This window comes from Methylobacterium sp. 001424705 (assembly GCF_059816145.1).
Genome location: NZ_JCBANU010000017.1, coordinates 1 through 55,977 on the forward strand (window position 1 = coordinate 1; position 55,977 = coordinate 55,977).

General features: G+C 68.0%; 50 protein-coding genes, 2 tRNA genes and 1 pseudogene (1 of these 53 only partly in view). 24 read left to right on the plus strand and 29 right to left on the minus strand.

From position 1 onward, the window contains the following. Positions 1-472: 472 nt before the first annotated feature. Positions 473-940 carry a Ros/MucR family transcriptional regulator gene (locus tag AC6EUL_RS13765; RefSeq protein WP_499870715.1) on the minus strand — a complete coding sequence of 156 codons (468 nt, stop codon included), beginning with the start codon at positions 938-940 and terminating at the stop codon, positions 473-475. 272 nt (positions 941-1,212) lie between these two features. Continuing rightward, positions 1,213-1,482, minus strand: a complete 270-nt coding sequence (locus AC6EUL_RS13770; RefSeq protein WP_056216254.1) for a hypothetical protein — start codon at positions 1,480-1,482, stop codon at positions 1,213-1,215. Positions 1,483-1,722: 240 nt separating this feature from the next. Between AC6EUL_RS13770 and AC6EUL_RS13775 the strand changes: the two genes are divergently transcribed. Continuing rightward, positions 1,723-1,977, plus strand: a complete 255-nt coding sequence (locus tag AC6EUL_RS13775) for a hypothetical protein (protein ID WP_056277584.1) — start codon at positions 1,723-1,725, stop codon at positions 1,975-1,977. A gap of 200 nt (positions 1,978-2,177) precedes the next feature. Here AC6EUL_RS13775 and AC6EUL_RS13780 read toward each other — a convergent pair whose 3' ends face one another. The 4 genes from AC6EUL_RS13780 to AC6EUL_RS13795 form a co-directional block, all read right to left on the minus strand. After that, a complete protein-coding gene (locus tag AC6EUL_RS13780) occupies positions 2,178-2,420 on the minus strand; it encodes a hypothetical protein (RefSeq protein ID WP_056216251.1) in 243 nt (80 codons plus the stop codon). A 75-nt stretch (positions 2,421-2,495) separates the two neighbouring features. Further along, positions 2,496-3,398: an extracellular catalytic domain type 1 short-chain-length polyhydroxyalkanoate depolymerase gene (locus tag AC6EUL_RS13785; RefSeq protein WP_056216249.1), complete on the minus strand. Its 903-nt coding sequence runs from the start codon at positions 3,396-3,398 to the stop codon at positions 2,496-2,498. A 46-nt stretch (positions 3,399-3,444) separates the two neighbouring features. Next, positions 3,445-3,795 carry a hypothetical protein gene (locus tag AC6EUL_RS13790; protein ID WP_499870718.1) on the minus strand — a complete coding sequence of 117 codons (351 nt, stop codon included), beginning with the start codon at positions 3,793-3,795 and terminating at the stop codon, positions 3,445-3,447. Between the two features lie 363 nt (positions 3,796-4,158). Beyond that, on the minus strand, positions 4,159-4,344 hold the full coding sequence (locus AC6EUL_RS13795; protein ID WP_056216245.1) for a hypothetical protein: 186 nt from the start codon (positions 4,342-4,344) through the stop codon (positions 4,159-4,161). Between the two features lie 563 nt (positions 4,345-4,907). Between AC6EUL_RS13795 and AC6EUL_RS13800 the strand changes: the two genes are divergently transcribed. Together AC6EUL_RS13800 and AC6EUL_RS13805 are read left to right on the plus strand one after the other, a co-directional pair. After that, on the plus strand, positions 4,908-6,086 hold the full coding sequence (locus AC6EUL_RS13800; RefSeq protein ID WP_056216243.1) for a zinc-dependent alcohol dehydrogenase: 1,179 nt from the start codon (positions 4,908-4,910) through the stop codon (positions 6,084-6,086). 78 nt (positions 6,087-6,164) lie between these two features. After that, entirely contained in the window at positions 6,165-6,635 is a 471-nt protein-coding gene (locus AC6EUL_RS13805) for a cupin domain-containing protein (protein WP_056277575.1), read from the plus strand. Between the two features lie 487 nt (positions 6,636-7,122). On the opposite strand, the gene AC6EUL_RS13810 is transcribed toward AC6EUL_RS13805, so the two are convergent. Then, positions 7,123-7,398: a hypothetical protein gene (locus AC6EUL_RS13810; RefSeq protein WP_499870721.1), complete on the minus strand. Its 276-nt coding sequence runs from the start codon at positions 7,396-7,398 to the stop codon at positions 7,123-7,125. 522 nt (positions 7,399-7,920) lie between these two features. Next, complete coding sequence (locus AC6EUL_RS13815) at positions 7,921-8,187, minus strand: hypothetical protein (RefSeq protein ID WP_499870723.1); 267 nt, start codon at positions 8,185-8,187, stop codon at positions 7,921-7,923. A 711-nt stretch (positions 8,188-8,898) separates the two neighbouring features. Here AC6EUL_RS13815 and AC6EUL_RS13820 point away from each other — a divergent pair. Both AC6EUL_RS13820 and AC6EUL_RS13825 read left to right on the plus strand, forming a co-directional pair. After that, a complete protein-coding gene (locus tag AC6EUL_RS13820) occupies positions 8,899-9,870 on the plus strand; it encodes a Crp/Fnr family transcriptional regulator (protein WP_499870725.1) in 972 nt (323 codons plus the stop codon). Then, complete coding sequence (locus AC6EUL_RS13825; protein WP_499870727.1) at positions 9,851-10,033, plus strand: DUF6894 family protein; 183 nt, start codon at positions 9,851-9,853, stop codon at positions 10,031-10,033. The genes AC6EUL_RS13820 and AC6EUL_RS13825 overlap by 20 nt, the downstream gene beginning before the upstream one ends. Positions 10,034-10,529: 496 nt before the next feature. Here AC6EUL_RS13825 and AC6EUL_RS13830 read toward each other — a convergent pair whose 3' ends face one another. Next, positions 10,530-15,968, minus strand: coding sequence for a beta strand repeat-containing protein (locus AC6EUL_RS13830; protein WP_499870729.1), 5,439 nt, complete (start codon positions 15,966-15,968; stop codon positions 10,530-10,532). Between the two features lie 749 nt (positions 15,969-16,717). Here AC6EUL_RS13830 and AC6EUL_RS13835 point away from each other — a divergent pair. Further along, complete coding sequence (locus tag AC6EUL_RS13835) at positions 16,718-17,443, plus strand: Crp/Fnr family transcriptional regulator (RefSeq protein WP_499870731.1); 726 nt, start codon at positions 16,718-16,720, stop codon at positions 17,441-17,443. Between the two features lie 158 nt (positions 17,444-17,601). Further along, positions 17,602-17,841, plus strand: a complete 240-nt coding sequence (locus AC6EUL_RS13840; protein ID WP_082487324.1) for a DUF6894 family protein — start codon at positions 17,602-17,604, stop codon at positions 17,839-17,841. Positions 17,842-18,015: 174 nt separating this feature from the next. Here the strand turns inward: AC6EUL_RS13840 and AC6EUL_RS13845 are convergent. After that, positions 18,016-18,296 (minus strand): annotated as a pseudogene (locus AC6EUL_RS13845) (transposase); the annotation flags it as partial. 687 nt (positions 18,297-18,983) lie between these two features. Here AC6EUL_RS13845 and AC6EUL_RS13850 point away from each other — a divergent pair. The 3 genes from AC6EUL_RS13850 (at position 18,984) to AC6EUL_RS13860 (ending at position 23,465) form a co-directional block, all read left to right on the plus strand. Next, positions 18,984-19,967 (plus strand): DctP family TRAP transporter solute-binding subunit, encoded by a 984-nt coding sequence (locus AC6EUL_RS13850; protein ID WP_499870733.1) that lies wholly within the window; start codon positions 18,984-18,986, stop codon positions 19,965-19,967. Positions 19,968-19,987: 20 nt separating this feature from the next. Then, complete coding sequence (locus AC6EUL_RS13855) at positions 19,988-21,973, plus strand: methyl-accepting chemotaxis protein (RefSeq protein ID WP_499870735.1); 1,986 nt, start codon at positions 19,988-19,990, stop codon at positions 21,971-21,973. Between the two features lie 163 nt (positions 21,974-22,136). After that, positions 22,137-23,465 carry an alpha-amylase family protein gene (locus AC6EUL_RS13860; protein WP_499870737.1) on the plus strand — a complete coding sequence of 443 codons (1,329 nt, stop codon included), beginning with the start codon at positions 22,137-22,139 and terminating at the stop codon, positions 23,463-23,465. Positions 23,466-23,599: 134 nt separating this feature from the next. On the opposite strand, the gene AC6EUL_RS13865 is transcribed toward AC6EUL_RS13860, so the two are convergent. Next, entirely contained in the window at positions 23,600-24,286 is a 687-nt protein-coding gene (locus tag AC6EUL_RS13865) for a tyrosine-type recombinase/integrase (protein ID WP_499870739.1), read from the minus strand. A gap of 29 nt (positions 24,287-24,315) precedes the next feature. Here AC6EUL_RS13865 and AC6EUL_RS13870 point away from each other — a divergent pair, with 29 nt between their 5' ends. After that, positions 24,316-24,696, plus strand: a complete 381-nt coding sequence (locus AC6EUL_RS13870) for a DUF1476 domain-containing protein (RefSeq protein ID WP_499870741.1) — start codon at positions 24,316-24,318, stop codon at positions 24,694-24,696. 62 nt (positions 24,697-24,758) lie between these two features. On the opposite strand, the gene AC6EUL_RS13875 is transcribed toward AC6EUL_RS13870, so the two are convergent. Continuing rightward, a complete protein-coding gene (locus AC6EUL_RS13875; RefSeq protein WP_499870743.1) occupies positions 24,759-25,412 on the minus strand; it encodes a DUF7986 domain-containing protein in 654 nt (217 codons plus the stop codon). A gap of 133 nt (positions 25,413-25,545) precedes the next feature. Then, positions 25,546-25,635: transfer RNA gene (locus AC6EUL_RS13880), tRNA-Ser, on the minus strand. A gap of 244 nt (positions 25,636-25,879) precedes the next feature. On the opposite strand from AC6EUL_RS13880, the gene AC6EUL_RS13885 reads away from it, so the two are divergent. The 6 genes from AC6EUL_RS13885 to AC6EUL_RS13910 all read left to right on the plus strand — a co-directional run bounded on the left by AC6EUL_RS13885 (position 25,880) and on the right by AC6EUL_RS13910 (position 29,613). Continuing rightward, positions 25,880-26,947, plus strand: a complete 1,068-nt coding sequence (locus AC6EUL_RS13885) for an HD-GYP domain-containing protein (protein ID WP_056212088.1) — start codon at positions 25,880-25,882, stop codon at positions 26,945-26,947. A gap of 214 nt (positions 26,948-27,161) precedes the next feature. Beyond that, a complete protein-coding gene (locus tag AC6EUL_RS13890) occupies positions 27,162-27,629 on the plus strand; it encodes a MarR family winged helix-turn-helix transcriptional regulator (RefSeq protein WP_056212085.1) in 468 nt (155 codons plus the stop codon). A 349-nt stretch (positions 27,630-27,978) separates the two neighbouring features. Further along, on the plus strand, positions 27,979-28,437 hold the full coding sequence (locus AC6EUL_RS13895; protein WP_056212083.1) for an NUDIX hydrolase: 459 nt from the start codon (positions 27,979-27,981) through the stop codon (positions 28,435-28,437). A gap of 159 nt (positions 28,438-28,596) precedes the next feature. Continuing rightward, positions 28,597-28,671, plus strand: a tRNA-Thr gene (locus AC6EUL_RS13900). A gap of 264 nt (positions 28,672-28,935) precedes the next feature. Continuing rightward, a complete protein-coding gene (locus tag AC6EUL_RS13905; protein ID WP_056382239.1) occupies positions 28,936-29,217 on the plus strand; it encodes a hypothetical protein in 282 nt (93 codons plus the stop codon). A 15-nt stretch (positions 29,218-29,232) separates the two neighbouring features. After that, on the plus strand, positions 29,233-29,613 hold the full coding sequence (locus tag AC6EUL_RS13910) for a UCP034077 family protein (protein WP_056496726.1): 381 nt from the start codon (positions 29,233-29,235) through the stop codon (positions 29,611-29,613). Between the two features lie 69 nt (positions 29,614-29,682). On the opposite strand, the gene AC6EUL_RS13915 is transcribed toward AC6EUL_RS13910, so the two are convergent. Then, positions 29,683-29,835, minus strand: coding sequence for a hypothetical protein (locus tag AC6EUL_RS13915; protein WP_156389780.1), 153 nt, complete (start codon positions 29,833-29,835; stop codon positions 29,683-29,685). Positions 29,836-30,357: 522 nt separating this feature from the next. On the opposite strand from AC6EUL_RS13915, the gene AC6EUL_RS13920 reads away from it, so the two are divergent. Continuing rightward, positions 30,358-32,013 (plus strand): acyl-CoA synthetase, encoded by a 1,656-nt coding sequence (locus AC6EUL_RS13920; protein ID WP_056382244.1) that lies wholly within the window; start codon positions 30,358-30,360, stop codon positions 32,011-32,013. Positions 32,014-32,041: 28 nt separating this feature from the next. Here AC6EUL_RS13920 and AC6EUL_RS13925 read toward each other — a convergent pair whose 3' ends face one another. The 8 genes from AC6EUL_RS13925 to AC6EUL_RS13960 form a co-directional block, all read right to left on the minus strand. After that, positions 32,042-35,017: an Eco57I restriction-modification methylase domain-containing protein gene (locus tag AC6EUL_RS13925; RefSeq protein WP_499870748.1), complete on the minus strand. Its 2,976-nt coding sequence runs from the start codon at positions 35,015-35,017 to the stop codon at positions 32,042-32,044. A 436-nt stretch (positions 35,018-35,453) separates the two neighbouring features. Next, positions 35,454-37,274: a translational GTPase TypA gene (gene typA / locus AC6EUL_RS13930; protein ID WP_056212074.1), complete on the minus strand. Its 1,821-nt coding sequence runs from the start codon at positions 37,272-37,274 to the stop codon at positions 35,454-35,456. Between the two features lie 157 nt (positions 37,275-37,431). Then, positions 37,432-38,760, minus strand: coding sequence for an MFS transporter (locus AC6EUL_RS13935; RefSeq protein WP_499870750.1), 1,329 nt, complete (start codon positions 38,758-38,760; stop codon positions 37,432-37,434). A gap of 129 nt (positions 38,761-38,889) precedes the next feature. Continuing rightward, entirely contained in the window at positions 38,890-40,416 is a 1,527-nt protein-coding gene (locus AC6EUL_RS13940; protein ID WP_499870752.1) for a hypothetical protein, read from the minus strand. 96 nt (positions 40,417-40,512) lie between these two features. Continuing rightward, positions 40,513-41,805: an ArgE/DapE family deacylase gene (locus AC6EUL_RS13945; protein WP_056382250.1), complete on the minus strand. Its 1,293-nt coding sequence runs from the start codon at positions 41,803-41,805 to the stop codon at positions 40,513-40,515. Between the two features lie 52 nt (positions 41,806-41,857). Further along, positions 41,858-42,196 (minus strand): DUF3325 domain-containing protein, encoded by a 339-nt coding sequence (locus AC6EUL_RS13950; protein WP_056212070.1) that lies wholly within the window; start codon positions 42,194-42,196, stop codon positions 41,858-41,860. After that, a complete protein-coding gene (locus AC6EUL_RS13955) occupies positions 42,193-43,722 on the minus strand; it encodes a PepSY-associated TM helix domain-containing protein (protein WP_056277527.1) in 1,530 nt (509 codons plus the stop codon). Before AC6EUL_RS13955 ends, AC6EUL_RS13950 begins: the two co-directional genes overlap by 4 nt. Further along, complete coding sequence (locus tag AC6EUL_RS13960) at positions 43,719-44,057, minus strand: iron transporter (RefSeq protein ID WP_499870755.1); 339 nt, start codon at positions 44,055-44,057, stop codon at positions 43,719-43,721. The genes AC6EUL_RS13955 and AC6EUL_RS13960 overlap by 4 nt, the downstream gene beginning before the upstream one ends. Positions 44,058-44,494: 437 nt before the next feature. On the opposite strand from AC6EUL_RS13960, the gene minC reads away from it, so the two are divergent. Next, the gene (minC, locus tag AC6EUL_RS13965; RefSeq protein WP_499870824.1) at positions 44,495-45,151 is read left to right on the plus strand and encodes a septum site-determining protein MinC; all 657 of its coding nucleotides are present in this window, start codon (positions 44,495-44,497) and stop codon (positions 45,149-45,151) included. Between the two features lie 3 nt (positions 45,152-45,154). On the opposite strand, the gene AC6EUL_RS13970 is transcribed toward minC, so the two are convergent. Both AC6EUL_RS13970 and ppk2 read right to left on the minus strand, forming a co-directional pair. Continuing rightward, positions 45,155-45,949 (minus strand): enoyl-CoA hydratase/isomerase family protein, encoded by a 795-nt coding sequence (locus AC6EUL_RS13970; RefSeq protein WP_056350873.1) that lies wholly within the window; start codon positions 45,947-45,949, stop codon positions 45,155-45,157. 90 nt (positions 45,950-46,039) lie between these two features. Further along, the gene (gene ppk2 / locus AC6EUL_RS13975; protein WP_056212061.1) at positions 46,040-46,957 is read right to left on the minus strand and encodes a polyphosphate kinase 2; all 918 of its coding nucleotides are present in this window, start codon (positions 46,955-46,957) and stop codon (positions 46,040-46,042) included. A 195-nt stretch (positions 46,958-47,152) separates the two neighbouring features. On the opposite strand from ppk2, the gene AC6EUL_RS13980 reads away from it, so the two are divergent. Beyond that, positions 47,153-47,281, plus strand: a complete 129-nt coding sequence (locus tag AC6EUL_RS13980; RefSeq protein WP_055945825.1) for a hypothetical protein — start codon at positions 47,153-47,155, stop codon at positions 47,279-47,281. 84 nt (positions 47,282-47,365) lie between these two features. Here the strand turns inward: AC6EUL_RS13980 and AC6EUL_RS13985 are convergent, their stop codons facing one another. Further along, a complete protein-coding gene (locus AC6EUL_RS13985) occupies positions 47,366-48,991 on the minus strand; it encodes an ABC-F family ATP-binding cassette domain-containing protein (RefSeq protein ID WP_056277513.1) in 1,626 nt (541 codons plus the stop codon). A 159-nt stretch (positions 48,992-49,150) separates the two neighbouring features. Further along, entirely contained in the window at positions 49,151-50,344 is a 1,194-nt protein-coding gene (locus AC6EUL_RS13990; protein ID WP_056382260.1) for a patatin-like phospholipase family protein, read from the minus strand. A gap of 424 nt (positions 50,345-50,768) precedes the next feature. Between AC6EUL_RS13990 and AC6EUL_RS13995 the strand changes: the two genes are divergently transcribed. Both AC6EUL_RS13995 and AC6EUL_RS14000 read left to right on the plus strand, forming a co-directional pair. Next, positions 50,769-51,890 (plus strand): histidine kinase dimerization/phosphoacceptor domain -containing protein, encoded by a 1,122-nt coding sequence (locus AC6EUL_RS13995; RefSeq protein WP_056382263.1) that lies wholly within the window; start codon positions 50,769-50,771, stop codon positions 51,888-51,890. After that, a complete protein-coding gene (locus AC6EUL_RS14000) occupies positions 51,887-52,327 on the plus strand; it encodes a response regulator (protein WP_056212054.1) in 441 nt (146 codons plus the stop codon). The genes AC6EUL_RS13995 and AC6EUL_RS14000 overlap by 4 nt, the downstream gene beginning before the upstream one ends. 6 nt (positions 52,328-52,333) lie before the next feature. On the opposite strand, the gene AC6EUL_RS14005 is transcribed toward AC6EUL_RS14000, so the two are convergent. Then, positions 52,334-54,190 (minus strand): ABC transporter ATP-binding protein, encoded by a 1,857-nt coding sequence (locus AC6EUL_RS14005; RefSeq protein ID WP_499870760.1) that lies wholly within the window; start codon positions 54,188-54,190, stop codon positions 52,334-52,336. A gap of 189 nt (positions 54,191-54,379) precedes the next feature. Here AC6EUL_RS14005 and AC6EUL_RS14010 point away from each other — a divergent pair, with 189 nt between their 5' ends. Further along, positions 54,380-55,006, plus strand: coding sequence for a helix-hairpin-helix domain-containing protein (locus AC6EUL_RS14010; protein ID WP_499870762.1), 627 nt, complete (start codon positions 54,380-54,382; stop codon positions 55,004-55,006). Between the two features lie 89 nt (positions 55,007-55,095). Beyond that, entirely contained in the window at positions 55,096-55,311 is a 216-nt protein-coding gene (locus AC6EUL_RS14015) for a hypothetical protein (RefSeq protein WP_056212048.1), read from the plus strand. 40 nt (positions 55,312-55,351) lie between these two features. Here AC6EUL_RS14015 and AC6EUL_RS14020 read toward each other — a convergent pair whose 3' ends face one another. Continuing rightward, on the minus strand, positions 55,352-55,960 hold the full coding sequence (locus AC6EUL_RS14020; protein WP_056212046.1) for a GNAT family N-acetyltransferase: 609 nt from the start codon (positions 55,958-55,960) through the stop codon (positions 55,352-55,354). After that, positions 55,960-55,977, minus strand: the end of a protein-coding gene (locus AC6EUL_RS14025) for an Orn/Lys/Arg family decarboxylase (protein WP_499870765.1). Its footprint extends 2,343 nt past the window's final position; the window shows 18 of its 2,361 coding nt (coding positions 2,344-2,361); the start codon falls outside the window, past its right edge — the gene reads right to left on this strand; the stop codon is at positions 55,960-55,962. The genes AC6EUL_RS14020 and AC6EUL_RS14025 overlap by 1 nt, the downstream gene beginning before the upstream one ends.

A 55,977-nucleotide genomic window follows, 5' to 3' on the forward strand; every position in this document is an offset into this window, starting at 1 on the left:
CACGCATGGGCCAGGATCCTCCAAAGGTTGAGGCATCCTGAACGCGCATCGGCAACAAACCGTTAAGGTTGCACCGCCGCTCCACAAAACACCGGCCTTGAAGCCCCGATCATCCGGATGGTGGTCCATGACGCAGCCTTGCCGCCCGATCTGTTCACGGGCTGGCGGGGAGGATCGTCCATCTCACGGGCGAGCCGGTACGCAACGTGGCTCGCCGTCAGGATGCCGGCCTTCGGTTACCCGAAGGCTCACGGCCAATCCTCGTCCCGCGTGTCGATGTGGGACCGCCAATCGGGGATGCGCGTCCGTCCCGCGCGGCGGTTGCCGTGGCGGCCGAACCCTGCGCCGTTCCCTGAGCGTAGAACGTCGCAGAGCGTCTGATTCCGCCATCGCCGGCCCGTCTCGGCTGTCGCCGACCGTCGTGAAGCGACCGGCGACCGCGCTGGCGGGCCGCCCTGCAGGCGATTCAGGGCTACGCGGCCTTGCCACGCCCCTTGGCCGTTGGCTGTGGCGCCTCGCTGCGATCGCCGACCCGGCCGAGGCCGATCGACTTTGCCAGGGCCGAACGCTGGGCGGCATAGTCCGGCGCGACCATCGGGTAGTCCGCCGGCAGGCCGTAGCGCTGACGGTAGCTGTGCGGATCGAGGCCATGGCCGGTCAGGTGACGCTTGAGCGTCTTGTACGTCTTGCCGTCGAGGAAGCTGACGATACCGGCCGGCGTCACCGATTTGCGGATCTGTGCGGGCGTCGCCTTCTCGGGGGTCTCCTCCGGAACGGGCTCGGCCACCCCGGTGGTGAGCCGCGCGAGCGCCGCATGGACACTCCGAATCAGCCCCGCCAGCTCGGATGTCGGAAGCGAATTGTTCGCGACATAGGCGGAGACGATGTCACCGGCGAGGTCGACAAGATCGGAGTTCTGGTTGTCTGCGCTGTCCGTCATGCTACCATCTGGTTGTAATAAACTCAGATAAAGGCATGATAGATCTAGGACTGATATTCAAGAGGGATGTGGTCTGCTTGCCCCGTTCGTACACACGCTATGACCTATAGCCTTTCCGAACGCGCTCAAGCTGTGCCATTAGGATCGAGGTACGAAAGGCCTTGGATCAAATATCCGAGACGCGATTCTGCGATGGTCGCGATCGGCCGATCCTTGAAACAAAAACGGCGGGGCTTTCGCCTCGCCGCTGGTCGCATCACAGAGGTGGAGGCTCAGCGAGCCGGGCCGCCCGAGGTCTGACCGTACTGCTGGACGGGGAAGCTCGGCTGGTTGGCGTTGCCCTCCTGGGCCGAGTCGTGGCCACGCACGGTGCGGATCGATCCGGTCGTGATCGCGTCGTAGCTGCGGCCCTCGAGTCCACCGGGCGCCGTCACGGTGGGGATGCCGGCGGGAGCGGTGTAACTCTGGGCCAGGGCGGGCGAAGCCATCGCGCCGACGCTCAGGACGACAGCAGCAACGGCAGAAGCAAGACGCATGTTCATGGCACAATCCACTTGGGTTTGCGCGGTCTCCGTCAAATGGCGGCGGGCCGTGACTTGTTCGGTGACCTTGATTTAGGCCTGCCTCGTCTGGAATGTCGTGCCGTTTGGCACTCAGGTATCGGACCCACCCTTCGGCCTCGGGAGTACGCCGTCATGATCCGCCCACGAACGACCGTGCCGTCCTCCGCCGCACCGCACAGTCCGGCGGCGCCGCCTGCGCCCCCATGGCAGGAGGCCATCGTGCCGATCGCGAAGGCCTTGCTGGATCTCGTCGCAGCGGTCGAGAGCGGCCCGACGGCCGGACCCGCGGTGAAGGCCTTCCAGGCCGCGATCCGGCGGAAGGGCGAGGACGCCTCGGCAGCCGGCGGCCCCGAAGCCATGGAGGCCGCGCTGCGCTGCGTCGCCGATGCCGCTCGGGACCGTGCCGCGCGACGCGAGCACATCATCGACGAGGCCTGGGCGGGCTTGACCGGCTGGCGGCCCGACGGTCGCTAGCGCGGAGGCCCGCAGTCGCCGTCGGAGAATCGCCACGGGCGGTCGTCCGGGTCGCCTCCACGGCGGCCATAGCCTGCTCCGTCGCCGTACGGCCGTCCCTCGTCGAACCGGCGAGATCCGCATGCCGGGACGCTCGGCGCCGACTCCCTCGTGGGCCGGACAGGCCACCGGCACCGGCCGGCGTCATCCGGCGTGAACCGTCAGAACGACTGAAGCCCGGCGGAGGGGTCGCGGGTTCTCTCGATCGCGGCCTGGATGAGATCCCGAAGCAGGTCGGGCGCGAGTTCCGGATCGTCCTGCGGGATGTCGGCCGCTTCCGAGGCCGACGTCAGACGCTTCAGGACGAGCCCGACGCGTTCTTCGACATGCCCGTTGAAGAAGGGATCGCTCCGGACGTGCTCGCTGATCCAGTCGCGAACGAAATTCGATGGGTTCTCAGCCATGATATGCCTTTGCTGGGCCGAGGGCGGCCCATGAGAGATCGAGGCCGGGCTCGGCGGAGCGCGCACGGCCTCCGCTCAGACCGTCGACATTGCGTGGGATTGGAAGAACCGGAGCATCTCACGGCTGGCATCCGGGCCGGCCGGGTCCGTGTAGGAGCCCGCAGGGTTGCCACCCGCCCAGGCGTGACCGCCTCCGTGGAGGACCCATTGTTCCGAGGTCCAGGGGCCGTCGGGCGCCGTCAGGATCGTCCGTGTGTAGGCCATGCCGCCCTCCGATCGCCCCGTGATGGTGCTGGTCTTGAACGGGACGTCCGGCCGAGCCTGCGCCATGGCCTGATCGCCGTTGACGGGCGACACGGTCCTGTCGTTGTCCCCATGGAAGACGATGGTCGGCACTTCATGCGCAAGACGGTGCAGCGCAGGCAGGGCTCCCCGGCGCATCGTCGAGAATGCGGTCGCCATCGACCCCGCCGATCCGCCTGCCAGACCGGAATGAATACCGACCGCCGCGTAAAGGTCCGGATAGGCGAGAGCCATCACGGCCGCCGCGGCACCCCCCGAAGAGAGACCCGCGACGTAGACCCGTCCGGGGTCGACGCTGAATTCGCTCATGATCTGATGGGTCAGTCCCGCCAGAATGGAGGGCTCACCCCGGTCGCGCTGCTGGTCGCCGTCCCTGAACCAGTTCCAGCTCTTGGCCATGTTGGCGGATCTGGGCTGATCCGGATAGGCGACGAGGAAGCCGTGTTCCTCGGCGAGATGGTCCATCCGTGTTCCAATGGCGAAGTCGCGCGACGTCTGCGAGCAGCCATGCAGCATCACCACGAGGGGAAGGGCCGCTTCGCCATAGCTCGATGGCACGAACAGGTCATAGGCCCGGCTGCCGGCCTCGTTGCCGAACCGCCGCTGCAGCGCCTGCGGCCAGTCGATGGCCCGCTCACGGGTCATCGTTGGGGCCGTGCCGAGATATCCGGTCATGAGACTGCTTTCGCCGGCCAGGCCGCGTGAGGTGGTTCCGGTTCGACTACGGCAGGGCGCCGATCATGCCCTTGGCCTCGCTCATGGTGTTCTCGCAGGCGCGTTGCTGGCCCTGGCGATCCTCGCCGGATGCGCGCGCGATCAGGATGCGGGCTTCAGCGATGTGAGAGGCTGTCGAGAGGGTCTCGGGATCGGTCGGTGCATCGAGACGAACGGCACTGATGCCGCGCGGCGAACCCGTGCGAAGGGTGTGACCTTCCTGGAGGCCCGTGATCTGGATGGCTCCGGCACTGTCGAGCCGACGCTCGATCGTGCCGATCTGCTCCCCGCATGAAGAAGCGAGCGCCGGAAGCGGTGCGAGGACAACGAAGGAAGCGAGGAGGGCGATCACGCGCATCGGGAGGACCTTTCGGGGTCGGCGCAGCATCGTGGGCGTCGCTCGGCGAGCGAACCGTCGATGCCGTCCCTCACCCGTCGATGCGAGGGTAGCGCCCCATCAACGAGCCACAACAACGTATGTTGCGGCGCAACAAGAAACGCAGGTCAGATGCGCGTTTGCCCGTGTGACGTCGAGGGAACGGCCGGAATCCGCCCTGAGCAGGTCCCGGCCCCCTGCCTGGCAACGAAAGACCTTTTTCGACCTTCGCCATGACGCGCACGGGACTGGCCGACGGCGCGCCGTCTCCCGATCGATGTCGCGCCCTCCGAAGGGCCATCTCGCCCGTCGGTTCTGCGGCTCCTCTGGACCCGGAGGACCAAATCAGCCTTCCCTCTCGGCTTTCTCCTTGGCCAGCCGCAACGCCTTGAGGCGTACCGTTTTGTCCTCGGTGGCCTGCTGGGTCGCGTCGTAGTCAGCGCGGGCCTCGCCCCCGGCGCGCGCCTTTTCCAGGTGCTTTGCAACCTTCGTTTCGCGACGATCCCGGGCGCCGCTGTCGTCGCTCGTCATGATACTCTGCCTTCCAGCTGGTTCTCGATCGGGACGGGGCTACCGGTGACTGAACCCCGCCGGGCACGCGACCCGGCATGCCTGGCTGCGCTTGCCCTTCGGGACGAGGCGTTCGCCGGCATCGGGGCAGATCACCGCCGCAAGATAGACCCTGAAACCACGACGGCCCCCCAGTCGCCGAACTGGAGGGCCGTGAAAATCGCGTGGCTGTGAGGCAAGGTCACGGCCTTCGACAAGGCATACCGCGCCCTCGGGTGTCAAGGGAGAACACCGAGCCTCCCGTCGGGACATCGCGCCTGGACCCGATGGCGGCCCGCAAGGGACCGAGGCGGCCGCGCGAACGCTCGCGCAGCTGGAAGAGGCGTCGCGTCAGGTCCGGCAGAGGCACGGGGTCACGCCCCTTGAGCGTCCCCGAGGCCCGGATCCTGGCCGAAACGCCCCCACGGGCCTGAAGCGGGCACATCCGGCCGGGCGATGAAGCAAACGAGATCCGGCCGGATCATTCGGGAGATTCGGAGGTTGGCTGAGTGAGACCCTTTTCAAAATCTGCGGAGAAACCCCCGATGAAAGCCCTTACATGGCAGAGCAGGGGTAAAATCTCCTGCGAGACCGTCCCCGATCCCAAGATCGAGCATGGCCGCGACGTCATCATCAAGGTGACCGCCTGCGCGATCTGCGGCTCCGACCTCCACCTCATGGGCGGCTTCATGCCCACGATGGAGTGTGGCGACGTCCTCGGCCACGAGACCATGGGCGAGGTCATCGAGGTCGGACGCGACAACCAGAAGCTCAAGGTCGGCGACCGCATCGTGGTGCCCTTCACCATCTGCTGCGGCGAGTGCCGGCAGTGCAAATGGGGCAACTGGAGCTGCTGCGAGCGCACCAACCCGAACGGCAAGCTGCAAGCGGAAACCTACGGCTATCCGCTCGCCGGCCTGTTCGGGTTCTCGCACATCACGGGGGGCTTCGCCGGTGGGCAGGCCGAGTACCTGCGGGTGCCCTACGCCGATGTCGGCCCCATCGTGGTGCCGGAGGGGCTCACCGACGAGCAGGTGCTGTTCCTCAGCGACATCTTCCCGACGGCCTACCAGGCCGCCGAGCACTGCGACATCGGCCCGGAAGACACGGTGGCGATCTGGGGCTGCGGCCCGGTCGGCGTGCTCGCGGTCAAGTGCTGCCTGATGCTGGGCGCCAAGCGCGTCATTGCCATCGACAGCGTCCCCGAGCGCCTGGCTCTCGCGCGGCAGGCCGGTGCCGAGACCATCGATCTGGCCACCGAGAACATCCAGGACACGCTCATGGAGATGACCCACGGCCTGGGTCCCGACTCGGTCATCGAGGCGGTCGGCATGGAGTCCCACGGCGCCGACACGACGCTGCAGAAGGTCTCCTCCGCCATCATGGAGCACACCGTCAGCCTGGAGCGCCCCTTCGCGCTGAACCAGGCGATCCTGGCCTGCCGTCCCGGCGGCAACGTCTCGATGCCGGGCGTCTTCGCCGGTCCGGTCGGTCCCGTCGCCCTGGGCGTCCTGATGAACAAGGGGCTGACCCTGAAGACAGGCCAGACCCACATGGTGCGCTACATGAAACCGCTGATGGAGCGCATCCAGAACGGTGACATCGATCCGTCCTTCATCATCAGCCATCGCTCCAGCAACCTGGAGGACGGCCCGGCCCTGTACGAGATGTTCCGGGACAAGAAGGACAACTGCACCAAGGTCGTGTTCAAGCCGCACGGTTGAGCAGCCATCGACGGGGCCGGAGCGCCGACGCCATGCGTGCCGGTCCCGAACCAATAAGAACAAGCGGAAGGAAACCGAATGCCGAACTCCACCTTCGATGAGCGCAACATCACGTGGCGGACGTTGGATTGGCTCCCGCACATCGCGTTTTTCGTCTACAAAGTCGACGAGGAGAACCGCATCGTCGACGTCGTGTTCAAGTTCGCGGCGAACCAGCGGGTGATGCTCCATCGGCACAAGTGCCCCTACGTCACCCTGGTGATGCAGGGCGAGCTTCGGTTCTACGGTGAGACTGGCGAGCCGAAAGAAGTTCGCCCCACCGGCAGCTTCGTCTCCGGCGCGGCGAACGGCGAACCGCACATGGAAGGCGGCGGCGATCAGGACGCCATCGTGTTCTTCAGTAACCGCAACATCGAGGACGCGCTCTACGAGTTCCTCGATGAGAGCGGAAACCCGGTCCAGGTCCTTGGTATCGCGGACTTCAAGGCTCAGCTCGAAGACCAGATTGCGACGGGAACGTTCGCGAAGGTCGCGGCCCGAGCGGCGTAGACGTCTCCCCCGTGAAGGGTCCGGCGCTGCGGTCGAGGGGCCAGCGGACAGGCTGCCCATATGGATGGCGTGGCCTGTCCTGCAGCGGGCCGAGAAATCATGCGGGCGAGCGGCTGGCCCGAGGTGTCGGCCTTGCGCGCCTCGGTGCCAACCAGGGTGCGCCTGGTGTTTGGCCGAGCGGGGCTATCGGCTGAGAACGTCGAAGCGTGGGGCCGCGGCGTTCGCGAGGCGGGTCCACCGCATCCCCATCGGAGGGGCCGATCCGGGAATCCCGTAGCGCCTGCGCGCTCGGAAGGCCGGTGCGGTAACGGATCTGTTCAGCGATGCGGCCGACCTGCTTCGGGCCCCAGGCGATGCGGCGGTGGATTGCGGCGGAGGGACCGACACGCCGCGGAGGCCTTCGCTGTGCGGATGGCACATTCCGACGGTCGGCAACGGACGGGGCAGACCTTTATGGACAAGGCCTTTATCGACCAGGCCATCATCGTCATGGCATGGGCGGGGCTGCCGCAATGGAGCCGGTGACCGCAGGCCGCCAGGTACCTTTCACGAGGGGGATCGGCGCCGGCACGCCAGGAAGACACGCGCGCCGGATGCGAAGCTCGAACAGCTTCGCGGTCAGCTCGAAGAATTCCTTCTCTTCCTGCACCACATCGCAGGAAACCTCGATCGCATCCAAGATATCGCGGATAAGCTGGGAAATTTCTCCTTCGCTTTTTTCAATTTGGCGATCCAAGTCCCAGGCCCGATCTGCGTTGTTCATGCTGATCTCCCATGCCTCGCCAATCGATCAACGTCGAGCCAAATCACCCCACTGTTCGCGTGAGCGTTTCACAGTTTTTGGACGGAAGGAACTGCAATTTTTGCAGATCAGCAAAGTGGGTGAACAGCGGCTGACACTGAAACATAGATAAATTTTGAGGCGCAGAGATGATCTGCCGTGGATAGTGCCTCAAGATGCAGCCGACGAGCACTTGCTCAACTCGGTGATGTATCGTTCGCGACATACACCTGACACGTAAGCGGCGCGGCTTTCGCCCCGCCATTGACCGTCCGAGATCCTGCAAGGGGCCGCTCGAGCCGACAGGCCAATCGGGAAAGAGGACCCGCTCCGGTCAAGAGCCGGCGCGGATCACCGAAGGCAGATCGGTGGGTTCGGGCCGTTACAGGCCCAGGAAGGCGTTGGCCGAGCCGACGATGGTGAAGACGAGCCCACCCGCGAAGACGGCGATCATGGCGTAGGAGAAGCCTCTCAGCAGCATGCCGGTGTCCCCCCTTCCCGCGATCAGCAGCGGTTCCCGCCCGAGGTCTGGCCGTATTGCTGGGTGGGGAAGTTCTGCTGGTTGGCGTTGCCCTCGGCGGCCGAGCTCATCGGACAACGATCGGGATTGCGCAGCGGCGCGAGGCGGCGGCCGTCCAGAGATCCGGTGGTCTCAACGTCGTAGGGCGTGAACGTGGTGTAACGAGAGGGGTTGTCGTAAGCCATCGCGGACGAAATCGAGGCAACGCCAAGGACAAGGGCGGTGGCGAGGGCAGAGATACGGATCTTCATTGAGGCTGACGCGCTCCTTTGTAGTACGAGCCAAGTCACCGGCTCGTTTCTATTTGTCTGAAAGGAATGTGGGGAGCCCTCGTCATTCTCGACGTGCCAGGGGACACGTGATGCGCCGGATGAAAGACGGATGAGGGACATCTGGTCTCGGCTCTTGTGGTACGGACCGCGAAAAGGATTGCCTAAAGCCCTGCTTTCGAACAAGGTAGACCAGCGCCGGTGTTCGGGCCGATCGTGGTTCAGGTGGCAGGGCTGGCGGAAGTCCGCGAGGTTTCCAGGCCCTTGGTTCGCCGTGTCGTGATCGCGATGCCCGGTGGCCAGGACCCCGCGCGTGGTTCGGACGGTATCCGACGCGCATGTGGGATCGCGATCCCGGTCCGTCTCATCCGCCATGAGACTGCAGTTCTATTTTCCCGACAGAAACGAGGCGTCTCGACGTTGCTCGAACCACGCCTCGCGAGGATGCCGGGAAAACGACCGGATCCGAGACACGTCAATAAATAAGACCAACGCCTGACTCGGACGGCTTGCAAACGCTCGCTGGCTGCAGACGGAGCGTCAGGACCTAGCATTCCCGAAATCGACCGGCATGCTGTGCGACGATCACATTGCAATGATGTCGGGGATTGTGTTCTAAGCTACGGCGCAACCTTTCCGGTCGAGGCTGCTTAGGTCGACATACTGAGCGCGGGGCATGGCCCAGGAGGGCACATGCTCAATCCGTTCATCCAGAAGCTCGGACGCCGCTTTGCACTCTCCGAGTCTGACGAGCAGGCCCTCAGGAGCGCGAGTGCACACCTTCGTGGGGTTCACGCCCGCACCACCCTCATCTCGGAGGGGGACGTGCCGGATCACGTCCATCTCATCCAGAGTGGGTTTGCCTGCCGCTACAAGGTTCTTCCCGGCGGCGGACGGTCGATCGTCGCCTTTCTGATCCCCGGAGACTTCTGCGACCTGAACGTCTCGATCCTCGGCGCGATGGACCACTGCATCGGAACGATCAGTTCCTGCGACGTGGTGCGGATCCCTCGCTCGGTCGTGAACGATCTCACCGCACGTCACCCGGCCTTGAACCGCGCCCTGCAGTGGGCTGGCCTGGTCGACGAGGCGATCCTCCGGGAGTGGCTGGTTTGCATGGGTCGGCGTTCGGCCGACCGGCAAGTCGCGCATCTGTTCTGTGAGCTCCTGATCCGTCTGCAGACGGTCGGGCTCGCCACGGACAACAGCTACCCGTTCCCTCTCACCCAGCTCGACCTCGGTGATGCCATGGGGCTCTCGAACGTGCACATCAACCGTGTGCTGCAGGAGTTGCGGGGCCTGGGGCTGGTCATCATCAAGGAGCGGCGGGTCACCCTACCGAACGTTGCCGCCATCCAGGGCTATGCGGGCTTCAATCCGAACTACCTTCACCTGCACCCGAAGCCCCCCCCCCGCACCCGGCGTTGTAGGGCGTCAGCGGCATCCTCAGGGACAAGACGTCACACCCATTTGTTAAATCTTTGGTCGGGCGCGTGGCCTATGCTGCACCGTATCGCGGCCACGTTGTCCCGGCCTTCCGCGCCTGTGAGACCCCGTGTGCTCCCGCCTGCTGCGCGTGGAGAACGCCGTGCCTCGCTACTTCTTCGATATTCACGACGGCAAGACGACGCGCGACGACGAGGGCATGGACCTTCGCGGCCCTGAGGAGGCAGCTCAGTATGCCAAATCGGTCCTGCCGGGGATCGTCGCACACGAGGTCCCCAAGGATGGCGAACACCAGGCCTTCTCGGTGCTCGTGACGGACGAGGACGGGCATCCGATCTACTCGGCCGCCATGACCTACACGGGCACCTGGCTGATCCGATGAACAGGGTCTCGCACGCCGAGTGAAACGCCGTGCCACGCCGCAGCGGTGTACGACGCCCACGGCGATCCGGTGCTGAAGGAGCCCGTTTTCGCCTCCAGGCGACGCGGAACAAGGCATGAGCCCTTGCCGAGGTCGGCCGCCGACCTGGGGGACAGCCTGCGGCGCGTTCATCCGATCGGATCGCTCCATCCCTCGCGATCTGCGCCGAGGGACAGTCGCGGCCGCGCATCCTGTCGCAGAAACATCAGTCGATCATCCAGCCTCCCCGACAGAGAAATTTGAAACAAACAATACCGGCATCGTATCGCGTTCGTCATGCATGACCTTGCACGCGAAACGCCGCCCGTCCGCCTGTGTTGGTGGAGTGAAGTGCTGCGGTCTCGCGCATCGGGTGCTGAGACGAAGCATTGATTGAACCACACAGCAAACGCCGGCGTCGATTTGATCTTTCGTTTGGCAGAGTCTGCATTTCTTCTAGCCCGCGCTGGCAATCGCTTTAGAACTCTCCGGCCAACCCCGCGCGGACGCCCTGCTGATTGGCCTGGCTGTAGCTGTAGCCGGCCGTCAGCGCGATCGGGATCGTGGTATCCAGCCGATGCGCCAGCCCGACCCCTCCGGCCCACTCGCCCCGGAACGTGGCGCCGTTGAGCGTCCAGCTTGTCTTGCCGGGCTGCGACGGCATGGAGGCCGAGGTCATCGCCATGGCGGCAGCGATGCCTTGGCGCGCTTCGCGCCGCGTTGCCGTGGCGTACTGGCCGATGCCGTTGATCTGCGCCCCCAGGGTCTCAACTTGGTTCGCCAAGCCTGCGATATGGCCAGGTCCATAGTCGGAGGTCGCCAGGTTGCCGGCGGCATCGGCGGTCACGAACGCGGTGGCGCCCGTCTGGACCGCCCTGCTCTGCGAAGAGCCGACTCCGGCCAAGGTGTAGCTGCTGCGCTGCGAGCCGATGGCGATCTGATTGGCCCGAGCCGTGGCGACACCCGCTCCGATCGCGATGGCATTGTCCTGCTTCGCCACGGCCCCCCGTCCCAGGGCGATCGCGTCGGAACCTTGCGCGCTCGCATTCATCCCGACGGCCGTGGCGCCCGCGCCAGCGGCATTTGCCGAGCGGCCAAGGGCCGTGCTGTTCTCCGCCGTCGCGCTGGCGAAGGCACCGAAGGCCGAGGCTTCGTTCCCGCTGGCCAGCGTGTTGTAGCCGACGGCCGTGGTCGGGTCCGCGATCGCCCGTGCCCCGTAGCCGATGGCCGTCGATCCATCCCAGGTCGCCTGAGCCGCCGTGCCGATGGCGGTGGTCGCGGCAGCCATCGCCTGGCTGCCTTGTCCGAAGGCTGCGCTGTCGGCGCCGCTGGCGAGGCTGCTCGCACCGACGGCCGTCGTCCGGTCCCCTGCCGCCGCGCTGTCATGGCCGATGCTGGTCGTGCCTTCGCCCCGTGAGGTGGTCATGGAGCCCACGGCAACGCTCGCGACCCCCACGGCCATGGCCCCGTAACCGCTGGCATAGGCATCGGCGCCGGAGGCGACCGGCTTGACCGCGCCACGGGTGTTGTTCGACCGGACCGGGAAGTCCTGAAGCTTGGCTTCGACGGCCTGCGCCGTCGTGTTGAGCTGGCCAAGGTTGACCGCATCACCCGCGGCCTTGCCGTCGGCGACGCCGCTGACCTGCCGCGGCCCCTCCGTGCCGGACACGCTGACGACGGTTCCACCGGCCTGTGCCGCGACGGTGACGGCTCCCCCCGAGCCCGTCGGCGACAGGCTCACCGAACCGCCGGAGGTGCTGGATTGGAGAGAGGCCATCTGCTGTGTCACCGCCCCGATGTCCGTTGCGTGGCGGGCCAAAGCCGTATCGACGGCGCTGAGGGCGCTGCCGACATCGGTGTAGGTGCTGCCGCGAATGCTGTAGCTCGGCCGGGTCCAGCCACCGACGGCATCGAAGCGCGCCCCGCCCCCCAGCATGCCGGCAAGCTGGGTGTTCGTGGCAAAGAGCTGCCCGCCGTTGATCGCATCGGTGGAACCGCTGCCGAGGCCGCCCCCGGCGACATTGACGATGCGCCGCTCGGCGCCGACGCGTCCGATCGAGAGCGTGTCCGCCTGATCCGCAAGCGCGCCGTTGCCCAGCGCAACGGCGCGCGCTGCCGTGACCGTCGCCCCCTGGCCGAGCGCCAGGGCATCACGGGCCGTCACGGACGGCGCCGCGAGGCCGGAGGGATTGCTCGTGGCCAGCGGCAGATCGCCGATGCGGGTGCCGACCCCCGTCACCGCCGCATCCAGCTGGGCGAGCGTGACGGCATCGTTGCCGGCGGTTCCCGCGGCGAGCCCCCTCAGCGTCCGGGTGCCCTGCGAACCCGTGAGATCGACGACTTTGCCGCCCGTCCGTGCGGCCACCGTGATGCCGCCGCTGGCCCCGTGCTGTTGCACGAGACCGATCGCGCCATCGTCCAGGCTGCCGCGCAGGGCGGTCAGCGACGTCGAGAGCGCGCTCACCTGCTGGTTCGTGCTGTAGAGCTGGCCGCCATTGACCGCGTCGGTCGACCCCGAGGCGAGCGTGCCGCCGGCCAGGTTCACGATGCGGCGCTCGGCTCCGGGAGCACCGACCGAGACCGTATCCGCCTGCGTCGCGACCGAGCCGCTGCCGAGCGCCACCGAGCGCGCCGCGCCCGCCGCGGCACCGTAGCCCAGGGCAACCGCATCGCCCCCGGTCGCCGCGGCGATCGGCAGACCGGACTGGCCGTTGATGGCGACGCCTGAGGAACTTCCCGTGCTCACGTTCGTCAGGGCCGCGCTGAGCTGGCCGACATTGACGGCATCGTTGGCGCTCAGGCCGGCGGCCACACCGGTGACGCGCCGATCGCCCGCACGCCCCGACAGGCTGATCTGGGTCCCGTTCGTGGTCGCACCGACGCTGAGATCACGGCTCGCCGGATCCTGCTGAACGAGTCCGAGGGTGCCGTCGGCGAGGCCGGTCTGCAGGCCGGAGAGCCCCGCCGACACGCCCGTCAGATGGGTCGTGTTCGCGGTCACCTGCCCCTGGAGGTTCGTGACCGTGATGGCATTGGCCGAGCCGGCGCGCTGGAGGGCCGCGATCCCGGTGCTGTTTCCCTCCGTTCGGGCATCGAGGGCGCCGATGGCGCCCGAGACGGTGCCATAGCCGAGCCCGGCCACGGTGAAGGTCGGACCCGTGAAGGTTCCGGTGGCCGGATCGAAGGCCGCGCCCCCACCCAGAGCTTGACCGACGCCCGTCAGGCCTCCCTGCACGCCCGTGAGCCGTCCGGTGGTCGCCGCCAGGGCTTCGTTCGTGGCATGGAGCTGCCGTCCGGTGACGGCGTCGCTCGAGGCGGCCGTCAACGCCCCATCGCTGACGTTGACGATGCGGCGGGTCGCTCCGGCCGCGCCGACGGACAGGGTATCGGCGCCATCGGCGATCGAGCCGGCGCCGAGGGCGATGCTGCGCGCGCCCGTGGCCTGTGCGCCGTAGCCGACACCGACCGCGTCACGGCCCGTCGCCAGCGGCAGGGCGCCACCCGAGAGATTGTCGCTCGCGAGCGCCGACGCTCCACCCCCACCGAGGCCGGACACGATGGTATTGAGCTGAGCCAGATTGACGGCGTCATTGGCGCCCGTTGCAGCGGCCACGCCGGTCACACGGCGATCGGCCCCCCGCCCCCCGACGCTGACGAGGCTCCCACCGGTATCGCCGGCAACCGTCACGGTTCCTGCGGCACCATTTTGCTGGACGAGGCCGACGCTGCCGTTGGCCAGCCCGATCTGCAGGTTGGCGAGACTGTTCGCGGTGCCGGCAAGGCCGTTCGCGTTCGTCGTGGTTTGGCCCTGTAGCGTGCTCAGGCTCGCGGTGGTGTTGGCGATCTCGCTCGTCTGGGCACTCACTTGGCCCTGGAGACTGGCGAGGCCGACGGCGTTGCCCGCAACCGCCTGGTTCGTGGCATGGAGTTGCCCACCGTTGATGGCGTCCGTCGAGTTGGTCGCGACCGTGCCGGCCGCCATGCCCGAGACCTGACGGGGCCCCGCGGTCCCGGCCACGCTGATCCGGCCCCCATCGGTGCCACTGCCGACCGAGAGGTCGCGGGTGATCGCGTTCTGCTGCACGAGACCGATCGTTCCGCTCTGGACGCCGGCGCGCAGGCTGGTGAGGTCGCCGGTCGTGCTCGCAAGGGACGTCGCCGTCGTGCCCAGCTGCCCCTGCAGGGTCCCCAGCGAGGCATTGAGGGTGGTGGTCGTACTCGTGAGCTGGCCCTGCACGCTGGTGATGGCCGCGGTGTTGCCCGCAAGGGCCTGGTTCGTGGCGTTGAGCTGCGCGCCGTTCACCGCATCGGTCGAGCCCGCACTCACGGATCCCGACGCGACACCGCTGAGCTGGCGCGCGCCGAGGGTTCCGGCGATGCTCACGCGCGTGCCATCCGTCGCGGCGCCCAGGGTCAGGGTGCGGCTGGTCGGATCCTGGCTGAGGAGCCCGAGGGAACTGCTGCCGACGACGGTCTGCAGGCTGGCGAGGCCAGCGCTGTTCGATGCCAGTTGCTGGTTCGTGGCGTAGAGTTGCGCCCCGTTGACGGCGTCCGTCGAACCACCGGCGACGAGACCGGGCGCCAAGCCATGGATCCCGACGGCGCCGAGCATGCCGCCCTTGCTGAGATCGATCGAGGCGGTCGCCGCACCGCCGCTTCCCGGGACGTACTGGACCGAAAGGGTGTCGAGCGCCCCGAGAGCACCGCCGATTGACGCGTACGCGGTCCCGCCGATGCTGTAGCTCGGAGCCTGATAGCCCCCCGTGACGGCATCGAAGCCGGCGCCGCCGCCCAGGGACGACGCGAGGGCCTGGCCGGACGTGCGCAGCTGCGTGAGAGTGACGGCATCGTTGCCATTGATCCCGGCACTCACGCCCGTCACCCGACGGTCTCCGCTCACCCCCGAGAGGCTCAGCAGCGTCCCGTCGGTCCCCTTGCCGATCGTCACCGTGCGCGTGACGGCATCCTGCTGGACATAGCTGGGCAGGCCCGTGACCTGGTTCTGCAGGCTCTGCAGACCGGCAGCCGTGCTGGTGATCGCCGCGGTGTTGCCGGCCACCCGAAGGTCGAGCGCGCCGAGGGCCTCGCCGACGTTGTTGAAGGAACTGCCCTGGACGGTGAAGCTCGGCGCCGTGAAGAGCCCGGTGGTGGCGTCGAACTTGGCGCCCCCTCCGAGTCCGCTGGCGAGATTGCCGCCGACACTGGAGAGCTGCCGCAGATTGACGGCGTCGGTGGGCTTCGTCCCGCCGGCGACGTTGATGATCTGCCGCTCGGCGCCGGCATCGCCGATCGAGACGGCGCCGCTGGTGGAGGCGACCGTGGTCCCGCTGAAGCTTTCGACGGTTCCGCCGAGTCCGGGTCGGTTGGCGACGGATCCGCTGCCGAGGGCGACCGCACCTGCCGCGCCGACGGTCGTTCGCGCCCCCAGGGCGAGGGCGGCGACCGCCGTGCTGTGCGCGTCGGTGCCGAGGGCAATGCCATCATCGGCGCTGACGCTCCCGCGCAGACCGATCGCGAGGGCTTGGTTCGCCGTGACGGTGGCGCTCGAGCCCAGCGCGATCGCGTTGGTCTTGCCTGCGGCCGTGACGGAGCCGCTCCCCAGTGCGACCGATGTGACGTCGCCCGCGCTCGCCGCGCTCCCGGTCAGGCTGCCGAGACCGGTGATGCGGCCGCCACCGATCGCCAGGCCCTTGCTGGAATCAAGTGTCAGACTGGATGCGCTGAGATTGCAGCCCGCGGGACTGTTGGCGCTGATGAGATTGCCGTTGGCGTCGAGGACACCGACGCGCAGGGTCACATCCGACAGGGGTGCGATGACCCCTTGATTGATGTTGTCGACCAGGCCGGTCAGCGTCGTGCCCACCGCACCGAGCAGCCCCCCCGACGCGATCGGCGTGGGGGACGTGAGATGTGGCAATCGAACGCCGAGTCCGGCGCAGACATCGACCAGGGACGTCGACTGCGCCTGCGCAGATGTGGCGCACAGCAGAGCGATCAAGCTTGTCGATGAGAGGACCGACCCTCGCCATGAGCCGAGAAGTGCAGTCCGAAAGGCACGTTTCGGGCTCGCACAGCCTGAACGATTTGAACTGATCCACATCATCGCCTGAACCATCGACCGTGATATGATCAATGTTAATAATTCAAGTGGTTAATGGAGTTATAATGCGAGGCGGGGGTCTAAACTATTCGTTCCGGCGTCGAAGGGACTGGTAAGTTTGCAACAGGCAGTCGGTTGTCCTTAGCAAATTTTCATCAGAACGATGTGCGCTGCCTACTAGAAGAGCGCGTTTCAAGCATGGCCATTGATTGATTTGCGCGCCCAGATTGACCGATTTGTATATTTCAGAAACATCCAAAGAGAGCTATGAAATCAGCCAATGACTCCTGGCTATGGAAACTAAATAAACGATGGCAAATATTCGTCTTGATATAGCCAAGCTGTGATCGTATTTCAGATTAAATTCGGATATTTTGTTTTCAGCTGCCATCGAGTTCCGGGAAGTTAAGTCTAACGGATACTATAACTGAAATATATATCCTAATATCAAAAAAACGTGATCATGACAATTTGTAATAGTACGGCGTGATTGAGCGTTGTGTTGCTGTTTTCCAATAAAATGTATTTATGCATCCGACCCCGCCGGGACCTTCGCTTCCAGTCGCATGTCCAACCCTCTCGTCCAGAAGCTCGAACACCGCTTTGACCTCTCCGGGGCCGACAGGGCCTGCCTCGAGGGGCTGAAAGCCCACCTCGTCCCGGTCCGCGCGCGCAGCGCCATCATCCGACAGGGCGATGCGCCGGATCATGTTCATCTGATCCACAGTGGGTTTGCGTGCCGCTACAAAGCCCTGCCGGATGGCAGTCGGTTGATCTTGAGCTTCCTGATTCCGGGAGACATTTGCGATTTTAACGCGCATTTTTTGGGGTCTATGGATTATTCGGTTCGCACCCTGAGCGACTGTGAAATCATAAAGATCCCGCTCAAAGAATTGAGCGACCTTACCGCGCGCAGCCCGACCCTGGATTATGGCTTTCGCTGGATCAGTCTCATCGACGAGAGCATCCTGCGAGAGTGGCTTATGCTGGCGAAGCGTCGCTCAGCGGAAAAACAGGTCGCACATTTGTTTTGTGAATTCCTCGCGCGCCTCGAAGCCGTTGGTCTCACAGAGGGCGATCGGTATGGCCTTCCTTTGACCCAAGCCGATATTGGTGACGCAACCGGTCTTTCGACCGTCCATGTCAATCGCATGCTGCAGCGACTGAGGGTCGAAAAACTCGTCGAGTTCAAGAATAAGCATGTCACGATCCTGAATTCGAAAGCACTGAGAGATTTTTCAGAGTTTGACGAGCACTATCTTCACCTTCGACCAAAATTAGCACTCACGTAAATTCGTGCAGGCACATCGAAGCGCGTCCATTGATTGGACGATGCCTGTTCCGGAGGTTTTCTCCGGTTCTTCCAGGGGGATGGAAAATCTTGCACCCGTCCCTGGCGTAGGCCCCGACGAGACCTATGTGCTCCTACCGGATACATCCGGAGGTCGCAGTGCCCCGCTACTTCTTTGACACGCATGATCGTGTGATGACGCGCGATGAAGACGGGACGGAGCTTGCTGGTCCTGACGAAGCAGCCCAGGAGGCGAAGAAGTTACTGCCTCTCATCGCAGCCGGTGCGGTGCCGGCAGATGGAGAACGTCAAGCCTTCACGGTGATGGTGACGGATGAGGAAGGTCGTCCGATCTACTCGGCCGCCTTATCGTATGTCGGAACGTGGCTTGTTCGGTGAGGGATCGCAGCCTGCAGGGCCGAGAAGCGCACCGCAGCGAGCGGTCGCGAGGCGGGTGCCGAACCGAAAGCCAAGGAGCGCAGCACGGCCGCCGAGGAGCCCGTCCGCGTAGGGGGTTGGCGCTTCAGGATTGAGGTCGGGATCCGGGATGCCGGTCGGCCAGGCTGAGCAGGTCGCCTTCGCCAATGGGAGGAGGTTGCGGGCGCTGGAAATCATGGCCCATTCGCCCCGAACCTGGGCGAACCCGCGCAGCAGGAACTGCCGGACGCTTCTGGTTTGCTGGATTGGTCCGAAAACCGGCTCGACGACCTGCCTTCTCGGGCGGTCGCGGCTCCGGCGGCCAGCGCGCTTCAGGCGTGCGGCCATGGCGCGGACAGGTTCGACCCGTTGGCAAAGCCGGCATCGCCCGAGACCTCACGCGGCTTCCGACCGAGATGAGCGCGGACCGCATCGACGGCGATCCCGCCGTCGTGGTCCTGAAAGCGTACGGGCCTCGGCGATCGCCGTCGAGCAGGAGCGCCACCATCGTGCCGGGATGGTCGGGCGGGTCGCCGCGCTCCTCGGTATGGGTGTCGCGGATGGTCGAGAGGTCGAGGGCTTCTCGCCCCGTGTCGCGCTCGAAATGCGCCCTCGGCCCAGGCGGCACGAACTCAATGCGGCGACGGCGGCAGAAGCCGGCCCTGATCGACATTCCACGCCCGAAGCATCTTGGCCTTGGGCCCAGTGAATCACCGCAAAGCGCAGCCATCGAGAGGATTACTCGGGCAGGCTTCCAGGTGGCAAAACTGTCCGCCTTTGGCCTCTGCCAAGTTATCCATCGATGAATGGTCCGAATGCATTTGAGGATCGCCTTTTTCCAAGAACAGGCATCCGCGCGCGCCGATCGTCTGGGTCGATGACATCCGTGTTGATGGTCGGATTCATGGCGGGCACTTCCCCGGGCGAAAGTTCCGCTGCCTGCCGCATGTAAGCCGCGTGTCGATCAGAGCAATCGCACTTCGAATGAGCAGGGCATAGAGCTTGCTGATTACATTTTGAGATGATTTCGAGTGTAGGGTGGGCTGGCTCGCTAACCTACGCTGTCAATGTTCTTTTAAGCGCAGGCGTTTAAGCGATGGGCGACTATCGCATAGGATACGCCGGTGCTTGGACGTCTCAGAGTTGCAGCGACGATCGTCGGGCTCTGCTCGATTTTGACCATCACGCAGGCGCAGGCGGAGGAGCGCGTCCTCAGGCTCGGCTTCCTCTTCGCCCAGAGTTCGCAGCTCGGAGCAGGTGCCGAGCGCTTCTCCAAGGAAGTCGCCAAGCGCACCGGCAACGCGTATCGCGTCGAGCTGTATCCGAACGGCGCGGTCGGTGGCGAAGTCGAGATGGCGGAGGAGCTCCGCCTCGGGCACCTCGATATGGCCTTCATCACGAGTGCGCCCTTCTCCAGCATCATCCCGGAATTCGGGATCTTCGACATCCCGTTCCTGTTTCGCGATGCGGGCCATGCCCACGCCGTCTTCGACGGCGCGGTCGGGCAGGATTACCTGAAGAGGTTCCAGCAAAAGGGCATGATCGCGCTCGCCTGGGGCGAGAACGGCATGCGCCACATCACCAACTCCAAGCACCCGGTCACCAATCCCGAGGACCTGAAAGGCCTCTCGATGCGGGTGCCGCAGTCGGACATCATGCTCACGGGCTTTCGAAGCCTCGGCGTGAAGGCGGAGCCGCTGGCCTTCCCGGCCCTCTACGGCGCCCTGCAATCCGGGCAGTTCGACGGGCAGGAGAACCCGATCGCGGTGATCTTGGCCTCCCATTTCAACAAGGTTCAGAAGCACCTGACCCTGAGCGGCCACGTTTACTCCTGGGCCGTCATGGTCATGTCGAAGACGGCCTGGGATTCCCTGGACCCTGCCGAACAGAAGGCCTTCACCGAGGCGGCCCGGGCCGCCGGCCAGGTGTCCCGCGAGGCGGCCGGGCGCGCCGAACGGGAGGGCGTGGACGAACTGCGCAAGGCCGGGATGAACGTGGTCGCCTCGGTCGATCGCGCCGCCTTCGAGCAGAGCCTGCAATCCGTGACCGCCGGATTCAGCGCCAAGTTCGGCGCCGAGACGATCCGCCAGATCAAGTCCATCCGCTGACGCTTTCGAGGCTCCCGCTCATGTTCACGCTCCGCCTCGACCGCCTCTCGGTCTCTCAGCGCATCCTGGCCGGCTTCGCCGTGGTGCTGCTGCTCCTCACCATCTCCGCCCTGACGACCTTCCGCAGCGTCAGCGTGCTCAACGCGGAGATCGAGAGCACCCGCTCCCGCATGCAGGCCGCCGAGGAGGCCAGCGCTTTCGAACTGCTCCTCAACGGGGTGCGGCGCCTGGTGCTCAACTACATGCGCACGGAACAGGGCGACATGCTGAGCGACCTGAAGACCGGTCTCGGCGCCCTGAGGGCTGACAGCGGCGGCCAACCCTCGGGCAGCCAGGATGCGGCGATCAGAAGTCGGGCCCTCGACTACGTCACCGGCACCGACGCACTCGTCGGCGCGATGCAGAAGCGGAAAGCCGCCCTCGGGGATCTGGTCAAGCTCGGTGCAGCGCTCTCCAACGCCGGTTACGCGATGGCGCAGCTTGCCGCGCAGGAACCGGGTCTCGCCGCCGCGACCTTCCGCGCCGACCGGGCCCTTCAGGCCGGCATGAGCGCGGTCTATCTTTTCCGCTCCAGCAACAATCCGGCGGATGCCAGCACAGCCACGGTCGAGTTCGGCCGCTACACCCGGGAACTCCTGGCCCTGTCCCGACTCGACGAAGCCGGCCTGCTTCAAGCCTCGCTCAAAGTCGCGAACGGGAAGGTCGCAGCCTTCAAGGCGGCCCTCGACGGTGTCCTGCAGGGCGCCGGCGAGGTCGAGGTGGCGTATCAGAACCTGAAGCAGACGGGCGACGCGTTGATCGGCCTGGGCAAGGAGACCCGTGAGCGGGCGGTCCGGGAACAGCAGCAGATCATGGCGGTGATGACCGCGGATGCCAGCCAGCTGAGCCAGCTTGTCATCGGGATCGGTGGCGTGGCCCTGGTGATCGGCGGGCTCCTCGCATGGCGTGTCGGCCGCGGCGTGTCCGGGCCGGTGGCGGCCATGACCGGCGCGATGCAGCGCCTGGCCGCCGGAGACCATGGCGTGGCTGTTCCGGGTTCTCAGCGGTCCGACGAGCTCGGTGCCATGGCGCGGGCCGTCCAGGTCTTCAAGGACGCACTCATCGCCAAGGAGCAGGCTGACGCCGCGGCAGCCGAGGAGGCGGATGCGAAGATGCGACGCGCCGACCATCTCGACGCCCTGACGAAGGCGTTCGAGGCGAATGTCTCCGTTCTCACGCAGGGTCTGGCCGGTGCTTCCACCGAGATGGAGGCCACGGCTCAGGGCATGGCAGGCACCGCGGAGCAGACGACCCGGCAATCCGGCACGGCGATGCGGGCCGCCGAACACACCTCCGCGAATGTGCAGACCGTCGCTGCGGCCACGGAGGAAATGTCCGCATCCATCCAGGAAATCACGCAGCAGGCCGGTCAGTCGGCCCGCATCGCGCAGCAGGCAGCTGATGAGGCTCGCCGCACGGACGGACTGGTCCGGCAACTCGCCAGTGCCGCCGAGCGGATCGAGACCGTCATCGCGATGATCAACAAGATCGCAGGGCACACGAACCTCCTGGCCCTGAATGCCACCATCGAGGCGGCTCGGGCAGGCGAGGCCGGACGGGGCTTTGCCGTGGTCGCGTCCGAGGTGAAGGAACTTGCCGGTCAAACCACGCGCGCGACGGAGGAGATCGCGGGGCAGATTGCGTCCATCCAGGGCGTCACCCAGGCCTCCGTCGCGGCCATCCAGGCCATCGGCAGCACGATCGGGCAGATGGCGGCGGCCTCGAACGCCATCGCGGCTGCCATGGAGCAGCAGGGCGCCGCGACCCAGGAGATTGCCCGAAACGTGCAGCAGGCGGCGAACGGGACCGGCCAGGTCGTCGGTAGCATCAACGATGTGCGCCTGGGCGCGGACTCGACGGGCAGTGCCGCGGCGCAGGTGCTCGGCGCCGCGCAGGAACTCTCCCATCATTCGGAGAGCCTCCGTCACGAGGTCGGAACGTTCCTGATGGCGGTGAAGGCGGCCTGAGGGCCCCCGAAGGCGTCGAACGTTCGAAAGCGTCACATCCGACCGGCTCTTTCGAATGCGACGATCGGTTCAACGCGAACTTGTGAAGGGCGAACACTGCTCGGATGTGGACCGCCGACCCGAGCGGCGGGTTTCCATGCAACTCCTGAACTAAGGCGGTGCCGTGCCCGATTGGCTGGAACACACGATCTGGTGGCAGGTCTTCCCGCTCGGCTTCGTCGGAGCCGAATCCGAGACCGTCGAGGGCGCTCCCGTCGTGCATCGCCTGGGCCATGTCCAGGCCTGGCTCGACTATGCCGTCGAGCTTGGCGCCACGGGGCTGGCCCTCGGACCGGTCTTCGCCGCCTCGACCCATGGCTACGACACGATCGACCCCTTCCGGGTCGATCCGCGGCTCGGCGACGAGGCGGATCTCGTCGCCTTGATCGAGGCCGCCCATGCGCGGGGCCTGCGCGTGCTTCTCGACGGCGTCTTCAACCATGTCGGCCGCGACCATCCCGCCTTCGCCGAGGTTCTGGCGCAAGGGCCGCAGGCGCCCAGGGCCGCGTGGTTTCGGCTGTCCTGGCCCCGGGGCACCGATCCGGGCACGGCGCCGGACTACGCCTGCTTCGAGGGACACCGGCAGCTCGTGACGTTGAACCACGACGCACCCGCCGTAGCCGATTACGTCGTCTCCGTCATGACGCATTGGCTCGCCCTGGGGGTGGATGGCTGGCGCCTCGATGCGGCCTACGCCGTGCCCCGGCGCTTCTGGTCCGACGTCCTGGCGCGTGTGCGGTCGGTCCATCCGGACGCCTACCTCGTCGGCGAGGTCATCCACGGGGATTATGCCGCCATCGTGCGCGACACTGGCCTGGATGCGGTGACCCAGTACGAGCTCTGGAAAGCCATCTGGAGCGCCCTCAACGACCGCAACCTGTTCGAACTGGCCCATGCGCTCGACCGCCACAACGGCTTCCTCGACGCCTTCGTGCCGCTGACCTTCGTGGGCAACCACGACGTCACGCGGATCGCGAGCCGCCTCGCCGACGAGCGCCACCTCCCCCAGGCCCTCGCGATCCTGCTGGTCTGCGGCGGCACACCCTCGATCTATGCGGGCGACGAGCAGGCCTTCCGCGGCGTGAAGGAGGAGCGTGTCGGCGGGGACGATGCGATCCGGCCGGCTTTCCCGGACACGCTTGAGGGGCTCGCCCCCTATGGCTGGCCGATCTACCGTCTGCACCAGACCCTGATCGCCCTGCGGCACCGGCATCCCTGGCTGCACCGCGCCCGCACGCGGACGCTCCACCTGACCAACGAACAGCTCGTGCTCGCGGTGGGTGGCGGAACCCAGCACCTCCTCCTCGCCCTGAACCTCGCCGAGGCCGGCCTGCTCCTGCCGGCGCCGAATGCGCGCATCGTCGAGGCCGGGGAGGCGTCGCTGGCAGCGCCCGGAACGCCGGATGCGCGGGTGAGCCTCGGCCCCCATGGCTGGGCCGTCCTGGCGATTTGATCTTTGCCGTTCGACAGCCTGGCGTCGCCCAGGACCGGGGGGAACGTGTCGTGAGCACAAAAGAATCCCTCTCGACCCAGAGGGATTCCCGAGGACATCGCGTCCTTCGCGAGGATGACGGTTCGCTGCCAGCGTCAGCGTTCGGCGCGGTCAGCGGCTCGAAGGCGCGTGTCGCGCGACAGCATGCGAAGCTCCCTGTTCCCGCTGGTCGCCCCGACGTCAGCCATGCCGAGTCCGCCCTCGAACAGGCCCGTGACGGCCGCGTGTCGGAGTTCGTGGAGGCGATGGTCGTTGCTGCCCGCGCGCTCGCGCAGGCGCATCCAGGTCTGCTCAGGGCCACCCACGCGCATCGGGAAGAGGCGTTCCGTCGGAAGGGAACGTTCGGCTCGGAGTGTCAGGAGGGCGCTCACGGCACGCGGCGCCAGCGGAACGTGACGCGTGTCGCCGTCCTTGGTCAGAGCGCGGGGTGCAACGCGCTGAACCAGGTCTACGTCGCACCAACGGAGCGACAGACGTTCGCCTCGGCGCTTCGCCGTCGCGATGGCGACGAGGCTCAGCGACTGGAAGCCGGGTGTGCGTAAGACAACGGCACAGAGGCGCCGAAGAGCAATCCATCGGACGAAGACGGATCGGTTCAGGGCAGCGGTTTTGCCTGATCGGACCTTCGTAGCGGCGTTCGATAGGAAGACGACGTGCTTCGCTGCAGCCAAGCTCAGGCCAGCAGGCCTCGGTACGAGCGAGTGCCCCTGCTGAATAAACCCGTTGTACGCAAGAGGCTTCGGAGTAGGATCAGGAGAAGATCGGTTCTGCGATAGCCTCAATCAGCCATTCGATAATCTGGAGACGCCCCGTGTCCAAGCTGTTTGAAGAACGGGAACGCGCAGCAGAAATGCTTTTTGTTCGTGCGGAAGAAGCGCGATTTATGATGCACTGCCAAGGGGTTAGATCGCTGGCAGCCTATGCGGCACAAAAGCTTGGTATCGATGGGCAGGGTGCAGGTGCATATGCCCAAGAGTTACTGGGCGCATCGGTGCAGGGCCTGCGAGGCGACGCCTTGGTGGAGCGCGTGCAGGCGGACTTAGCGTCGAATGGCATCATCGTGGACCTCGCTGAGCTCCGCCGAGAACTTGCGCGGTCGACCGCCCAAGGCATCTACGACGTTGGTCCTGCAGCCAGAGGAGAGGCACCACCGCATTCATCCAGAGCAGGGGTTAACCCCTCACCGAGATAAGTCACAGCCAAGCCGGCGCTGGATACAGAACGATCGCTGCTTCGCTGCCGTGGAAGAGTGAGTCAGACGCCGGCAATATCGTCGGGGTCATTTGGAGCAGCACGCGCGATTGCCTCACCGTAGAACGCCGCTGCCAGAGAACGGCGGACCGGAAGAGGCTGCCCTCTTGATGCAGCACCAGCGCAGAACTCAATGAGTTCAGGGTCGGGCATGACCACGATCCCGAAGCCGGCGTGGAACGGGCCGGCGTCGAACACGCGCATGGCTATGGCGAGCCCCTCAGGAGCCGACGCTTCGAGACCTTCATCGACCAACCAGAGCCGCCGCCCCGCGACGAGTAAGTCGTCTAACCAAACCCCTGCAGCGTCGTGCCAGCCCGTAACCTGGAATATCGAGAACGAAGCCGCAGCCATCCGTCGAGCGATCTCGTGGTCGCCGAGATCCAGATGGACAGCCCCGTCCTGGAGGAACCAGTCGTAGACGCGCCTACCGCGCTGATTCGGCTCCATGAGGGCGATGTCGCACAGCATGTCGAACACTGTGCCATCGTCGCGCTGCTTTTGGTCCCACAGATCGAGGTGCTTGGCCGCCCGATCGAAGTCAGGCTTGCGGCAGCAGCTCACGGCTTGGCGGAGCACAGACTGGATCGAAGCTCGGATGAGGTAATACTGCGCGAGGACGGCCTCGCGGGATGCAATGGACTGCGTTCCGTCCACACGGGTTCTCCACGCGCCTGACGGCAGCGTGCCGTGAGCGTGGCCTGACGTCTACCGGCAGCGGGTGCAGCGAAAAGCGGAGACATCAGCCGCTCAGCGATCGTGCTTCCGTCACTGAGATTGTTGATTGAAATGGCGGAGAGGGGGGGATTCGAACCCCCGATGCCCTTGCAGGCATGCCGCATTTCGAGTGCGGTGCATTCAACCGCTCTGCCACCTCTCCGCGAAGGCGCCTCGATGAGACGGGCGGTCACTAGCACGAGTGCTCCGGCTTTCACAAGCGGGGATCGCGGGAAAGCGTGACCGAGGAGAAGACGAGGGAGCCGGCGGTGTCGCGGTTCGGATGCGCCGGGGTCTTCAGCGTTGCTTAACCGGGGCGGTGCGACGGTCTGCGGGACGCGAATCGGAAACCCGTCGGCGACGCCTTGGACGCCGTACGGGGATTGACAGGATCGGGAAGCCCAGGGATGGCATCGGACGCCGCCACTGCCGTGATCGCCGTCCTGGCCGGCTCCGCGCCCCTGCATCTCATCCGCGTCCTGGCCCCCCTCGGCTGCGTGATCCGCCCCGTCAGCGGCCTGCCCCAGGATCTCGCGACCGATCGCGGCCCTCTGCCGGCCTGCGACCTGATCGTCGTCGAGGCGGGCGCCCAGGAGTCCTGCGCAGTGCTCGCGCTGATCGCACGGGTGCGCGGCCTGGGGGCGCAGGCTCGGACGCCCATCCTGCTGATCGCGGCCGACGATGCGCCACCGGTCCGGCGCGCGGCCGCGGCCGCCGGGGCCACCGATCTCATGGCGTATCCGGTCGATCCCTTCGATCTGCGAACCCGGGTCGGCAACCTGATCGAACTCGCCCTCGCCCGCCGGGCCGCCGAGCACCAGGGCCGGCTGGCGGCACACACCGTCGAGCGGGCCGTCGTCGAGGCCGCAGCCCGGGAGCGGGAGATCATCCGCCGCCTGATGCTGGCCGCGGAGTTCCGCGACGACCAGGCGGGGGGCCACCTGACCCGCGTCGCCGGCTGCGCCATCGCGATCGCCGAGGGCCTCGGCCTCCCGGAGCAGGAGGCGAACGACATCGCCTTCGCGTCGACCATGCACGACATCGGCAAGATCAGCATCCCGGACCATATCCTGATGAAGCCGGGCGCCCTCACCGAGGCCGAGCGCGAGGAGATGAAGCAGCATGCCCTACGGGGCTACCGCATGCTCCACGACAGCCCGTCCCACTTGCTGCAGCTCGCCTCCGACATCGCCCTCACCCATCACGAGCGCTGGGACGGCGAAGGCTACCCCCAGGGCCTGAGGAACACCGAGATTCCCCTGGCCGGCCGGATCATCGCGGTGGCCGACGTGTTCGACGCCCTCATCTCCGAGCGGGTCTACAAGAAGGCCTGGTCCCTGGAGCGGGCTCGCCAGCACATCGAGGCACAGGCCGGGACGCATTTCGATCCCGACTGCGTCGCCGCCTTCGTCTCGCGGTGGACCGACATTGTCGGCCTGATCGCGGAGCATCCGCCCGAGAACGCGGCCGCCTGACCCCGGCCGGACGCCGCGGATCCCGGCTCAGCCGGCGAGACATCACCGGATCCGGAGGGCGACAGAAGGCCGGGATCCTGTTACCGCTGCGGCGAAACAGGCATATACTAGAGGCATCTACGTCCGCTATCCTCGATTGTCCGCAGGGGCGGTCCCCGTCGTCTTGCTGGGACGCCGCGGTCGCGGGCTTCGGGATTTCAGTGGCATGGCATGCATGATGGACGCTTCCCGCGAGACAACCGCGCCCCTCACCGATCCGCTGCTCCTCGACAACCAGCTCTGCTACGCCCTCTACGCGGCCGCCCACCGGATGACGAAGTCCTACCGCCCGATGCTGGAGCGGATGGGCCTGACCTACCCGCAATACCTCGTCCTCCTGGTGCTGTGGGAGACCGACGGCATCACGGTTTCGGAGATCGGGCGGCGCCTGCGCCTGGATTCCGGCACCCTGACCCCTGTCCTGAAACGCCTGGAGGTGGCGGGCTTCCTCGTCCGGAGCCGACGGCGCTCCGATGAGCGCGAGGTCGAGATCGCGCTCACGCCGCGCGGACAGGGGCTCCGGGCCGAGGCGGCCGCCGTGCGAGAATCCGTGATGTGCCAGCTCAACATGTCGGAGCCGGAGGTGCAGGCCATGCGGGCCGACCTGAACGCCCTGATCGAGAACCTCAGTGCGGCCGGGTAACGGACCAGAGCGCCGGCCCCGCACCCCGCCGAGCCGCCGAGCCCGGCTTCGGACGCCGCCGCTCCCTGGAAGGCCGGTAATTTTGCCGGGTAAGTTTTTCTTGAACCGAACGGGACAGGGCCGCTAAGGCGGTGCTGTCGAGCGCGCGATGCCGCGGACAAGCCCTCGTTCACAACCTGTGCGGGATTGAGCGTATCGTGGATTCCCACCGACCGGTTCAGCAGGCCATCACGACCCCGTCCCGGGTTCCGGCAAACGAATTCCCCGGGCCGTGCCCGTCGATCGCTGGCGTGTCCGGGCCAGGACGCATCAGGGTCGAACTTGCCGGTCGGTCCGGCGTTTCCGACCGATGAGTGCGCATGCGGGCGAAGCGGATCTGGCCCCGCGACGGCAGGTTGGTGTTCTGCCGTTCCGGCGAATGCCCGATGGCGGCTTCATGATCATGCTCATCACCTCGCGGGAGAGCCGGCGCTGGGTGATCCCGAAGGGCTGGCCGATGAAGGGGCGCAAGCCCTACGACGCCGCCGCCCGGGAAGCCTACGAGGAGGCCGGCCTCCTCGGCACCGTCGGCAAGCGTCCCCTCGGCTTCTACCTCTACGAGAAGCGCCTGAAGAGCCGCGATGCGGTCCTGTGCCAGGTGAAGGTGTTTCCCCTTGAGGTGCGCAAGCAGCTCAAGCACTGGCCGGAGCGCCATCAGCGCGAGGATCGCTGGTTCAAGCCGTCCGAGGCGGCCGACGCCGTGGCGGAGGCGGGGCTCGCCGCGATCATCCGTGCCGCCTGCAAGCGGGAAACCGGCGCCCTCGCCTGAGACGGGCGGGCGACGTCCCCGCCGCGCCCGTGGGAATTCGGCCACCGACCCGAGAGAAACCGACACAATTCGCTGCGATGCGATTGCCAAGGGGATGATGATCGGCTAATTGCCCGTCCGTCCGGTTCGCACGGCCCTCGCCGCAACCCAGGACGTTTAGCTGCTGTAGCTCAGTGGTAGAGCACCTCATTGGTAATGAGGAGGTCGACAGTTCAATCCTGTCCAGCAGCACCATTATTCTCCAACAAAAACAGCGCGTTCGGGGTGATGGTGCCGACTGCCGCCCGGTCCGGCTTTTTGTCTGGGCAGCACGCGGGCGGTCCAGGTTCGGAACGCGGTTTTCGCACCCTTGCGTCAGCCGCCCGCACGCCCCGTACGACCCTGCTATCGGCCGTTCGAAGCCCCCCCGACCGGCAGCGGACGGCGAAAGCGGACACGGGGCGAAGCAGGGTGTAGGACCGTGCATGGGTCTGGAACCGCCGGCCTCGGAGCATTCCCATGAAACGCGCGACCCTATCGCTGATGGCCATCAGCCTGTTCATGGCGGCGCATGCGAGCGCGCAGAGCCTTCAGCCTCCATCCGATGGCCCGAGCACGCGCGAAGCGCCACGCACGAAGCGTGAGCGTGATCTCGGCCTGGACGGGAAGCCACGCGGGCAAAGAGAACTGTCGGCTCCGGACCGGGACGGGTACTCCACCGAGGAGCCCGATGACGAGGAGGACGACGATCTCGGGGAGGCCCTCCGTGGGGCTCAGCCCGCCGAGCCGCAGGCCCGTTGATCGTCTGCGGACCGCATGCGCTCTCCGATCCTCGCCCTGGTACTGGCCGTCGCGATCACTCCCGCCGCCCGCGCTGAGCCGGCATCGACCCTGGCCGGGCTGTGGCAGGCACTCGGCTCGTGTTCGCAGTCGGTGGGGGGCCCGGCAGGCTCGGCCGGCTCAGAGGTCACGGTGCTGCTCAGCATCAGGCGTGATGGCAGCCTCCAGGGGCAACCGCGGATCACGCACGCGAAGCTTACGGGCGACGATGCGGCTCAGAAAGAGTTCCTCGCTGGCGTACTCGGGGGCATCGCGCGGTGTTTCCCGCTCTCGATCACGGACGGTCTCGGCGGTGCCGTCGCGGGGCGCCCCCTTCGCCTGAGGGTCATGAACCGAGCGAGGGAGCGCGGCGCCTGAAACGTTGCCGCATGCACAAGCTTTGCCGACAGCCGCTAAGAGAAGCCGGGCGATGATATCGTAACCATGTCACGCCGCGCATATCGCTATGGAAATCGCCTGCCGCATTGCGGCAGCCTGGGCAGCAAGTCTGGACTGCGGAAGATGCTTCGATACGGCCTCCGGCAGCGGGAGGGCGAAATGGGAAGCGACGTTGAGGCCGATGTCGTGATCGGCTTTCATGCCGCAGCGTATCCGGCATTCGCCAGATCCGAAGCAAAGCGTTCTGAGCGAAACGCAGACGCGCAGGATCCATCTGCCTTACGGTCGCTCGGAGCAGCGCATTCGTGTGGCAGCCCGTCAGCTCCCGCGGATCGTCATGTCCGCGCCGTCGGCAGCTCACTACCCTGCGTCGCCTGGATGTGCGCGTTCAGGAGGTTGTCCGTCCGGTCCGAACCGAGGACGCTGGAATCGCGGCGGAGGGTCTGCTCTCCCGCACGATGGCCGTGTCCCTGCTCCCGAACGGGCTCGGGCAGACCCAGCCGCGCCTCGTTTCCCTCGCGGGGGACACCCTTCCCCTGGGCACCGCGTCGCCGATCCGCTCCGGCGGCCGGGAGGTCGCCTACCACCTGAGACAGGGCGCCGCTGCCGCAGCCGCCGCCCGTTCGGGCCTGCGTCGCCACGCAAGGCCCCTTGTGGGCGATGATCCGGGGCGATTTGTCGGAACGCCGCGACGGGGTACTCTCTCGCCAGGGAGATACGCCGATGACCGCCTCAACGACGGCCGCCAGGGCCGCGCCATCGATCTATGACCGGGACCTCGACCGGAACCCGGCGAATTACCAGCCGCTGACGCCCCTGAGCTACCTCGACCGGTCGGCGCGGGTCTTCCCGGATCACTGTGCGGTGATCCACGGCCCCCTGCGGCGCAGCTATGCCGAGCTCTACGCGCGCTGCCGCCGCCTCGGGGCGGCCCTCGCGGCACGCGGCATCGGGCGCGGCGACACCGTCGCGGTCGTCCTTGCCAACACGCCCGAGATGATCGAGGTCCATTACGGGGTGCCGATGACCGGCGCCGTGCTGAACACCCTGAACACCCGCCTGGACGCCGCCGGTCTCGCCTTCTGCCTCGACCACGGCGAGGCCAAGGTGCTGATCACCGACCGGGAATTCTCGAAGGTTGTGGCCCCGGCGCTGGCCCAGGCCCGGGTCAAGCCCCTGGTGATCGACGTCGACGATCCGGAATTCACCGGCCCCGGCACGGCGGTCGGCAGCCTCGGCTACGAGGCCCTGCTGACGGAGGGCGACCCGGCCTGGGACTGGGCGATGCCCGGCGACGAGTGGGACGCGATCTCGCTGAACTACACGTCGGGCACCACCGGCGACCCGAAGGGCGTGGTCTACCACCATCGCGGCGCCGCCCTGCTCTGCCTCGGCAACGTCATCACGGGCAACCTCGGGCAGCACCCGGTCTATCTCTGGACCCTGCCGATGTTCCACTGCAACGGCTGGTGCTTTCCCTGGACCCTCTCGGTGGTCGCCGGCACCCATGTCTGCCTGCGCCAGGTCCGGGCCGGCGCGCTCTTTGCGGCATTGGCCGAGCACGGCGTCACGCATCTGTGCGGCGCGCCGATCGTGATGCAACTCCTCTTGAACGCGCCCGCGGCGGAGCGCCGCCCCCTGCCCCGGCGGGTCGCCTTCCTGACGGCGGCCGCGCCGCCGCCCCAGGCGGTTCTCGGCGCCATGGGGGCCGCCGGCTTCGACGTCACCCACCTGTACGGTCTCACCGAGACCTACGGCCCGGCCGTGGTGAATGCCTGGCACCGGGACTGGGACGCCCTCGACGACGAGGTCCGCGCCGCCAGGATGGCGCGCCAGGGCGTGCGCTATCCCGTGCTCGAGGGCTTCGACATCCGCGATCCCGAGACCTGCGAATCCGTGCCCGCCGACGGCGAGACGATGGGCGAGGCGATGTTCCGCGGCAACGTGGTGATGCGCGGCTACCTGAAGAACCCGAGGGCGACGCAGGCCGCCTTCGCGGGCGGCTGGTTCCGCTCCGGCGACCTCGGGGTCAAGCATCCGGACGGCTACATCCAGCTCAAGGATCGTTCGAAGGACATCATCATCTCGGGCGGTGAGAACATCTCCTCCATCGAGGTGGAGGACGCCCTGTTCCGCCACCCCGCCGTCTCCGCCGCCGCGGTCGTGGCCCGCCCCGACGCGAAGTGGGGTGAGACCCCGATGGCGTTCGTCGAGCTGAAGCCCGATGCCACCGTGGAGGCCGACGTCCTCATCGCCTGGTGCCGCGAGCGGCTGGCCGGCTACAAGCTCCCGCGCCACATCGTGTTCGGAGAGTTGCCGAAGACCTCGACCGGCAAGGTGCAGAAGTACCTGCTGCGGGAACGGGCGAAGGAGACGTGAGCGGGCGACGGCCCCGCCCGTCGCCCGCTCACGGTGGGGCCGCGAACCTGCGATGGACCAGAGCCGCTTCATCCGTCGTCAGGCTGTAGAGCGTCTCGATCGTCCGATCGAGATTGGAGCGAACCTCTCGGAAGCGCTCGATCGCCTCCGCCCGGACCTTCACGCTCGGACTGGCATTGAGGCGCGCACCCAGCTGCATCAGGTGTCCGACCTGGGCGACGATCGCAGCGTGCGTCCGCGCCTCGCCGGCATCTCCGAGGTCGAGCAACTTGATCGGCAGGGCGGCGAGTTCGTTCGTTCCGACATTGTTGTTGGAGCTGGTCAGCTGGAATCGCCATTGCAGCAGCCGGCTGTTCAGGCAGGCGAGGATGTATTCCGGGGACAGATCGCAGGTCGGTGCGACGACGACCGCGTTGGTCGAATCGGCGAAGTACCAGCCCGGCTCCGAGAGGGTCGCGACGATCCGATGCCGCTCGTCGACGCCGGTGATCCTCTGGGTCGCGATGCGCCGGACGCCGACGGCATCCGGCGTGATGTGGGCCTGCTCGTAGCGCGCACGGTCGAACCATTCGACGCGCCCCTGGCTCAGGGTGCGATGGATCGCGTAGGCGGAGACCTCCACGCCCTTCAGGAGCCTGCTGTGTCGGGGATCGTCCGTGATGTAGGCGCGGTAGATCGTCTGGTTGATCTCGCCGCGGGCGATCCGAATCCCCGCGATTCCGTCGAGGCGCGCGACCGAGTTCGCCTGATGCAGCTTCTTGGCCAGCTCCCATGAGGCCTGATCGGTGATCGGGATCGGCAGGCCCAGGGGATCGATGGCCGCCAGTTCGCTCCGTCGCATCGTAACGTCCCGGGAGGGATCGTCGAACGACGCCCGGGGATAGACGTGGAGGCTGATGCGCGGGTTGTGCTTGCGCCGGGACGGCGGGCGCTTGCGGCCTCCGACGACCACCGTCGACAGCTTGGCATCGTAGAAGACGCGATGCTGGCGGATGTCCTTCTGGGGAAAGGCCCGCGCGTTCAGCTCGTCGACCTGATCCAGGACCGCGAGGCGCGTCGTCTTGCAGCTGAAGTCGGCGAGCAGCGCCATGGGCACGATCATGCCCAGGGAACCGTTGTGCCTGACGAGCTGCAGGCTCTGGATCAGGAAGAACCGGAACAGGTTCAGCTTGCCGCCCTTCGCGGCGTCCAGTCGGTCCGTCCGGGCGAGGTAGGCGCGGAAGACGTCGTGGGGCCAGGAGGCCGCGCCGCGCTCCTTCTCGATGACGTCGTAGGGCGGATTGCCGATGACCGCGTCGAACCAGCCGCGGGCACGGACCTCCGGAAACGATAGCTCCCAGGAGAACGGTTTCGCCTCGGTGATCCGCAGACCGGCCGGCAGAAGCGTGTAGGCATCCTGTCCGACGAGGCTGTTTCCGACATGGATGTTGCCGGTCAGGTCCGGAAGAAACGTCTCGTTCGGGAACAGTACCCTCTGCCGCCCCAGGGTGGATTGGGTCTCGCCCTCGAGGATCTTGAGATAGATCGACATCTCCGAGACTTCGGTGGCCTGGCGATCGATATCGACGCCGAAGATACAATCCTTGGCGATGCGCTTCTTCAGCTCGCTGGTCAGCTTCAGGTCGCCATGGGCGTCGAGATAGACGGATTTGCCGTCCCGCTTGTCCACGTTGAGATGGTAATAGTGGATATGCGCCTGAAAGAGCTTTTCCAGTGCACGGATCAGGAAGGTTCCGGACCCGCAGGCCGGATCGAGGATCCGGATGCGACGCATCTGTTCCGGCGTCTTACCGTCGAGGAGCGGCGCCAGGGCGCCGTCGACGATGTGGGCGACGATGTGCTCGGGCGTGTAGAAGACGCCGCCCTGCTTCCGGATCTCGGGCTTCGGGGTGACGTTCCCCTGTTCGTCGATGACCGAACCGAGGAAGCGCTCGTAGACCGACCCCAGGATCTCGATCGGCAGGGTGCTGAAGAGATAGGGCGACTCGTCACCGGCCAGATGATCGATGAAATCGGCGAGCCATCGGTCATCGACCACGCAGGACTCGACGAAGTGAGCCGGCGCTCCGGCCCGTCCATAGAGCCCGCCGTTGAAGGCCGCCCGCATGTTCGCCTGGTTGCCGACGATCACGGTCCACAGCTCGCCCTTCCGGCGTCCGTGCCGTTCCCAGAGCGACAACGCCTGCCGGAGCGTCTGGAAGGTATCGATATCGCGGTCCTCGCAGACCCTCTGAAAGATGAGGCGATCGAGGATCACCTGGACGGCCTCGTTGATCGACTCCACGTCCCAGTGCAGGGCTGCGTTGTGCTGGATCAGGGACTTGGCCAGCCGGGCGCGCTCGCCTTCGAGGTATTGCAGGAAATCGGTATCGACGGCCCGGTTGCGGTCCGGCTTAATCAGCCAGAGTTGACGGTCGGTCCGGGAGGTGACCTTGGGCAGGTTCTGGATGAAGGCTTCCAGGGAACCGGCCGCGACGGCTTGCCGTGACAGCAGGTCCCAGATCTTGGGCGCCGCATCCCGGTAATCCTGGTAGCAGAGGCGCCAGCCCGGCACGACGCTGAACGGCTTCTCCCGACTCGGCTTCCCCCCGACGACGAACAGGTTCAACTCGTCGAAATTCGTCGTCAGGCCGATCCAGAGACGCAGGTTGTAGACGTAGTTCTGCAGCTGGAACCGGTGGTTCTCCAGCTTCTCGGGAAACTTCTTCGCCTCGCAGACGAAGCGATCGAACCCGCCGATCCGGAAGACGTAATCCGCCTTGCCGTTGATGACGCCGTCATAGGCCCTGTACTCGACCCGCACGTCGCGCATGAAGGGCGGGTCGTCCTTCGTGTTCCTGACGTCCCAGCCCAGCGCCTCGAAGAATGGATCGAGGTACTCGTTCCGCAGCGAGTACTCGTCCAGCCCCTTGCGATACTCCGGACGATACTTCGCGAAGCGCTGGCACAACCGGTCCAGGACGACGAGAAACTGATCGAACTCGCGGCCTCGCTGCAGGTCCATCCGAAACACTCCAACGCTTGCGCATCCATCTCGACCGCGTGTTCCGGCGTCATCCGATCGCCGGACCGGCACCGGGGCGAAGACGGACAGGCCCGGCCGCCTGCCGGGCTTCCCCGCACGGCGTTGCGGAGCACCACAGCGCGGGCGCCCGCGACTCGCGTCCGAACGGACCGGGCAGACCCGAAGAGGCCGGTCTCCGACCGGGGCGGGATCGAGGTCGTCGCAGGGGCCACCTGGGGAAGGCTGCAGGGCGGGGGCGATCGAAAGCGGGAACGCTGAACATGATCAAACCTAACGTTGGTAATAAATATATTCTAGGTATTGTTTTGCGATCCTGAGGCGCCGCCGAGGGCGCGAGAGGCGGGACGGAAAAACGAAAAAAGGCCGGGCTTTCGCCCGGCCTCCCGTCATCGGTGCTTGAGAAGGGTGTGCGTGCTTAGGCGACGCCGCCCGAGCGCTCGAAGCGCTTGCGCTCATTGGGGTCGAGGTAGGTCTTGCGCAGGCGGATCGACTTCGGCGTGACCTCCATCAGCTCGTCGTCCTGGATCCAGGCGAGCGAGCGCTCCAGGGTCATGCGGATCGGCGGCGTCAGGCGCACGGCCTCGTCCTTCGAGGTGGTGCGGATGTTGGTGAGCTTCTTACCCTTGAGCACGTTCACCTCGAGATCGTTCTCGCGGTTGTGCTCACCGATGATCATGCCCTGGTAAACCTTGGCGCCGGGCTCGATCATCATCGGGCCGCGATCCTCGAGATTCCACATGGCGTAGGCCACGGCCTCGCCCTTGTCGTTGGAGATCAGCACGCCGTTGCGGCGGCCGGGCATCTCGCCCTTGTAGGGCTCGTAGGCCTTGAACAGACGGTTCATGATCGCGGTGCCGCGCGTATCGGTCATGAGCTCACCCTGGTAGCCGATGAGGCCACGGGTGGGCGCATGGAAGACGAGGCGCAGGCGGGAGCCGCCCGACGGCTTCATCTCAATCATCTCGGCCTTGCGCTCGGACATCTTCTGCACGACGACGCCGGAATACTCCTCGTCGACGTCGACCACGACCTCCTCGACCGGCTCGAGGACGTTGTCGTTCTCGTCCTTGGAGAGCACCACGCGGGGACGCGAGACGGCGATCTCGAAGCCCTCGCGGCGCATGGTCTCGATCAGGATGGCGAGCTGGAGTTCGCCGCGGCCCGAGACGAAGAACGAATCCTTGTCGGCCGCCTCCTCGATCTTGAGCGTGACGTTGCCCTCGGCCTCCTTGAACAGGCGGTCGCGGATCATGCGGCTCGTGACCTTATCGCCCTCGGTTCCGGCCAGCGGCGAATCATTGACGATGAAGGACATGGTGACGGTGGGCGGATCGATCGGCTGGGCCTGGATCGGGGTCTCGACCTGCGGATCGCAGAAGGTGTCGGCCACGGTGCCCTTCACGAGGCCCGCGATGGAGACGATGTCGCCGGCCTCGCCCACATCGATGGGCGCGCGCTCCAGGCCGCGGAAGGCCAGGATCTTCGAGACGCGACCGGTCTCCACGAGCTTGCCCGTGCGGTCCATGACCTTGATGGCCTGGTTCGGCTTCACGGTGCCGGACGCGATGCGGCCGGTGATGATGCGGCCGAGGAACGGGTTGGCCTCCAGCAGGGTGCCGAGCATCCGGAACGGACCCTCCTCGACCTTGGCCTGGGGCACGTGTTCGAGCACGAGGTCGAACAGCGGGGCGAGGCCCTCGCTCTGGTCGCCGTCGGGCGCCGTCGCCATCCAGCCGGCGCGGCCGGACCCGTAGAGGATCGGGAAGTCGAGCTGCTCGTCGGTGGCGTCCAAGGCCGCGAAGAGGTCGAACACCTCGTTCACCACTTCGGTGATGCGGGCGTCCGGACGGTCGACCTTGTTGATCGCCACGATCGGCTTCAGGCCGATCTTGAGGGCCTTGCCGACCACGAACTTGGTCTGGGGCATCGGGCCCTCGGCCGCGTCGACGAGCACGATCACGCCGTCGACCATCGAGAGGATGCGCTCCACCTCGCCGCCGAAATCGGCGTGGCCGGGGGTGTCCACGACGTTGACGCGGGTGTCCTTCCAGACGACCGAGGTCGCCTTGGCCAGGATGGTGATGCCGCGCTCCTTCTCGAGATCGTTCGAGTCCATGGCGCGTTCCTCGACGCGCTGGTTCTCGCGGAACGATCCGGACTGCGACAGCAGCTTGTCGACGAGCGTCGTCTTGCCGTGGTCGACGTGGGCGATGATGGCGATGTTGCGAAGCTTCATAGGGTATCCGGAAGCGAGAAGAGCCCGTCACGCGACGGGCCGCAGGAATGCGGCCGGCTGCGCCGGGTCACGGGATCGAGCTATCGCGTCGCAATATAAGGTGTGAGGCTCCGGGGCAAGGGGCGACCGCCGTCGGACCAAGCATGCCCCACCCCCGTCAGGCGCGGGCGGCCTCCAGGCGCAGGGCCCGGACCCGGTAGCGGCCGAGCGCGGTGACGCACACGAACGAAATCGCCGCGAGCGTGGTACCGAAGGCGGCGATGGGCCACCAATGGCCCTGGAAGCGCTCGGCCAGGAGGGTGCCGACGATCGGGGTTAGGCCGCCCGCGATCGCGCCGCAGACCTGGTAAGCGACGGAGATCGCCGTGTAGCGCACCCGCGTGGGGAAGGCGCCGGCCACGTAGCCGGCGATGACCGCGTAGAAGGTGGCGCTGCCGAGCACGTTGAGGGCGAGGCCGAGCATCAGGGCGGGGACGGAGCCGAGATCGACCAGGAGGAACAGGGGATAGGGCGCCAGCATCGCCCAGATCAGGGTGCCCTGGAGGAACAGGCGCTCGTTGCGAATCGCCTCGGCGATCCGCGCGCCCACCGGCGTCATCACGAACTGGACGCAGGCCGCCACCAGCAGCGCGTCGAGGATCGTCGCCCGGGGCAGGCCGAGATACTGGGTCGTGTAGGTGATCATGAAGGTGTTGAAGAGGTAGACCGATCCGATCGCGAAGGTGTTGGCGCCCGCCGCCAGGGCGAGCGGCGTCAGGCTGGTGATCAGAACCTCGCGGATCGGGGCCTGGGCCGGGGCGGCCGTCCGGCTCGCGGCGTCTCGATCCTCCTGGAAGTCGGGTGATTCGCCGACGCCGAGGCGGATGAAAAGGCCCACGAAGAGCAGCACGACGCTGACGAGGAAGGGCAGGCGCCAGCCCCAGGCGAGGAAGCTCTCCCTGTCCATCAGCCCGGCGAGGCGGAAGGCCAGCAGCGACAGGATCTGCCCGGCCGGGCTGCCGAGCTGGGCGAAGGAGGCGAAGAAGGTCGAGCGTCCCTTCGGGGCATGCTCGGCGGCGAGCAGCACCGCCCCGCCCCACTCGCCGCCGACCGCGATGCCCTGCAGGATGCGCAGGACCACGAGGGCGATGGGCGCCCAGATGCCGATGCTGGCATAGGTCGGCAGCAGACCGATGCCGGTGGTGGCCAGGCCCATCATCACCAGGGTGACCACCAGCGCCTTCTTGCGCCCGAGCCGGTCACCGACATGCCCGAAGACCAGCCCGCCGAGGGGCCGGGCGAAGAAGCCGACCGCGAAGGTGCCGAAGGCCGCCAGGGTCGCCACGAAGGGCGTCGCCTCGGCGAAGAACAGCGGCCCGAACACCAGGGCGGCGGCCGTGCCGTAGATGAAGAAGTCGTACCACTCGATCGTGGTGCCCACGAAAGCCGCGACGGCGGCCCGGGCCGGCTGGCTCGGCGCCGACTCTGGCATCGAAGGTTCGGACATGCGGTGGTCTCCCGGGCGATCGAGCGGGGCGGAGGGACGGTCCAGCAAGCCCCGGACCGCACCGCACGCGATGGGGCACACGGTCGAGCCCGATGCCCCGCTCCAACCGATACGCGCCGGGCCCGGCCGCTACTTCGCCGCCACCGGCCGCACGGACCAGGTGGCCCAGTAGACGGGGCGGCCGAACACGCTGGACGCGTTCGCGCCGCCCGGCCCCGGCGCGAGCCGGTCGAGCCAGGTCAGGAAGCCGGCCTTGGCGCGGTAGTTCGTCGGGGTCGCGAGGTTGCCGTACCGGTCCGTCATCCAGAAATGCTGGCCGCGTCCGAAACGGCCCGACCCGTCGCCGCCCGAGCGCAGGCCGAGATAGGCGGTGGAGCGCATGATCGCCTGCGGCTCCGAGAACCAGGTCAGGCCCGCGAGCGAGCCCGGCGCGAGGTCGGCGGTGTACTGCACGCAGATGTCGGCCACGGGACCGTCCATGGTGTTGGCGGGGCGGTTGCAGCGATAGGCCGCCACCCAGCGGTCCATGTCCCGGGCCTTGGCCACCCGCACCAGGCTCTGGGCCGGCAGCGGCTCGGCGACGGTCCGGGCCGGCGACCAGACGCGGTCGGCCGTGAGATCCCGGCTGGTGCGCAGGTAGAGGCCCATTCGCCGGTTCGCCGCCGGCTCGTTGCAGTCCGAGGGCAGCACGTCGGTGTAGTAGTAGTGGTAGACTTGATCGACCACGCTGATCGCGCCGACCAGATCGGTGCGGTCGAAGCCCTGCCCGGCGCAGTTGCCGATGAGCGCCGCCCCGGTCTCGTCGAGGACGGCGCTGGGGCTCGGCGCCTCGGGCGTCCGCGACCGGCCGCGGCGGGAGCGTGCTTCCGGACGGTCCCCGCCGAACGGCGTCCAGACCGTGCCCGCCTCCGTGCGGCCGCGGATGTCGAAGCTGGCGAAGTCCAGCGTGCGGGCCTGGAGCAGCGCGTGCCGGTTGCCGGCCTCGGTGGGCACCGCCGCGAGGAAGAACACGTAGCTGTAGGCATCCCCGCCCCAGGCGCGCCCCGCCACCGTCATCGGATGCCGGGCCGCGATGCCTTCGCCGGCCGGCTCGGGCGCCGGTGCCGGTGCGGGTTCGGCCCGGCGACGGCCGCGACGGCGTCCGCGCTCCTGGGCGCCGGCGCCCTCCTGGCTGCGGGCGACTTCGCGGGCCATTTCCCACAGGCGCCCCTGGGTCGGCGGCATCGTGGTGGCGAGTTGCTCCGGCATCGCCCCGGAGCGGACCGAGCCGCCGTCGAGGGGGTCGGTGGCACGGCGCGGCGCGCAGGCCCCGTCCGCAGCGCCGCGCCGGGATTTCTTGGCGATCAGGGGCGTCTCGGCCTGGTATACGGCCTGGAGCGGTCCGGTGCCGGGCGTCGTGCGGATCACCTGCACGCCGCTGGCGGATTCACAGGCCGGGGGCGCGAAGAACACCCCTTCGGCCTCGCTCCCCCGGCAGATCTCCAGGGTGCCGCCGCCGGTGACGTAGCAACTCGTATCGGTGGTCTGCGCGCCGGCAGGGCTTGCCGCGAACCCCAGGAGAAGCGGCAGAAACGCCGACGGGACGAGCCGCGGGCGAGCCGGCTGACGGGGAGCGCCGGAGGGCGCAGCGAGGGGGAAGGTCCGCGGATGTGTCACGGTGGAGAGGGTTAGCGTAGCCCCGCGGTTCGACAAGGCTTCGCCGGGGCGCCATCCACACCGTCGGTCCTCACATTTCCGCGCAGGGTCGCCGGGTCAGCCAGCGTCCCGGGCCTCCGTCCCGCACCACTCGGCGATGAACAGGGCCATCGCGGTGGTGATCCGCTGCACGGAGGCGAGGCTGACGCGCTCGTCGAAGCCGTGGATGTTCTGGCTGATCGGGCCGTAGCAGAGCGCCGGCACCCGGTCGTAGAGGGCGTAGACCCGGGTATCGAGATAGCTCGGCGACATGAAGCTCTGCAGGTCCGCGCCGGTCGCGGTCCGGTGTGCCCGGCCAAGTGCCGCCTCGGCCTCCGATCCCTCCGCCAGGGCGTAGCCCTCGGCGAAGAAGCCGTCGAAGCTGACGCGGGGCGGCGTGTTCGACAGGAAGGCGTCGTCCCGGGCGAAATCGCCGATCGCCTGCTCCACCGCGCGGGCGGCCTCCGCCGCCGAAACGCCCGGATAGAGGGCGATGCGGCAGTCGATCCGGCACCAGGCCGGCACCGAGGAGGCCCAATCGCCGCCCGCGATCCGGCCGACATTGAGGTTGATGGCGTCGGGCTGGTCGGCGAAGTGGGGATGGGCCGCCTTCTCGGCGTTCCAGCGCGCCTCGAGGGCCCGCAGGGCGCCGATCACCCGATAGGTGGCGTCGATGGCGTTGGCGCCGGCGCCCATCTCGCGGACATGGACCGGACGGCCGCGGACCTCGACGGTGAACCACAGCACCCCGACATTGGCGCGCACGAGTTTCTCGTCTTCGGGCTCGGGGACCAGCACGGCATCGGCGCGGTAGCCGCGCAGATGGGTCATCAGGGCGCCGTTGCCGGTGGATTCCTCCTCGACCACGGATTGCAGGGTGACGGTGGCCGCGGGCTGAAGGCCGATCCGGGCCAGCGCGTCGAGAGCGAACAGGTTGGCGGCGTGGCCCGCCTTCATGTCGGCCGCCCCCCTCCCGTACATCCAGTCGCCGTCGATGACGGGCTCGAAGGGCGGATGGGTCCAGAGATCCGCGGGGCCGGGCGGTACCACGTCGACATGGGCCTGGAGGATCAGCGAGCGCCCGGTCTCGGCCCGCGGCCGATGGATGCCCACGACGAGGGGCGCCTGCGAATGCGCCTCCGACATCGCCGCCCCGCCCGGATGGGCGGCAAGGGCGGCCCCGTCCATGGTGAAGCGGTCGATGGCATAGCCGCGGGCGCGGAAGGCCCGGAAGACGAAATCCTGGATCGCGTGCTCCGCGCCCCGCGTCGACCCGAACCGCACCAGGGCCTGGGTGTGGGCGACCTGCTCGGGAAATCCTGCCGCGACGGCCTCGGCGATGCGGGCGGCAAGAGCGGGATCGAGGGGCATCGGCGCTCCGGCGCTGGCGAGGGGTGCGGCCAGGATAGCGGTGCCGGCCGGTTCAGGCGAGCAGCGCCGCCGCCAGCGCCACGGGCAGGGCAAGCAGGGCCGCCGGGCGGATCCAGGCCGGGCGGTAGGACACCAGCCCGACCACCAGGAGCGCCGCGCCGGTGAGCGAGCCGATCCACTGCACAGGGCCGAAATTCCAGTCCGAGGTGACCACGGCGGCCGCGAAGGAGGCCGCGATGGCGGCCCAGCCGGCGAGCCGCAGCGCCCCGGCGCGGGTCCGCGTCTGGCTGCGCCCGGCGATGGCCCGGTGGTGGCGGTCCATGGCGAGGCAGAGGGCCGCCAGCCCGGCGAAGCTGAGGGCGAGGTTGAGGGCGATGGAGAGCGGCGTCATGCTTCCGCGAAACCTTCGGGCACCCGGGCCGGACCGGGGCGTGCGGCCTGCCGGCGCGCCTCGTAGTCGGAAACCTTGCGCGCCCCGAGGGCCAGGGCGAGGCCCAGCCCCAGCATGGCGGCGTCGAAGGCCAGGAAATCCAGGCCGCGATCCGTGGTCAGCGCGCCGACCACCGGCACGGCGCCGAACAGGAAGCCGGCGGCGAGGCCCAGCTCGGTCCAGGCCCTGCGGTGCGGGCGAAGCAGGGACACGAAGGCAGCCAGCGCCCAGGCACCGAAGAAGACGCTTCCCTCCCAGGTCGCCCGGTGGGCGAGGTCGACGGGCAGCAGCCGGTTGCCGAGGAGAAACGCCGCCATGCCGATGGGCAGGCCGAGGATCGTCCCGAGGTTGAGGCCGCGCACCAGGCGCAGGCCGAAGCCCGGCGCCTCGCCCGCCTTCGGCGCCCGGGCGACGGTCCAGAGGACGAGGCCCGTGGCGATGGTGGCCGAGCCGAGCAGCCCGCAGAGGAAGAACAGTGCCCGCAGGGCCGTGCTGGCGAAATGCGCCTCGTGCAGGCCCATGAAGCTGGTGAAGACCTGGGCGGCCGGCTTCAAGGGCTCGACCCGCTCGACGACGGTCCCGGAGGTGGCGTCGAAGGCGATCTGCGGATGCTGGTGGGCGAGGCCGTGGGGCTCCTCGAAGACGGCGACCACGGTGGCGTTGGCATCGCCCGGATTGTTGACGATGACCATCTCAAGGGGTTCCGACACCTCGCCCTGGGCCCGGGCCAGCAGCGGCGCCAGCGGCACGGCCTCGCCGGGTCGGCCGGCGGCCGGGCGCCAGGTCGTGGTCTGGGCCGCCTCGACGTAGAAGCGCAGGTCGTCGCCCTTATAGGCCGCCGTCACGCCCCAGGGCATGTACATCACGCCGAGGGTCACGATCCCCGTATAGGTGATCATCAGGTGGAACGGCAGGGCGAGGACGCCGGTGACGTTGTGGGCGTCGAGCCAGCCGCGCTGGGCCGACTTGTCCCGCCGGAAGGTGAAGAAATCGGCGAAGATGCGCCGATGCGTGACGATGCCGGAGATCAGGGCGATGAGAAGAATCATCGCCGCGGCGCCGACGATCCAGCGGCCGAGGACCGGCATCATCTGGAGCTCGTAATGAAAGCGATAGAAGAAGTCGCCGCCCTGGGTGTCGCGTGCCTTGGTGGGCGCGCCGGTCTCGACGTCGAGCATGGCCTGCCCGAGGGGAGCCTCCAGGCTGTCCATCCAGTAGACGGCGATCATCGGCCGGTCCGGCTGCGGCACGGAGACGTACCAGGCCATGGCCTTCGGCGCATGGGCCTTCAGGTAGGCAACGCCGCGCTCGGCGGCCGGAACCGGATCGGAGGGACCGGCGTGCAACTCCGGGCGCATCCAGAGCGAGAGGTCTGCGCGGTAATAGGTGGCGGTGCCGGTGACGAACACGGCGAACATCACCCACCCGGTGACGAGCCCGGCCCAGGTGTGGAGCCAGGCCATCGACTGGCGAAATCCCTGTCTCATGCGGGCGGTCCCATCGCGACGCCGTCGAGGGCCAGCCAGAGGCCGAGGCCCACCAGCGCGATCGGAAGCCCGAGGCCCAGAGCGGCGCGCAGCAGGGTCCGGGCGGCGAAGACCCAGATCACGGCGCCGGCCAGGATGGCGAAGCTGATTAGGGTCGCGGTGGCCACCGCCTCGGAGCGCACCATCGGCAGGGTCAGCGACAGGAACGCCGTCGCGAGCCCGGCCAGGGCGTATCCGCCGAAGGCCGCCAGCCCCACGCGTGCCGCCACCACGGAGCGGTAGCGGCAGCCACGTCGCAAGCGGGCCCTGTCGAGGGGACCGGAAATCTCCGTCACGGGCAAACCCTTCGAGACTTACACGGGCGAGACCGGTGCGGAGACAGGCCCCGCAACGGCAGGCAAGATCGGCAATCCCGGCCGGGACAAAACGCCGACCGAGTCCCCAACGCGTGAGGATCACCCCCGCTATAGCGATCCTGGTCTTGGGCTCGCAAACCCTATGTTATGGAATCATTCCAATTCGACTTTGGGATGCTGCGTCGCGCCTGCGGCAACGTCGCGGTTCGCGCGCCGGCGTGACGGCGCGCAGGACGGTGGCGGCGCGCGGAATTCGTGTTGACGGGCCGCAGGTCGCGCCCTGTGCAACCGGACCGCGGGTTAGGATAAGGTGACGGCGAGCGTCCGCTTCCCGCCCATACCGCCCGAGAACAAGACACCCGATCGTGACCGCAAGCTCCCCCCGTCCCCCGATCCGCTTCCGCGGCCGCTCGTTCATGGCCCTGGTGCTCGCCCCGGTGCTGCCCGTCTCGGACTGGCTCGACGAGCTCGACGCGCTGGCCCGGCGCTCGCCGGCCTTCTTCGTGGGTCGCCCCGTCATCCTCGACGTGGCCGGGCTCGGGCTCGAGCGGGAGGCCCTCGTCGCCCTGGTGACCGACCTCGCCGCCCGCGACGTGGCCGTGATGGGCATCGAGGGGGCCGATCCGGGCCAGCTCGGGGCCGGCCTGCCCCCGCCCCCGGCGGGCGGGCGCCCGGTCGATGCGGTCCCGACCCCGGAAGCGACGGCGGATGCCGCGCCGGTCGTGCCGTCCGCGCCGGCTCCGTTCCGCTCGCTGATCCTCGATGCGCCCGTCCGCTCCGGGCAGACGATCCTGCACCTGGAGGGCGACATCACCGTGATGGGCTCTGTGGCCTCCGGGGCCGAGGTGATCGCGGGCGGCTCGCTCCACGTCTACGGCGCCCTGCGCGGCCGGGCGATCGCAGGGGCGGCCGGCAACCCGGAGGCGCGCATCACCTGCCGCCGGTTCGAGCCGGAACTCATCGCCATCGACGGGCTCTACCGCACCGCCGACGACCTCGGCCCGGTCCAGCGCGGGTTGCCCGCCCAGGTCCGTCTCGAGGGCGACGCCATCAAGGTGGCCGGTCTGGACTAGGCCCTACCGGCCCGTCCAGGCCGGGGGACGCTTGGCGAGGAACGCCTCCATGCCCTCGCGAAAATCCGCGCTTGTGTAGCAGAGGCGGATCAGGTCGTCGCCGGGACGCTCGTCGCCCGCATCGTCCGCGTCCTGAAGGCGGCGCAGGCCCTCCTTGGTCGCCCGCAGGGTGAGCGGCGCGTGACCGGCCACCAGGGTCGCGAGCTCCGTGGCGCGGGCCGCCAGGGCCTCGGCATCGGCCACGACCTCGCCGACGAGCCCGATGGCCAGGGCCTCCTCGGCCCCGACGAGGCGGGCGGTGAAGATCATGTCCTTGACCCGCGCCGGCCCGATCAGGGCGGAGAGCCGCCGCAGGTTGCCCAGCGAGAGGCAGTTGCCCAGGGTCCGGGCGATGGGAAAGCCCAGGCGGGCGTCGCGGGTGGCCAGCCGCAGGTCGCAGGCCGCCGCGATGGCAGCGCCTCCGCCCGTGCAGGCGCCGGCGATCGCCGCGATGGTGGGCACGGACAGGCGCTCCAGCGCGCCCATCACCCGGTCCATGAAGCGCTCGTAGTCGATCGCGTCCTGCGCGCTCGTGAAGCTCCGGAACTGGGCGATGTCGGTGCCGGCCGCGAAGGCCTTCTCGCCCGCACCCGTGATGACCAGGGCCTTGACGCTCCCGTCCGCCTCGAGGCGCGCACAGGCGTCGATCAGGCCCTGGTACATCCCGAAGGTGAGCGCGTTGCGCGCCTGCGGCCGGTTGAGGGTGAGACGCGCGATGCCGCCCTCGACCGTGAAGAGGAGTTCGTCGATCTGGGTCATGCGGGGTCCCTGGGCGCCGGGCGCGGATGCGTGCCCCTTCCTCTCGCCCATCGGGGCCGGGCGGAGCAAGCGGCCGGCCCCCTTCCCGCCTCAGAACACGGACGGCACGAACATTCCGGGCGGCACCGGGTGGCGGGTGTAGTCGTCGTGGCGCTCGCGGTCCGGCAGGTGCACGGGCGGATGCGCGACGTCGCCGTAGGGGATCTGCGTCAGGAGGTGGCTGATGCAGTTGAGGCGGGCGCGCTTCTTGTCGACCGCCTCGACCACCCACCAGGGCGCCTCGGGGATGTGCGTCCGGGCCAGCATGTCCTCCTTCGCCTTGGTGTAGTCCTCCCAGCGGCGGCGGGACTGCACGTCCATCGGCGAGAGCTTCCACTGCTTCAGCGGATCGTGGATGCGCATCTGGAAGCGGAAGGCCTGCTCCTCGTCGGTGATCGAGAACCAGTACTTGAGCACGATGATCCCGGAGCGGGTCAGCATGCGCTCGAATTCGGGCACGGAGCGGAAGAATTCCTCCACCTCGTCGGGCGAGCAGAACCCCATCACGCGCTCGACGCCGGCGCGGTTGTACCAGGAGCGGTCGAACAGCACGATCTCGCCGCCGGCCGGCAGGTGGGTGACGTAACGCTGAAAGTACCACTGGGTGCGCTCGCGCTCGTTCGGGGCGGGCAGCGCCGTGACGCGGCAGACGCGCGGGTTGAGCCGTTGGGTGATGCGCTTGATCACGCCGCCCTTGCCGGCGGAGTCGCGGCCCTCGAAGATCACCACGACGCGCAGCTTGTGGGCCTGGACCCAGTCCTGCAGGCGCACCAGCTCGTGCTGCAGGCGGAACAGCTCGCGGAAATAGACCTTGCGGTCGAGGCCGGGCGGACGGGCGGGCTGCCCGAGTCCGTCGGCCAGGCGCTCGAGGCGCTCGTCCTCCATCTCGAGCTCGAGTTCCTCATCGAAATCGTCGGCGACCTCCCGGCGGATCGCCTCGATCTGCGCTGCCCGCTGTCCGCCGTCCATGTGGAAGCCCCGTCCCCGCCGAATTGCCGGCCGCGCTTAGACCACGGCATCATGACAGGCTTGATACGACGTGAGGGGCCGGCGACGGTCCGAGGGAACGGGGACCGCACATCGCGGGTTGAACGACAAGCTGCGCCATTTCGCGGGCCGCGAGCCCGGCTCGCCCGGCGCCCCACACATCTAGAGGGTCCACCCATGAGCCTGATCGGACGCATCGTCACCAAGCTTCTCGGCAACGAGGATCGTCCCGTGGTCCGCGACGACCGCAACTACGATTCCGGCACGCCGCTCGGCCGCCTGGTGACCAAGATCCTGCGGAAGTAAGAGCGCTCTCCGGGCGGCCGAGGCCGCCCGGTTTCCAAAGCCCTGGGCGGCTGAGTCCGCCCGGCTCCGGACTGTTCTCGCGGCTCAGGCCGCCCGGCGCTTGGCCTTCTTCTCGCGTCCCTGGCCCGGCGCACGCTGGCCGGCCCGGGTCCGGTCGAGCACGAATTTCGCGTAATCGTCCATGTCGCCCGCAAAGGGCTTGACCGTGTTGTCGGCCGCCAGCCACAGTCGATCCGCCACCAGCTCCATCAGCGAGCGGTCGTGGGTGATGAGGATGACCGCCCCGCCGTAATCGTTCAGCGCGTCGAGGAGCGCCCTCCGGCTGTCGATGTCGAGATGGTTGGTCGGTTCGTCGAGGATGAGCAGGTGCGGCGCCTGCATCGCCACGAGGTTGAGCAGCAGGCGCGCCCGCTCGCCGCCCGAGAGCGCGTCCACCGTCGTCTCCTGCTTGTCGAAGGCAAGGCCGAAGCTTGCGAGCTTGGCGCGCCGGGCCGACTCGCTGTCGTCGGGGCGCTCGCGCCGGATGATCGCGAGCGGCGTGTCCTTCGGGTCGAGGGCCTCGATCTGGTGCTGGTGGAACCAGCCGACCTGCACGCGCCCTTCCCGCACCATGCGCCCGTCCCGCACCGCGAGGGCGCCCGCCGCCATCTTGGCGAAGGTCGACTTGCCCGCGCCGTTGACCCCCAGCAATCCGATGCGGTCGTCGACGTCGAGGGTCAGGTTGAGGTCGCGCAGCACCGGCGCGTCGTCGCCATACGCGATGGTGGCGTCGGTGAGGTGCATCAGGGGCGGAGCCAGCGGCCGCTTCGGCGAGGGCAGGTGGAACGGTGCCACGTGCTCCTCGATGGTGGTGGCGATCGGCTCCAGCTTGGCGAGGCGCTTGACGCGGGACTGCGCCTGGGCGGCCTTCGAGGCCTTCGCCTTGAAACGATCGATGAAGCTCTGCAGGTGCGCGCGCTCCGCCTCCTGCTTCTGCTTGGTCGAGGCCTGGAGACGGGCCTTCTCGGCCCGGCGCTTCTCGAAGTCGTCGTAGCCGCCGGTGTAGAGTTCGAGCTTGCCGCCGGCCACGTGCAGGATCGCGTCCACCGAGTTGTTCAGGAGCTCGCGGTCGTGGCTGATGATCAGGGCCGAGTGCGGGTAGCGCTTCAGGCGCGCCTCCAGCCAGAGGGCGCCCTCGAGATCGAGGTAGTTGGTGGGCTCGTCGAGGAGCAGCATGTCCGGCTCGGCGAAGAGCGCGGCGGCCAGGGCCACGCGCATGCGCCAGCCGCCGGAGAATTCCGCCATCGGCCGGGTGAGGTCCTCCACGGAGAAGCCGAGGCCGGCGAGGATCTCGCCGGCGCGCGCCGGGGCCCGGTCGGCGTCGATCTCGATGAGGCGGGCATAGATCTCGCCCAGGCGCTCGGGCGCGGCGGTCTCGAGCTCGGCGTTCAGGGCCTCGCGCTCCACGTCGGCGGCCAGGATCGTATCGATCAGGCTGACGGGGGTCGCGGGGTGTTCCTGATCGACGGAGGCGACGCGGGCGGTCTTCGGCAGCAGGATGGCGCCCCCGTCCGGCTGCAGTTCACCCAGGATGATCTTGAAGAGCGTCGACTTGCCGACGCCGTTGCGGCCGACGAGCCCGACCTTGGCGCCGGGCGGCACCGCGACGCTGGCGCGATCGAAGAAGCGCCGGCCCCAGGCGCTGAAGGTGAGGTCGTCGATCTGAATCATGCGGGGGGCTCGTCGGGGGCGGGGGCACCGGACGGACCCGGACGCGGGCCGGACCCTATCGCACCGCACCATCCGGCGCGAGGGGTGCGGCACGCAACCAGCCCCCTCGCCCCACGCGCCTCGGGTCGTGCCCGGGCGGGAAACGACCCGGGCGCCGGCCTATTGCGCGGCCACCACCGAGGCCTTCACCAGCGGCGCCACGGGCACGCTCTTGCGCCAGAACGTGCCGGTGCGGCCGGTCTCGTAGCCGGTCTCGTACAGGCTGCGCATGTAGCCGGTGTCGAAGCCGCGGGCCGTGGAGGTGTTGGGCGCGGATTCGTCGATGTAGGCGAGGTTGAAGCCGATGCCGTTGTTGCGGGTGAAGGCATAGGTCGAGGCCAGGGTGGCGCGGCTGCGGGCTCGGCTCGCCGTGGTGAACGCGCGCTCGACGATGGAGAGCGTGTTGTTCTGGGCGAGGTCGAATTCCGGCTCCAGGCGCCCGTTGATGATGACGTAGATGTCCGACTTGGCGCCCGCCTTGAACCGGCCGTCGCGCAGCAGGAACGATTGCGGGAGGGTGAAGACCGGCGTCACCACGGAGCCGTCGACATGCATCTCCTGGAAGGTGCGCTGCGCCGCCTGGACGTCGATGAGCTGCGGCGGGAACACCGCCGGGATGCTGGCCGATGCGGTGAGCACGTCGGTGAAGAGGTCGAGGGCGGCGGGGCCGCCGCTGGTGGCGATGGCACCCATGTTCCAGATCACGGCGCGCTGGGCATCGAGGTTCGTCGTCACCACGAGGAGGCGACGGCCCTTGGCATGCTGGGCGGCGACCGCCGCCAGGAGGTCCGGCGTCACGTAGCGCCGCACGAGGTCCCGCAGGCGCCCGTCCCCGAACAGGCCCGAGCCGAACAGCACGTTGGCAAAGCTCGGCGACTGGACCAGAGTCGAGGCGACGCCACTGGTGTAGATGTCCTTCAGGATGGCGTCGTATTCCGGCCCGACGAAGGCGAAGGGCGCGATCAGGGCACCGGTGGAGACGCCGGAGACCAGGGAGAATTCCGGGCGCTTGCCGGACTCGGTCCAGCCGTTCAGCAGGCCGGCGCCGTAGGCCCCGTCGCCACCACCGCCGGACAGGGCGAGGTAGGCGAACGGAACCCTGCTGTTCTGGGGGCGCGCCGACATCTCGGTGAAGGTCTTCTCCGAGGCATCCGCATAGGCGCGGACGTTCGGATCGAGCCCTGGCAGGACCGCGCCGGCCGCCTCGCTCGCCGTGTAGGGCGTGCGCGGCGTGCTGCCACAGGCCGCGACCTGGCCCGCAACGAGCAGGGCCAGGAACCCCCGGGTCCAACGGCGACGACGCAGGTTCGACATGTCCACAGCCAAGTCCACAGCCTCAATCCCGGAGCCCGACCCCGGCACGACCCTAGCACGGAAAATGAGCTTGGCCGTTGCCGTGTTCCGGCTACGCTTCGCGACGCTGGACCGGTGTGGCATTCGGGCAGCAGCCGCGCGATCCTACGGGATCGTGCGGAAGCACGTCGACGGCCGGAGCCTCCGCGGCCCGGCCCGACATCAAATGAACTTCCTGCGCACACGTCCGTTGGAGCACCATACGGTGACGGTTGACCGTTGCGGTCACGACCCGACGTCCAGTTCCCCTCGCGAAACCTGCTTTCGCCGACCGGTCGCGCTCACGCGGAGCGGCCGTGCCGCCCGCATGTGCCGTCGATGGTCCTGACGATGACGGCGTGAGCAGGACAGCCCCAGGGATCAGTGGCGCGAGGAGGCAGAGGCGATGGAACGAGACGACGCGTGGCACCTGACGGGTGATCTGATGGTCGAGCACGGCAAGGGCGATCCGTTCGCCGCCGCCATCCGGGCCACCCGCATGCCCATGATCGTCACGGACCCGCGCCGCGACGACAATCCGATCGTCTTCGTCAACGATGCCTTCCTGCGCCTCACCGGCTACGAGCGCGGCGAGATCATGGGGCGCAACTGCCGCTTCCTGCAGGGCCCCGACACCGACCCGAACGCGATCCAGCAGCTCCGCGAGGCCGTGGGTGCCCGGCGCGACATTTCCGTCGACATCCTGAACTATCGCAAGGACGGCACCTCGTTCTGGAACGCCCTCTACATGAGTCCGGTCATCACCAAGGGTGGTGACCTGCACTACTTCTTCGCCTCGCAGCTCGACGTCACCGACCGGGTCGACGCGCAGATGCGGACGCAGAACGAGAAGGAGCACTTCGAGCGCGAGGTCGCCAAGCGGACGCGCGAGCTGTCGGACGCCCTGGCGGCCAAGACCATGCTCGTGCACGAGGTCGACCACCGGGTGAAGAACAATCTCCAGATGGTGGCCTCGCTCCTCACGATGCAGACCCGGAGCATCTCGGACCCCACGGCGCGCGAGGCGATGAAGTCGATGCTGACCCGGGTCGAGGCCCTGGGAACGGTGCACAAGCGCCTCTACCAGTCCCACGACGTCGAGCGCTTCGACGTGGCCGAGTTCGCCCGCGAGCTCGCCACGGACCTCGTGCGCGGCTCCGGCCGATCCGAGATCAGCCTGCACCTCGACCTGGAGCCCGTGGAGGTCCCGGTGGAGAAGGCGCCGCCCGTGGCGCTGATGATGAACGAGCTCATCACCAACGCGCTGAAGCACGCCTTCCCCAGCAACCGGCCGGGACGCCTCTCGATCCGGGTCCAGCCCGATGGACGCTACTTCGGCATCCGGATCATCGACGACGGCATCGGCATGCCCCAGGAGGTCGTCGGCACGCGCTCCTTCGGCAAGCGCCTGATCGAGAGCTTGGCGCGCCAGCTGAATGCCAGTATCGCCTGGCAACCGGGCGATCCCGGAACGTCGATCGACATTCGCCTCCCGCGCGAATCCCCGGGCGCCAAGGACAGCACGTGAGCGAACCCCTCCGGGTACTGATCGCGGAAGACGAGGCGCTCATTCTGATGCAGCTGGAATTCCTCGTGGAGGATGCCGGCCACGTCGTCCTCGGCAGCGCGGCGACCGCCGCGGAGGCGATCGGGATCGCCCGCGAGGTGCGGCCGGATCTCGTTTTCGTCGACCTCCAGCTGCGCGGCGGCTCGTCCGGCATCGACATCGTCCGGGCGTTGCGGGACGATGCCGCCATGATCCTGGTCTTCGTCACCGCCAATGCCCAGCACCTGCCCGAGGGATTCGAAGGGGCTGCCGGCGTGATCGCCAAGCCCTTCACTGAGGCGGTTATCTTCGACACCCTGGCGTATTTCAGCGAGTGCGTGCACGCGCCGCCGCCGCGCTCCCCCCTGCCCCTCGGCCTACGCCTCGCGCCCGCCTATCGCGACGCCCTCGGCGTCTAGGCCGGCTCAGCGGTAGCCGGCCGCCTGCAGCTCGAACAGCTCGGCGTAGCGGCCACCCAGCGCCTGCAGCTCCGCATGACTGCCCGATTCGATGACCCGACCACCGGCAAGGACCAGGATGCGGTCCGCCATGCGCACCGTGGAGAAGCGGTGCGAGATCAGCACCGCCGTGCGCCCGTGGCTCAATTCGCGGAAGCGCTGGAAGACCTCGAACTCGGCCCGGGCATCGAGGGCGGCGGTGGGCTCGTCGAGGATCAGGATCTCGGCTTCGCGCATGTAGGCGCGGGCGATGGCGATCTTCTGCCACTCGCCCCCCGACAGGTCGACGCCCTCGGCGAAGCGCTTGCCCAGCGGCTGGTCGTACTGGAGGGGCAGCCGGCCGATGACGCCGTCGGCGAGGCTGCGCCCGGCCGCACGGGCGATCCGGTCGGGGTCGTCGCGCGCCTCAATGCGGCCCACGGCCACGTTCTCGCGGGCGGTGAAGCTGAAGCGCACGAAATCCTGGAAGATCACGCCGATGCGGCCGCGCAGGTCCTCGAGGTCGTAGGCGGAGAGGGGCCGACCGTCGAGGAGCACGCGGCCCTCCGTCGGGTCGTAGAGCCGGGTGAGCAGCTTGACGATGGTGGTCTTACCGGCGCCGTTCTCCCCCACCAGGGCCAGCACCTCTCCGGCCGCGAGGTGGAAGCTGAGGTCGCGCACCGCCCAGGTGTCGGTGCCGGGATAGCGGAATCCCACCGCCTCGAAGACGATTCCGCTCCGGATCGGACGCGGCAGGGGCGCCGGGTTCGCGGGTGAGCGGATCGCCGGCACCACGGCGAAGAACGAGAACAGGTCGTCGAGATACTGTGCCTGGGCGGCGATCTGCGAGAAGCCGAGGAGCAGCCCCTCGATCAGGCCGCGCAGGCGCTGGAAGGAGCCCGCCAGGAAGGCGAGGTCGCCGATGGAGAACTGGCCCGCGGCGGTGCGCCAGACGATGGTGGCGTAGGCGAGATAGTAGGCCAGCGTGCCCAGGGCCGCGAAGGCCCCGCCCCAGCCGGCGCGGCGCAGCGCCAGGGCTCGGTTGTCGGCCACGAGCTTGGACGCCAGCCCCCGGTAGCGCTCGGCGATGTAGCCGTTCAGCCCGAACAGCTTGACCTCCTTGGCGGATTCCACGCTCGCCCCGAGGAAGCGCAGGTAGTCGATCTCGCGCCGCTCGGGCGTCCGGGTCCAGGCCAGCCGATAGCCCTCGCGGTTGAAGTAGGTCTCGTTGAGGAAGGCCGGCACCAGGGCGACCACGAGCAGCAGGATCAGCCCGGGCGCGAAGGCCACGAGGCCCAGCGCGAAGGCCACGAGGGTGATGAGATCCTGCCCTTGACCGAAGAGCTGGAACAGGAGGTTCGAGCGGCCGGTGACCTGACGGCGGGCCCGCTCGAGGCGGTCCTGCTCCGCGCTGTCCTCGAACTGCTCGAGGTCGAGCTCGGCGGCGTGCCGCATCAGCTTCAGGGTGGCGGACGTGCCGTAGAGGTCGGCCACGAGGCCGTCGACCAGGGTGCTGGCCCGCCCGAGGAGGTCGGCGAGGATGGCGAGGCCGAACTCCGCCGCAACCAGCACGGCGAGGTGCCGCAGGGCGGGATCGGACAGCCAGGCCTCGGGCCCGAGGCCGCCCGGATGCGGCCGGCCATGCTCGGCCACGATCGCGTCGAGGATGAGCTTGGCGAGGTAGAGCATCGCCACGGGCAGGCTCGCCCGCGCCAGACGCAGGCCGAGGCTTACCACGAGCAGGCGGGGGCTCGCGGCATAGACGAGGCGCGCCAGGGCCGGGAGGTGGCGCAGGGCGCCGAGGCGCGCGGAGAGGACGGTCAGAGGGGAGAGACGGTCGGGCATCGGCCGGGACCATGACCGGGAGCGGCACCTCCGTCGATGCCGCAGACGCCGCACCCAGTCGCGCAGATGTCAGCGCGGGACCGACCAACGTCTTCAAGCTCTTGAGGACAGGCGATTCGCCGGCGAGACTTCACTTTATCGCCTATGTTAGGCGTTCATCCTCTTCTCAGGCGCGAGGCCGCCCTCACAATGCTCAGCGGTTCAGCGGTCCTGCGGGTCGGCATTCTCATCGTGGTGGCAGCCGTCCTGGCCGGGATCATCCAAATGCTGCGTCCGCAGGACAGCGGAACGCCGGAGACGCCCATCACCCGGACGGCCCCGGAGACCGGGGCCGCCGGAACCCAGGCGGCGGTGCCGCCGGCTGCGACGCGGCCCGTCTCCCCGGTGGCGCCGGCGCCCCTGCCGCAGGCCGTGCCCGCCCCGGCGCCACAAGCCGCCGTGCCGCCGACGCCCGCGCCCGCACCGAATGCGCCCCTGCCGGTGCCCGCGCCGACGGCGCCGTCGCCCCATTCGCCAGCGCCGAGCGACCCGGCGCCGGCCCTCCCGGACATCGGGACCGCCTCCCGCCCGACGCCCCCGTCGGCCGGCGAGGAGGCCATCGACACCGCCGCCGAGACGGCCGGGCCGAGGGGCGTCGCGATCGTCGACCTCAACACTGGAACCGTCGCCGAGCTGAACGGCCTCCGGGGCGGCGGCATGATCGGGCGCGCCATCGTGCAGAAGCGGCCCTACGCCTCCGTCGGCGAGCTTCTGTCGAAGCGCGTCCTCAGCCGGGCGGTCTATGAGCGGATCAAGGATCAGGTCACGGTGCGCTGAGCCCCGTTTCGGGTAGCGCGCCACGCGCCGTCTGCCTAAGATACCCCTCCGGCACGCCGGAAAATCGCTTCGATCACCAGGGACGAGCCATGTTTGCGCAAGCCGGGGGCGTTACCTTTCGCGAGGATCTCGGCGTCGAGGAGACCACCGAGACCGACAACATCGTCCGGTGGGACGGCGAGAAGCTCTACGTGGAGCACGACATCTATCACAACGGCCAGCTGGTCCACCGCAAGTACCGCAAGAACGTCAGCGAGGCGGTGGCCCGGGCGCTGCAGACGCTGATCAACCGCGCGCAGCAATAGGCGGCCGGATCCCTGCGCGGGCGCCTCCGGCGCCGGCGCGCTACTTTCCGATCCAGTCGTGCCCCGCCACCACGGCCTCCACGGTGCGGGTCCAGGTGCCGGGCTGGTCCGTGGACCCGGTTCCGAGCGCGCACTGCACCATGACGCTGTCGCTCCAACGCCCGTACTTGTAGCCCACCGCCGGCAAGAGCCCGACGCGGACGAAGCCGCAGGCTTCGTGGAGGCGCAGGGACGCCTCGTTCTGGGCGTCGATGTAACCGATCATCTGCCGGTAGCCGCCCGCCGCGCAGGCCTCGATCAGCGCCGGCAGCAGGCGCCGGCCGATCCCCGCGTTCAGGTGCGCGTGGTGGACGTAGATCGAGTGCTTGAGGGTGTAGCGATAGGCGGGACGCTTGCGGAACGGCACCGCGTAGGCGTAGCCCGCCACGATCCCGTCGCGGTCGGCCACGAGGTGCGGCAGGCGCTTCTTGCGCATGGCCTTCCGACGCTTCTTCAGGTCGTCGGGATGGAGCGGGTCCTCCTCGAAATCCCCGACATCGCCGACGCCGCGCCGGATGTGGTGGGCGTAGATGTCCACCATGTCCGGCACGTCGGCATCCGACGAGGGCCGGATGACGAGGTCGGGATCGCTCTCGGCCACGCCCGCCATCAGCGCCCCTCGCGCAT

What these genes read in the sequence shown, in the direction of transcription:
- AC6EUL_RS13765 (WP_499870715.1), bottom strand. Translation starts at nt 940, where the DNA reads ATGACGGACAGCGCAGACAACCAGAACTCCGATCTTGTCGACCTCGCC.
- AC6EUL_RS13770 (WP_056216254.1), bottom strand. Translation starts at nt 1,482, where the DNA reads ATGAACATGCGTCTTGCTTCTGCCGTTGCTGCTGTCGTCCTGAGCGTC.
- AC6EUL_RS13780 (WP_056216251.1), bottom strand. Translation starts at nt 2,420, where the DNA reads ATGGCTGAGAACCCATCGAATTTCGTTCGCGACTGGATCAGCGAGCAC.
- AC6EUL_RS13785 (WP_056216249.1), bottom strand. Translation starts at nt 3,398, where the DNA reads ATGACCGGATATCTCGGCACGGCCCCAACGATGACCCGTGAGCGGGCC.
- AC6EUL_RS13790 (WP_499870718.1), bottom strand. Translation starts at nt 3,795, where the DNA reads ATGCGCGTGATCGCCCTCCTCGCTTCCTTCGTTGTCCTCGCACCGCTT.
- AC6EUL_RS13795 (WP_056216245.1), bottom strand. Translation starts at nt 4,344, where the DNA reads ATGACGAGCGACGACAGCGGCGCCCGGGATCGTCGCGAAACGAAGGTT.
- AC6EUL_RS13800 (WP_056216243.1), top strand. Translation starts at nt 4,908, where the DNA reads ATGAAAGCCCTTACATGGCAGAGCAGGGGTAAAATCTCCTGCGAGACC.
- AC6EUL_RS13805 (WP_056277575.1), top strand. Translation starts at nt 6,165, where the DNA reads ATGCCGAACTCCACCTTCGATGAGCGCAACATCACGTGGCGGACGTTG.
- AC6EUL_RS13810 (WP_499870721.1), bottom strand. Translation starts at nt 7,398, where the DNA reads ATGAACAACGCAGATCGGGCCTGGGACTTGGATCGCCAAATTGAAAAA.
- AC6EUL_RS13815 (WP_499870723.1), bottom strand. Translation starts at nt 8,187, where the DNA reads ATGAAGATCCGTATCTCTGCCCTCGCCACCGCCCTTGTCCTTGGCGTT.
- AC6EUL_RS13820 (WP_499870725.1), top strand. Translation starts at nt 8,899, where the DNA reads ATGCTCAATCCGTTCATCCAGAAGCTCGGACGCCGCTTTGCACTCTCC.
- AC6EUL_RS13825 (WP_499870727.1), top strand. Translation starts at nt 9,851, where the DNA reads ATGGACCTTCGCGGCCCTGAGGAGGCAGCTCAGTATGCCAAATCGGTC.
- AC6EUL_RS13835 (WP_499870731.1), top strand. Translation starts at nt 16,718, where the DNA reads ATGTCCAACCCTCTCGTCCAGAAGCTCGAACACCGCTTTGACCTCTCC.
- AC6EUL_RS13855 (WP_499870735.1), top strand. Translation starts at nt 19,988, where the DNA reads ATGTTCACGCTCCGCCTCGACCGCCTCTCGGTCTCTCAGCGCATCCTG.
- AC6EUL_RS13885 (WP_056212088.1), top strand. Translation starts at nt 25,880, where the DNA reads ATGGCATCGGACGCCGCCACTGCCGTGATCGCCGTCCTGGCCGGCTCC.
- AC6EUL_RS13890 (WP_056212085.1), top strand. Translation starts at nt 27,162, where the DNA reads ATGATGGACGCTTCCCGCGAGACAACCGCGCCCCTCACCGATCCGCTG.
- AC6EUL_RS13895 (WP_056212083.1), top strand. Translation starts at nt 27,979, where the DNA reads ATGAGTGCGCATGCGGGCGAAGCGGATCTGGCCCCGCGACGGCAGGTT.
- AC6EUL_RS13905 (WP_056382239.1), top strand. Translation starts at nt 28,936, where the DNA reads ATGAAACGCGCGACCCTATCGCTGATGGCCATCAGCCTGTTCATGGCG.
- AC6EUL_RS13910 (WP_056496726.1), top strand. Translation starts at nt 29,233, where the DNA reads ATGCGCTCTCCGATCCTCGCCCTGGTACTGGCCGTCGCGATCACTCCC.
- AC6EUL_RS13915 (WP_156389780.1), bottom strand. Translation starts at nt 29,835, where the DNA reads ATGAAAGCCGATCACGACATCGGCCTCAACGTCGCTTCCCATTTCGCC.
- AC6EUL_RS13920 (WP_056382244.1), top strand. Translation starts at nt 30,358, where the DNA reads ATGACCGCCTCAACGACGGCCGCCAGGGCCGCGCCATCGATCTATGAC.
- AC6EUL_RS13925 (WP_499870748.1), bottom strand. Translation starts at nt 35,017, where the DNA reads ATGGACCTGCAGCGAGGCCGCGAGTTCGATCAGTTTCTCGTCGTCCTG.
- typA (WP_056212074.1), bottom strand. Translation starts at nt 37,274, where the DNA reads ATGAAGCTTCGCAACATCGCCATCATCGCCCACGTCGACCACGGCAAG.
- AC6EUL_RS13935 (WP_499870750.1), bottom strand. Translation starts at nt 38,760, where the DNA reads ATGTCCGAACCTTCGATGCCAGAGTCGGCGCCGAGCCAGCCGGCCCGG.
- AC6EUL_RS13945 (WP_056382250.1), bottom strand. Translation starts at nt 41,805, where the DNA reads ATGCCCCTCGATCCCGCTCTTGCCGCCCGCATCGCCGAGGCCGTCGCG.
- AC6EUL_RS13950 (WP_056212070.1), bottom strand. Translation starts at nt 42,196, where the DNA reads ATGACGCCGCTCTCCATCGCCCTCAACCTCGCCCTCAGCTTCGCCGGG.
- AC6EUL_RS13955 (WP_056277527.1), bottom strand. Translation starts at nt 43,722, where the DNA reads ATGAGACAGGGATTTCGCCAGTCGATGGCCTGGCTCCACACCTGGGCC.
- minC (WP_499870824.1), top strand. Translation starts at nt 44,495, where the DNA reads ATGGCCCTGGTGCTCGCCCCGGTGCTGCCCGTCTCGGACTGGCTCGAC.
- AC6EUL_RS13970 (WP_056350873.1), bottom strand. Translation starts at nt 45,949, where the DNA reads ATGACCCAGATCGACGAACTCCTCTTCACGGTCGAGGGCGGCATCGCG.
- ppk2 (WP_056212061.1), bottom strand. Translation starts at nt 46,957, where the DNA reads ATGGACGGCGGACAGCGGGCAGCGCAGATCGAGGCGATCCGCCGGGAG.
- AC6EUL_RS13980 (WP_055945825.1), top strand. Translation starts at nt 47,153, where the DNA reads ATGAGCCTGATCGGACGCATCGTCACCAAGCTTCTCGGCAACGAGGAT.
- AC6EUL_RS13985 (WP_056277513.1), bottom strand. Translation starts at nt 48,991, where the DNA reads ATGATTCAGATCGACGACCTCACCTTCAGCGCCTGGGGCCGGCGCTTC.
- AC6EUL_RS13990 (WP_056382260.1), bottom strand. Translation starts at nt 50,344, where the DNA reads ATGTCGAACCTGCGTCGTCGCCGTTGGACCCGGGGGTTCCTGGCCCTG.
- AC6EUL_RS13995 (WP_056382263.1), top strand. Translation starts at nt 50,769, where the DNA reads ATGGAACGAGACGACGCGTGGCACCTGACGGGTGATCTGATGGTCGAG.
- AC6EUL_RS14005 (WP_499870760.1), bottom strand. Translation starts at nt 54,190, where the DNA reads ATGCCCGACCGTCTCTCCCCTCTGACCGTCCTCTCCGCGCGCCTCGGC.
- AC6EUL_RS14010 (WP_499870762.1), top strand. Translation starts at nt 54,380, where the DNA reads ATGCTCAGCGGTTCAGCGGTCCTGCGGGTCGGCATTCTCATCGTGGTG.
- AC6EUL_RS14015 (WP_056212048.1), top strand. Translation starts at nt 55,096, where the DNA reads ATGTTTGCGCAAGCCGGGGGCGTTACCTTTCGCGAGGATCTCGGCGTC.
- AC6EUL_RS14020 (WP_056212046.1), bottom strand. Translation starts at nt 55,960, where the DNA reads ATGGCGGGCGTGGCCGAGAGCGATCCCGACCTCGTCATCCGGCCCTCG.